Source organism: Erythrobacter sp. (assembly GCF_040217515.1).
Lineage (GTDB): Bacteria > Pseudomonadota > Alphaproteobacteria > Sphingomonadales > Sphingomonadaceae > Erythrobacter.
Genome location: NZ_JAVJPT010000007.1, coordinates 274,982 through 332,462 on the forward strand (window position 1 = coordinate 274,982; position 57,481 = coordinate 332,462).

The following is a 57,481-nucleotide window of genomic DNA, read 5'->3' on the forward strand; positions in this document are numbered from 1 at the left end:
TTCGCCTTCGCTTCCGCTTCGCGCACGCCCGGGTTCTCGCCCGCGAACGTTTCGCTCCCGTCGGGGTCGATCAAGCGCAGGCCGCGCGGGCGCCATTCATGCTCGTTCAGGCGGCCTGGGGATCCTTGGCCCGCCCGGCTGCCACCGGCTTCCTCGTCACGGCGTAAAGCGTGACAATCAATCCAATCACGATCAGCGGTATGGTCAGCCATTGCCCCATCGAAAGTCCGGTTCGAGCCGCGAATTCAGCCAGTTGTGGGTCCGGTTCGCGGAAAAATTCGTTAACGAAGCGGGCAATTCCGATGCCCAGCGTGAAAATGCCCACCAAGAGCCCCCGGCGATAGCGCGCGCGGGTCTTCCAGAACAGCGCCAGCAGCACGACCAGCAGCACAAGCCCTTCGAGCCCGGCCTGGTAAAGCTGGCTGGGATGGCGCGGAACCTCGCCCGCGCCGGGGAAGATCATCGCCCAGGCGACATCGGTCTGCCGCCCCCACAGCTCGCCATTGACGAAATTCGCGAGCCTTCCCAGCATCATGCCCATCGGCACATTGACCGCGATATAATCGCACACCCGCAGGAAATCGAGCTTGCCGCGCCACGACACGAACGCGATCGCGGCGAGCACGCCGATCAGGCCGCCGTGAAAGCTCATTCCCCCGTCCCACAGCCGCAGCAGCTTCCAGCTGACGAAGCCGTCGCCGGAAAAATCGGTGAAGGCGCTGGGAATGCCGGTGTCGCCGCCGGTATAGAACGCCGCATAGCCGAGCCTGCCGCCGATGATGACGCCCAGCGTGCAGTAGAAGAACAGGTCGTCGGCGTGGCGCTGCGCCATCGGCGCGCCGGGCGCCTTGATCATCTTCGACAGGTGCCAGTAGGCGAAGATCACGCCGATCAGGTAGGCGAGCGAATAGAAGCGCAGCGTGAAAGGGCCGATCGGGATGCCCGGCACGAGGCCGAGATCGGACCAGTAGATCGGATCGGCTGCTCCAGCCGCGCCGCTTGCAGCAAGTATCGACAGCACCAATGGAACCTCTTAATAGCGATGATATGCCGTATCGGCGCCTGGCGCCCGCCGCGGCTTTTGGCACAGCGCACCCTCCCATGGAAGGGCCCGGCCGGGCCGCGCGGGTCGGATGCGCCGATGCCCATGGGATCAGCCGCTTGCCGCCCCCGAGGCGAAGTGGCTAAAACGGGATCGAGAGGAGAGGTTTTCGCACATGCCCACACAGCTGGACAATGCGCTCGAGGCAATCATCACCGAGCTGACGAAGGAGGGACAGCCCTTCGCCACCGTGCCGTTCGAACGCGACGGGGTCACCATGCCCGCTTTCGCCGGCGCGCCGCCGAGCCTGGCGCATTATTTCGCCCATTTCTGCAACGAACACAAGGACGTGCCCTTCCTCGTCGATGGTGATGTGCGGATGACTTTCGGCGAGAGCTGGGCCGCGGCGACCTGCGTCGCGGAGAGCCTCGTGCGCGATCACGGCATCGCGAAGGGCGATCGGGTCGGGATCGCCGCGCGCAATTCGGCCAACTGGATCATCGCCTATATGGGCACGATCATGGCGGGCGGCTGCGCGACTCTCCTGAACGGCTTCTGGTCGGGCGAGGAACTCGCCTACGGTGTGCGCCTCGCCGAATGTTCGCTGGTCCTCGCCGACGAAGGCCGCGCGAAGCGGCTCGAGGGCACCGACCACCCGGCGAAAACCGTCCTGTTCGACCACGGCAACGCGCCGTCCGAGGGCCTCGCCAATGTCTGGAAAGCGCCCGCCGAGGGCGAGACCCCGGTCGCCATGGCGATGCTCGGCCAGCTCGGCCCGGACGACCTTGCGACCATCCTGTACACATCCGGTTCAACCGGGCAGTCCAAGGGCGCATGGTCCGACCATCGCGGCGTCGTCCACGGCACGATGAGCTATGTCAGCCAGTCGGCCATGGCCAAGCTGCTGCTCGAAAGCCGCGGCGAGGACGTGAGCGATCAGCCCTGCGCGCTCGTCGCAGTGCCACTGTTCCACGTCACCGGCGAGGTTCCCCTCTTCCTCCAGTCCTATGCCATCGCGCGCAAGCTTGTGCTGATGCCGAAATGGGACGCGGGAGAGGCGCTGCGCCTCATGGCCGATGAAAAGGTGACCTATTTCGTCGGCGTGCCGCTGATGAGCTACGAGATCGCCAACCACCCCGACCGCGCGCAATACGACCTGTCGGCCTGCAAGAGCTTCGCCGCAGGCGGCGCGCCGCGTCCGGTCGAACACGTTACCCGGATCAAGGAGGCCTTCCCCGAAGGCTTCCCGCTGCTCGGCTATGGCCTGACCGAAACGAACGGCGTCGGATGCGGCAATTTCAACGAGAACTACCTCGCCAAGCCCGGCTCCACGGGCAAGGCGAGCGTTCCCATGGTGGACCTGCGCATCCTCGACGATGCGGGCAAGGAATTGCCGCAGGGCGAGATCGGTGAGATCTGCATCCGTTCGACGGCCAATTTCCGCGGCTACTGGAAGAACGAGGAAGCGACGAAGGCCGCCTTCACCGACGACCTGTTCTTCCGCACCGGCGATCTCGGCTATCTCGACGAGGACGGCTATGTCTTCATCGTCGACCGCAAGAAGGACATCATCATCCGCGGCGGCGAGAACATCGCCTGCATCGAGGTCGAGGACGCGATCTACGCGCATGACGCCATCGCCGAATGCTCGGTCTTCGGGATCCCCGACGACCGCTTCGGCGAGGTCCCGGCGGCGGTGTTCAATGTCAAGGAGGGCCGCGAATCTCTAAGCCCGGCGCAGCTGCGCGAATTCCTGCTCGACCGGATCGCGCCGTTCAAGGTCCCGCTCGAAGAGCACATCTGGGTAACCGGCGAGAGCCTGCCGCGGCTCGGCACGCAGAAGATCGACAAGCGCACCGTGCGCCAGATGTTTGCAGCCGAACGGGTCGCTGCCTAAATCGAGGGTCATGCCCCGCGACAATCGCCAGCCCGGCCGACCGGGGACACCGTGACCGCACCACGCGTCCCCGGCCAGCGCGCCATCATCGACCGCCGCGCCCTTGCCGAGCGGATCGCCGCGCTCGCTGAAGGGCCGGGCGATGCTGCGCGTGCGGACATCATCGAGACCCTGCGAGGGGCGCTGGACAAGGGACGCGCCGAACTCGCGCGGCGGCTGGCCGAAAAGCCCTCTGCCGGGCACGAAATCACGGCAGGCCACGCCTTCCTGACCGACCAGCTGCTGCGCGTGATCCACGATCATGTCACCGCCCATGTCTATCCGGCGGCCAATCGCACTTCCGGGGAACGGCTCGCCATCCTCGCCGTGGGGGGATACGGGCGCGCCGAGATGGCGCCGCACTCCGACGTCGATATCGCTTTCATCACGCCCATGCGCCGTGCGCCATGGTGCGAGCAGGTGATCGAGGCGATCCTCTATATCCTTTGGGATCTCGGACTCAAGGTCGGTCATTCGAGTCGCACCGTCGCCGACACGATGCGCCATGCGCGAGAGGACCTCACCATCCGCACAGCCCTGCTCGAAGGGCGGTTGGTCTGGGGGGATCAGGGGCTTTACGAGGAATTGCGCCAGCGTTTCTGGCGCGATGTCGTCAAGGGGAGCGAGCGCGACTTCCTCACCCGCAAGCTCGCCGAGCGCAGCGCGCGGCACAAGCGCATGGGCGATTCGCGCTATGTCGTCGAACCCAACGTCAAGGACGGCAAGGGCGGCCTGCGCGACCTGCAGACGCTGTACTGGATCGGCAAGTACACACACCGCGTCGAAACCGCCTCGCAACTGGTCGATGTCGGGCTGTTCACGAAGAGCGAATATCGCAGCTTTCGCCGCGCGGAAGCCTTCCTGCTGGCGGTGCGCTGCCACATGCATGTCATCACCGGTCGGGCCGAAGACCGGCTGACATTCGATCTCCAGCGCGAGATTGCCGAGGCGATGAATTTCGCCGAACGTCCGGGCAAGAGCGCGGTCGAGCGGTTCATGCAATACTATTTCATGCAGGCGAAGAGGGTCGGCACGCTGACCGGCATCTTCCTCGCCCATATCGACGACGAATCGGCGCGCAAGACCACCCGCAGCGGATTTTTCGCCGGTTGGACCCAGCGCCCGCGCAAGCTGAAAGGCTACGTGGTCGAAGGCGGACGCATCCGTGCGCCGGGCGACGACTGGTTCGCCGATGACCCGGTGCGCCTGATCGAGATTTTCCAGCTCGCCGAGGCCGAGGGGCTGGAGATCCATCCCCGGACCCTGCGCCAGATCGACCGCGACGCGAAGCATATCGATGCGGGCGTGCGCGCGGACAGGCGGGCCAATGCGCTGTTCCTCGACCTGCTGGCGGGGCGGAGCGATCCCGAAACCGCGCTGCGCTGGATGAACGAGGCGGGCGTATTCGGCCGCTTTGTGCCCGATTTCGGGCGGGTCAACGCGCAGATGCAGTTCGACATGTACCACCACTACACCGTCGACGAACACACGATCCGCGCGATCGGCCTGCTGTCGCAGATCGAGCGCGGCCTGCTCGAAAACGACCATCCGCGCGCCACGCGCGAGATCCACAAGGTGAAATCGCGCCGGGCGCTTTATGTCGCGGTGCTGCTGCACGACATCGCCAAGGGGCGCGGCGGGGATCATTCGGTGCTCGGCGCCGACATCGCGCACAAGCTCGGCCCGCGCTTCGGGCTGGACGAACGCGAGACCGAACTCGTCGCCTGGCTTGTCCTCCATCACCTGTTGATGAGTTCGACCGCCCAGAAGCGCGATCTCACCGATCCCAAGACGATCGAGGATTTCGTCGGCGAGGTGAAGACGCTCGATCGGCTGCGCAATCTCGCGATCCTCACCGCGGTCGATATCCGCGCGGTGGGCCCGGGCGTATGGAACAGCTGGAAGGGCCAGTTGCTCGGCACGCTTTACGACGCGGCGGCCGAGCGCCTGCGTCTTGGACACAAGGAAAAGGGGCGCAAGCAGCAGGTCGCGGCCAAGAAGGAAAGCGTGCGTGCGCTGCTCGGCGAAAGGTCCGATTTGGTGGACGAGGTGGGCGCGAAGCTCGGCGATGCCTACTGGGTCGCCGAGCCCGAGGACATCATCGCGCGCAATCTCGTCCAATATGCCGAGGCGCGCCGGATCGAGGAGGGGTTGTCGATCCATTGCGAGGTCGACGAGGAGCGCGGCGCGACCCTCGTCAGCGTGATCGCGCCCGATCATCCCGGCCTGTTCTACCGCATGGCGGGCGGCATCCACCTTGCCGGCGCGAACATCATCGATGCGCGCATCCATACCACGGCAAGCGGCTATGCAATCGACAATTTCCTGGTGCAGGACCGGCATGGCGGCCCGCTGGGCGAGGACATGCAGATCGAGCGCCTTAAAAAGGGCATCCGGGATGCGCTCGCCGGAACGGGCCGACTGGTGCCGAAACTCGCCGCGCGCCCGCTGTCCCATTCGCGCGCGAAAGCGTTCCATGTCGCCCCGCGGGTCGATTTCGACAATTCGGCGAGCAACCGCTTCACCGTCATCGAAGTCACCGCGCGCGACCGCCCGGCCCTGCTCAACCGGCTCGCCCATGCGCTCTACGAAGCGAACCTGATCGTGCAATCGGCGCATATCACCGCCTATGGCGAAAGCGCGGCGGACACCTTCTACGTGACCGATCTCACCGGCGGGAAAGTGACCGCCCCCGAACGCCTCGCCGAGATCGAGGCGCGCCTGCTCGAAGCGGCGAGCGACCGGCGGCAGGAGGAACTCGAGAAGTCCTGAGCCGCGGTCGCAGTCGCGGCATCACGCGGTGCAAAAATTGCATGTTGCGGTTTGGTTGCAATTTGCAAATCCACCGTTAGAGGCGAGCGACCGATCAAAGGGAGAGCTTGTTTCATGACGTATCGAACCGTTTCGCGGCGCGGCCTCGCGCTGCTGCTGTCTTCCTGCGCACTGATGCCTTTCGCCGCGCAGGCCCAGGATACCGACGCCGACACCGACGATCAGGCCACCGGGCAGGAGGAACAGGCGGGCGAACGCCGCCAGGGCACGCTCGAAGGGCTGAACGCGATCGTTGTTACCGCGACCAAGACGCAGAACGCCGAAGATGTGCAGGACGTGCCGCTCGCCGTCACCGCATTCGGCGAAGCGACGCTGGAGGCCTACAAGATCCGCGACATCCAAGGCCTGCAATTCCAGTCGCCCAATGTCAGCCTCGACCAGATCGGGACCAGCCGCGGCACGGCCAACTTCTCGATCCGCGGTCTCGGCATCAATTCCTCGATTCCCTCGATCGACCCAACCGTCGGCGTGTTCGTCGACGGGGTCTATCTCGGCATCAATGGCGGGGTCGTGTTCGACCTGTTCGACCTCGACAGCGTGGAAATCCTGCGCGGGCCGCAGGGCGTGCTGTTCGGCCGCAACGTGACCGGCGGCGCGGTCGTCATCAACACCGGCAACCCGACCGAGGAGTTCCAAGGCAAGTTCCGCGCGGCGGTCGACGGCCCGGCGCTCGATGGCGGTCGCGGCGGTGCGAACTACACCGCGAGCGGCGTCATCTCCGGCCCGATCATCGAGGACAAGCTGCTGTTCAAGGTCGGCGCCTATTACAACGAGGACGAAGGCTATTTCACCAACCTGTTCGACGGATCGAATCACGGCGCGGCGCAGACCTATATCCTGCGCGGTGCGCTCGAGGCGCGGCTCGGCGACCTGACGATCCGGGCCAAGGGCGACTATTTCGATTCCGAGGGCGATGGCCCCTCGGGCCAGAACCGCGGCTTCTTCGAGCGCGACACATTCGATTTCGCGATCGACGAGCCGGGCTTCTACGACACCGAGATCTGGACCGGCTCGCTTACGGTCGACTGGGATATCGGCCCGGGCACGCTGACCAACATCTTCGGCTACCGCGACTACACCGCGCGCACCCGCGGCGACATCGACTCCACGCCGGTGTTCCTGTTCCACTCCAACACCTTGACCGAACAGGAACAGTATTCGAACGAGCTGCGCTATGCGGTCTCGACCGACCGGGTCGACCTGACGGTGGGCGGGTTCTGGTTCGACCAGACGCTCGCCTATGACGAAGGCCGCGAATTGCGCCGCGACCTTCCCCCCGCCGCCCAGCCGCCGGAATTCTTCGGCGGCGGCCGGCAAGATCACGAAGTGATCGGGGTGTTTGCGAACGCGAACTGGGAATTCGTCGACAACGTCTCGCTGCTCGCGGGTATCCGCTGGAACCAGGAAACCAAGGATGCGGCGGTCACCTACATTCTGCCGCGCACGCCCTGCTCGGTCGTCGGCGGGACCTGCCCGACCGGCACCCAGCCGTTCGATCCGGCGACCGAAACCGATGGCTTTACCGATCGCGTGCGGTTCCGCAACCTGTCGCCCCGCCTCGGCCTGCAATACGAATTCGCGAACAGCCAGGTCTACGCGTCCTGGAGCCGCGGCTTTCGTTCGGGCGGCTACAATTTCCGGATCACGGACATCGGTGGTTTCAACAATGCCTTCGCGCTTACGAACAGCCTGAACTTCGACGAGGAACAGGTCGACACCTTCGAGATCGGCGGCAAGTTCCAGACCTATGACGGGGTCTTCACCCTTAACGTCGCGGGTTACGTGACCAAGGTGAAGGACATGCAGCGCGAAGTGAACGTCGCCGATCCGGGCGCGGGCGTGGTGCAGAACATCCTCAACACCGCCGATGCGACCATCAGCGGTTTCGAGGCGGAAAGCACGATCCGGCTGACCGACACGCTCGTCTTCAACGCCAATGTCGGCATCATCGACGACGACTATGACGAGCTTCTGTTCGACATTTCGGGCGACGGGGTGATCGACGATGCCGATTTCGACCTGCGCATCCCGCGCATCCCCTCGGTGACCTGGGGCGTCGGGTTCATCCACGAGCTCTATCTCGGCGACACCAGCGAGATCGTGACGCGCGTGAATTACCAGTATCGCGACGAATTCGCTTTCACCGACGACAATCTCGGCTGGATCCAGGACATCTCGAATCTCGAGGCGAACATCACCTGGGTGACCCCGATCGACGGCTTCTCGCTCTCGGTCTATGGGCGCAACCTGTTCGACCAGGTGCAGGCCGGCGGCGACACGCAGCTGCCCTTCGGCGGGCCGCGCAGCACCGGCGTTCGCCAGCCTTTCGCCAACAACCCGACGGGCGGCACGCTTTCGCCGCTGCAGCGCGGGCGGAATATCGGCATCGAGGCGATGTTCGAATTTTGATTGTCGCACCCGCATCCGCGGGTGCGATCCTTGCTGGACGCGCAGCATAGCTGCGCCCGCTGCGGGGCGGCCGCTTGGCCTTGCGTTCGCTGCGTTTCTGGGGTGATCGCGCATGCGCGCGATCGTCCTCGCTAGACGCGCAGCATAGCTGCGCCCGCTGCGGGGCGGCCGCTTGGCCTTGCGGTCGCTCCGCGACCGGGGATTTCAAGAAGAGGGGCGCTTCCGCGAGGGAGCGTCCCTTTTTCGTTGGATGTCAGGGCTTTTGGCGGGCGCCGAACAGGGCGGTCCCCACCCGCACATGGGTGGCGCCCAGTTGCACTGCGGTCTCGTAATCGCCGCTCATGCCCATGCTCAGGCCGTCCAGGCCGTTTTCGCGAGCAAGCTTTGCCAGCAGCGCGAAGAACGGCGCGGGCTCGGTATCGGCGGGGGGAATGCACATCAGGCCGGCGAGCGGGATATCGGCGGCGCGCACCTTTTCGAGAAAGGCCTGCACCTCGCCGATCGGACAGCCGCCCTTCTGGTCCTCGTCGCCGATATTGACCTGGACGAAGCACGGCACGCGCCTGCCCGCCTTGTCCATCGCCTTGGCGAGCGCCTTGAGGAGGCTCGGCCGGTCGAGCGAATGGATGCAGTCGAACAGCGCGACCGCATCCTCGGCCTTGTTCGATTGCAATTGCCCGATCAGGTGGAGCTCCACATCCGGCCATTCTTCGCGCAGCTGCGGCCACTTGCCCTGCGCTTCCTGCACGCGGTTTTCGCCGAAGACGCGCTGCCCGGCTTCGAGCAGGGGCACGATCCGCTCGGCGGGATGCGTCTTCGAGACCGCGATCAGGGTGACGTCCTCGGGCTCGCGCCGGGCGGGCTTGCAGATGCGCGCGATATTGCCTTCGACTTGCGCGAGGCGGGAGGCTGCGTTTTCCATGCGGCGGAGCTATAGCGAGGGCGTGCGCGATGCAACGACCCTTCCGGCGATCTGGCTGCTCTCCGATGCCCGGAACGATGCAGTCCTGGAGGAGGCGCTCGCGCGGCTGCCGCGCGGCAGCGGGTTCATTTATCGCCACTACCACCTCGACGGACCGGAACGGCTCGCCCGGTTTCTCGCGCTGCGCCGGACTGCCCGCGCGCGCGGGCATCTCGTCATGCTTGCGGACAGCGCCCTCACGGCGCGCGAATGGGGCGCGGACGGGATGTACGGGAGCCCTCGCGCACTCTGGCCTAGACGCGCCGGCCTGCTCTATCTCGCCACCGCCCATGATCTTGCCGAAATCGGCGTTGCGAACCGGCTCGGCGCGGACGCGGTGCTGATTTCGCCGGTCTTCGCCACGCGCTCGCATCCCGGCGCGCCGAGCCTCGGCCCGGCGCGCTTCCGCCTGCTGGCGGCGCGCGCGCAGGTTCCCGTCATCGCGCTTGGGGGGATGGACGGGGAGGGCGCGCGGCGGCTCGGATGGCGGCGCTGGGCGGCGATCGACGGGCTCAGTTGAAACGCGCGTCCCGTCGCAGGCGGCTTGACCCGGACTCGCCGAGGATTCATGGTCGAAACCCGTGCCCCGTCGACTTTGGGAGGCGAACCGTGGCCAGCCGCGCGATGACGACCCGCAAATCCGATGCCGAATGGCGCGCAGGCCTGCGCCGCAGCCTGCGCCGCGCCGCGCAGATGGCGGGCGCGGGGGTGCTGCTTGCCGCGCTCGCCTTCCTCACGCTCGCGCTCGTCAGCTACGCCCAGACCGATCCGAGCCCGTCGACCGCCGCCGCGCCGGAAAGCGTCACGAACTGGATGGGGCTCACCGGCGCATGGGTCGCCGACCGCGCGCTGTTCGCCTTCGGCTTCGCGGCCTACCTGTTGCTGCCGCTGCTCTATGTCTCCGCCCGCCGCCTGTGGCGCGACATCGAAATCGACGACGAAAGCGCGGAGCGTACCCGCTGGTGGCTGCCGGCGGCGATGCTGCTGGTCGCCATGATGCTGCTGGGTACCGTTCTCGCCCTGATTTTCGACCGGCCCACTGGCACGCTGCCCGCGCAGGCAGGGGGCGTGGCCGGGCTCATCGGGGCGGGGGTGATCGAAGCGGTGGCCGCGCGCCTTGCCGGCGATTCGGCGGGATGGGTCACGCTCGGCCTTGCGACCGCCTGCCTCGCCGGGGCCGCGGCACTGCTGACGCGCATATTCGCGATCGACTGGCGCGTGCTGCTCTCGCTGCCGAATTTCCTCGGCGGAGCCTCGCTCGGCCCAGCGCTCACGGCCCGCCTGCCGGCTTTCCTGCGCCCGAACGATCGGCGGCGCTTGACCTTCGATGGGGCGGAGGACGAAGAGGACCCCGCGCTGCGCGCGCCGCGCAGGGCCGCGCCCGAGCCGCGCCCGGAAACGAAGGCCACGCCGGAGGCGGAACCGCGCCGCGCGCCCGAGATCGTCGATCCTTCCGCCCCGCCCCCGCGCGCCTCGAGCGCCGCCGCCCGGGCAAGCCAGCGCGACATGTTCGCCGATTTCGAACTGCCTGGCCTCGACCTGCTCGAAGACGCGCCGGAGGATGCCGGGCCCAAGCTCGACAAGCTCGCGCTCGAACGCAATGCCCGCCTGCTCGAAAACGTGCTGGGCGATTTCAACGTCAAGGGCGAGATCACCGCGGTGCGCACCGGACCGGTCGTGACCATGTACGAACTGGAACCCGCCCCCGGCATCAAGGCCGCGCGCGTCGTTGGGCTCGCCGAGGACATCGCCCGCAACATGAGCGCCGTCTCCGCGCGCGTTTCGGCGATCCCCGGGCGCACCGTCATGGGGATCGAACTGCCGAATGCCGACCGGCAGATGGTCTCGCTCAAGGAACTCGCCGCCTGCACCGCCTTTGCCGAGGCCAAGGGGAACCTGCCGATCATCCTCGGCAAGGACATTGCCGGCGAACCGATCATCGCCGACCTTGCCGCAATGCCGCACCTGCTGGTCGCCGGGACCACCGGATCGGGCAAGTCGGTCGGGCTGAACTGCATCCTGCTGTCGCTGCTCTACACCTTCACGCCGGCCGATTGCCGCCTGATCCTGATCGATCCCAAGGTGCTCGAGCTGAAGAGCTATGACGATATCCCGCACCTGCTCTCCCCCGTTGTGACCGAGCCGCACAAGTCGGTGCGTGCGCTCAAATGGGCGGTCGAGGAGATGGAGCGGCGCTATCGCATGATGAGCTCGATCAATTCGCGCAACATCAACTCCTTCAACGACAAGGTCCGCGCCGCCATCGCCAAGGGCAAGCCGCTGGGCCGCCGCGTGCAGGCGGGCTTCGACCCCGAAACCGGCGACGAGATCTACGAGGAAGAACAGCTCGATTACGAACCGCTTCCGCAGATCGTCCTGATCGTCGATGAACTCGCCGACCTGATGGTCACGGTGGGCAAGGAGATCGAGGTCCTGATCCAGCGCCTTTCGCAGAAATCGCGCGCGGCCGGCATCCACCTCATCATGGCGACGCAGCGCCCCAGCGTCGATGTCATCACCGGCGTGATCAAGGCGAACCTGCCGACCCGCATCAGCTTCAAGGTGACGAGCCGGATCGACAGCCGCACCATCCTCGGCGAACAGGGCGCGGAACAGCTGCTGGGCAAGGGCGACATGCTCTACAAGCCCAATACCGGAGCTCTCGTGCGCGTCCACGGGCCTTTCGTCAGCGACGAGGAGGTCGAACGCGTGGCCGATTTCTGGCGTGCGCAGGGAACGCCGCAATATGTCGATGCCGTCACCGAGGAACCCGAGGACGGCGGCGGCCTGATGTTCGAGGACGAGCTCACCGCCAGCGACAACCCGGAAGAGCGCAAGTACCGCCAGGCCTGCCAGATCGTGATCGAGAACCAGAAGGCGTCGGGCTCATGGCTCCAGCGCCAGATGGGCGTGGGCTACAACACTGCGGCGAAATGGATCGAGCGGATGGAGGGCGAGGGCCTCGTCGGCCCCGCCAACCATGTCGGCCGGCGCGAAATCTTCCGCGACCAGGACGGCAATCCGATCTGATGCCCTTCGCGCGATGCAAAGCGGCAACATCATGAAAGTGTAATGCGGCTGCAATCGCACTGACACTTCGCGGTCGCAGCATCGTCATGCTGTGCTGGCACGGGGAAGCTCCTCTCCCTTCTTGGAAATCAAGGATGCTTCCCCATGCTCCGCATTACATCCCGGCGTGCCGTCCCGGCACGCTCCGTCTCGATCCTCGCCCTCGCCACGACCCTTGCCGCGATGCCGCAGGCGGCGCAGGCGCAGTCGCGCGCCGAAGTCGCCCCGGACGAGGAATACGGCAACCAGATCATCGTCACCGCGCAGAAAGTCGAGCAGCGCGCGCTCGACGTGCCGATCACCATCTCGGCCACCAGCGGTGAACGGATCGAGGAACTCGGCGTCACCGATCTCGACGAGCTTTCGAACTACATCCCCGGCCTCAACATCCAGGAGCAGAGCGCCAACAATCCCGGCATCGTCATCCGCGGGATCACCTCGGACTCGGGCTCGGCCCAGCAGGGTCCGCGCGTCACGCTCTATTACAACGGCGTCGACATCTCGCGCTCGCGCGGTTCCTACCAGGCCATCTACGACCTTGAACGGGTCGAGGTGATCAAGGGCCCGCAGGCGACCCTGTTCGGCACGGCCTCGGCGGTCGGCGCGATCAGCCTCGTCTCGGCCCGCCCGCGCGAGGGTTTCTCGGGCGAGATCCGCGGCGGCTACGGCAATTTCAACCAGACGCTGCTGGGCGGTCACATCAATGCCGGCTCCGACGTTCTGGCGGCGCGCCTCGCCTTCGAATGGCGGACCCGCGACGGCTATGTCGAAAATCTGAGCCCGAACCAGGAGGAAGACCTCTACGCGCAGGACCAGCTCGGCGTGCGCGGTTCGGTCCGCTACACGCCCAACCCGGACTTCACGCTCGACCTGATTGCGACCTACGACCAGCAGAGGAATGGCGGCACGCCGTTCATCTCGGGCACTTTCCCGGGCTTCGCCGGCGCGCCGGGTGGGCCCGCCAATGCCTTCGAACCCGCCAATCTCGGCGGTTATCCTGAAGGCGCGGCGGTGCTGGGCGATGACCAGCTCGGCCTCAACCGCGAAGTCTACGACCTCAACCTCACCGCCGAATACGCCTTCTCCGACGACTGGACCTTCACCACGGTCAACGGCTACCGCGAATTCGACAGCCGCGAAGTGTTCGATGCCGACGGCAGTGCCGCGCCCTTCCTCGAATTCACCGAAATCGCCGAAGGCTGGCAGTTCAGCCACGAAGGCCGTTTCACCTATTCGGGCAGCGACCTGCGCGCGAGCATGGGCTGGAACATGTTCATCGAGGACGGCATCCAGAACGTGCCCTTCGCGACCGAGGAAGGCACCTATCTCCAGTGCCTCACCACGCTGTTCGGCGCGCCGCTCATCCCGGGCATTCCCTGCGTCGCGCCCGATGGCAGCGTCCCCGCCTCTGCGGTGACGGGCCTTGCGACGGGCGGCGCGGCTCAGGCCATCCCCTACTCCTCGGTCTTCGAGAACCAGGGCCGCAACGAGGCCTATTCGGTCTTCGCCGATGCGACCTGGATCGCCACCGATGCGCTCGAGCTGACCGCGGGCGTGCGCTTCCTGCAGGAATACCGCCAGTCGGGTTTCCGCGCGGACGTTCCGAATTCGGTGCTGAGCGGCGCTCCGCTCATCCCCGGACAGGTCGACACCAACGGCCAGACCATCACCGCCGAAGAGCGGTTCCAGGCCGTCCTGCCGCGTTTCAACGCGCTCTACCGGATCACCGACAATGTGAACGTCTTCGCCACCGTGTCGAAGGGCCGCCGCTCGCCGGTGGTTCAGGTCAATGCCGGGGGCGACACGACCATCCCCGAGGAAGTCGTGTGGAACTACGAAGGCGGTATCAAGTTCGCCACCGGGCCCGTCTCCGGCTCGCTCGGTGTCTATTACCAGGTCTATGACGACTTCCAGGTCTCGGTCGCGGAGCTCGATGCCCAGGGCAATCCGACCGGTGCCTTCATCACCGCGAGCGCGGGCAGCGCAAGCAATCTCGGCGTCGAAGGCGAGCTTGCCGTGGACGTGGCCGACTGGCTGCAAGTCTTCGGCAATTTCGGCTTCATCGATGGCGGCATCGACGAGGACGGAGCGTTCTCCCCGGCCTTTTCGGGCGCGCGTTTCCGCCTGCAGCCGGAATGGCAGGCCTCGGGCGGCCTGACGATCGACTATCCGATCACGGACGACATCCGCTTCTTCGCGACGCCGAGCGTGACCCATCGCAGCCGGATCTTCTTCGAAGTTCCGAACAATCCGCTCATCAGCCAGGAAGCGGTGACGCTGGTCAATGCGCGCGCCGGTGTCTCCTTCGCCGACGAGCGGTTCGAGCTTGCCGGGTTCATCCGCAACGCCTTCGACGAGGAATACCTGCTCGATGCGGGCAATACCGGCGGGGCTTTCGGCATCCCGACCTTCATTCCGGCCGAGCCGCAATTCTACGGCGTTCAGCTGACGGCGCGTTTCGGTAACTAGGCCGGGCTGCCGCGAGAGTCGAACAGGGGCGGGGGTCGCACAGGCGACTCCCGCCCTATTCGTTGGTGGCTGGTTCCGGTTCGACCATGATCGGCGGGGCTGCAGGGCGAACGGTCTCGCGCTCGGCGCGCTCGGCCTCGCTCAAGGGGCGAAAGCGGATCGCGATGGGCGTGAAACTGCCGTCCTCGCGCTGGCGGATCGTCACGATCCCGCGCTGGTCGCCGTCACGTAATTGCGCCTGGATCATCGCCGCCTTGTACTGATCGAGATAGAGCCGCCCAGTACGCAGACCCGCCGGACCATAGATTCCGCTCAGATCGGCGATCAGCGGATGCGCGCAGGCCTCGAATGCGGCTTGATCGCCCGGATCGAAGGGCACGGCCTGCGCGATCTCGGGCGGATTGCCGGACAAACACAGTGCCTGCCTGGGCGGGCGAAAGAGGGGCGGGCCGTCCACGGCCTGCGCCTCCTCGCGAATCGGCCAGTCATAGGTGAATTCGACATAGTGCCCGCGCAGCAGGTCACGCGGGTCATAACCCGCCACCGGCACCTCCCATTCGGTGCCCTGCCGCGAGACGCGGTCGCTCCACGCCCACAGGCCGGCCAGCCCGGCGAGCGGCAGCAGCATGGCGGCGAGGCGGGATAGCGTCACTCTGCCTTCCCCGCCTCGTCGGGTGCGAAGCGGCGGCTCACGCGCCATGCGCACCAGGCTATGCCGAGAACCAGCAGGCCCGACAGGACCAGGCCGAACCCGCTCAGCAGCAGGTCGCTCGCCAGTTCGAAACTGAGCACGATGAGCCGCAGCGCGATAACCCCGACGGCGAGCTGGAAAACGCCGCGCCACCCCGCGATCAGGGCCGCCGCGGCGATCCCCGCCCACAGCGCCATGAACAACGCCGCGGCGAGAAGGTCGATGTCATTCGCGACGGAGGCCACTGCGACGAGCACACCCGCGCCGCCCATGATCGCGCCGGACATCCGGCCCGACAGTCCGGGCCGGAGCACCGCGACGGCAACCCCGGCGACAAGGCCGACAGCCCCGCGCACCAGCTGGCTCGGCATGTCGAGCGGCCCGTCCGCCGTATCGAACGCGCCGAGGCTGGCGAGCGCGGCCATGATCGAAGCACCCGCGACTGCATAGACGAGCGCGAGCTGTTCGAGCCGCCGCCAGAAATCGGGCCGCGCGCTGCGCGCTCGCAGGAATGCGCCGAGCGGGGCGAAGAGGACGGGCAAAGCCGTCGCCAGCGCCATGCCGAGATAGGGCGGCTCCTCGTTCGAAGCGCGGCGAATCAGGCCGGATGCGGCGAAATTGTATTCCCACGCGCACCAGATCGCTCCGCCCACCAGCGCCGCCGCGACGGGCCATGCCCGCCCCGTGAGCAGCATCAGCGGTCCGAACAAAAGAAGCCACCCGGCGAGCGGCTCCCACAGCGGCGCGCTGGTCTGGTAGACCTGCCCGAGATGACCGAAAAAGGTAAGGCCGAGCGCGGCCGTCACGAAGACCAGCGCCTCGACCGTCCACGGGGACGCTGCGGCCAGCCGGTCCTCGCGCAACCACAGCCCCGCGAACGCCCCCGCGATCAGGGCGAGGTGGAGCGCAAGGCGCACCTGTCCCGGCACGGCCTCCCAGTTCGCCGCAACCAGCGAGACAAGCCCAAGCCCGATCGCCAGCGCTCCGATCCCGAACACCGCCCACAGGGCGAGCGGGCGCGAATGCTCGTCCTCATAAGCGACGAGCCGGTCGCGCGTTTCCGCATCGATCAGCCCGGCTTCGTGCCAGCGTGCGATCCTGCCCGTCACCATCCCAGAAGGATTAGGACGGTGCAGGCAAAGCGCCAAGCCCTTCGCGGACGCCTTACTCGAGTTCGTCCCCGGTCATCGCGGCGAGGCTTTCGGCCGCTGCCGCGCTTTCGGCCTGCGCTTCGGCCGTGGCGGGGACCAGGCCGATCTCGACGAGCGGCCCGCCTTCGCCCCAGCTTTCCGCCCATTGCGCGACAAAATCCTCCAGCCCCGGAGTCACGCCGACATGCGCTTTCTTGACGTAGATGTAGAGCGGGCGCGAGGCGGGATAGGAGCCGTCGGCGATCGTCTCGGCGCTCGGCACGACGCCGTTCATCGGCAGCGGTTTGACGAGGTCCTGGTTCTCCTCGAGATAGGAATAGCCGAACACGCCGACCGCGCGCGGATTGTTGGCGACCTTGCGGACGATGAGATCGTCCTTCTCGCCCTGCTCGCTATAGGCCCCATCGCCGCGCAGCGCATCGCAATTGCGGATGAAGGCGGCATCGTCGCTTTCCTCGAGCGCGGCCATTTCGGCATTCGCGATGCAGGCGGGTTCCATCACCAGCTTCTGCATCGCTTCGCGCGTGCCCGAGCTTGCCGGCGGCCCGTAGACGATGATCGGCGCATCGGGCAGCGAGCCGTCGATATCGGACCAGTTCTCGTTTTCCTGTTCCCCGCCGAAGGGATTGGCGGCGATCGCGCGGTAGACGATGTCCGGCGTCAGCTCGAGCTCGACCCCCTCGTCGACAGCCGATACGAAGGCGATACCGTCGCGGCCGATCTTGATCTCGACGATCTCCTCGACCCCGTTGTTACGGCAGCGGTTGAATTCGGACGAGTGCATGCGGCGCGAGGCGTTGACGATGTCGGGCGTGTCGGGGCCCGTGCCCGCGCAAAACACCTCGATCCCCTCGCCGGTCCCGGTCGATTCGATCAGCGGATCGGCCGCGCCTTCGTTCGCCGTCACGTAATCGGCGGCGACTTTCTGGGCGAAGGGATAGACGGTGGACGAGCCGACGATGCTGATCGCCTCGGGCCCGGTATCCTCTTCCCCGCCCCCGCAGGCGGCGAGCAGGCCGATCGAGGCGGCCGCGAGAAGGGCCTTGGTGTGGAAAATCTTGGCGGTCATGGGGGCCTCCCGGAACGTTGGAAAGTGGGTGTGATCTGAATGGCTGGCGGACGAATTACCCGGCGGTTTCGGTGGCGGGCTCTTCCGGCTCGCTTTCGCCGGTCAGGTCCGCGCGGGTCATGGTGATGCGCTCGTCGATCTTGCGGGCATTGGCCGCGCGCACTTCGGGCGGCGAGGCGACCAGTCCGACCGCCGCGAGCGGGCCGTCGGCGTCCCAGGTCTCGGTCCATTCGAGGAGATATTCCCCGAGCCCCGGGATCGCGCGCATATGCGCTTTCTTGACGTATACGTAGAGCGGACGCGCGCCGGGATAATCGAAGCTCGCAATGTTATCGTAGGTCGGGTCGACCCCGTTCATCGGCAGACCTTCGACCTTGTCGAGATTCTCCTCGAGATAGGAATAGCCGAAAATGCCGACCGAGCGGGGATTGGCCTCGATCTTCTGGACGATGAGATTGTCCTGTTCGCCCTGGTCGGAATAGGCCCCGTCCGAGCGCACCTCGGTGCAGATCTGCTGGTGGCGGTCGGGATCGGTTTCCTTGAGCGCCTCCATCGCCGGATCGGTATCGCAGCCGGCCTCGAGCACCAGTTCCTTGAGCGCATCGCGCGTGCCGCTGGTGCTGGGCGGACCGTAGACGAGGATCGGCACGTCGGGCAGCGCGGGATCGACATCGGCCCATGTCTCGCTGGTTTGCTCGCCGCCATAAGGGTTCGCGGCAAGCGCCTCGTAGACGATTTTCGGCGACAGGTTGAGGTCGATCCCGCCCTTCTTGGACGCGAAGGCGATGCCGTCGAGCCCGACCTGCAGTTCGATGATGTCCTCGACCCCGTTGCCGAGGCATTTGTCGAATTCGCTCGCCTTCATCCGGCGCGAGGCGTTGGCCATGTCCGGCGTGTCCGCGCCGACGCCCGAACAGAACAGCTGGATCCCGCCGCCCGTCCCGGTCGATTCGATCAGCGGCGATTTGTATTCGGGATAGGAGCGGGCGAAGCTTTCGGCGACCTGCTTGGCAAAGGGATAGACGGTCGAGGACCCGACCGCGCGAATCGAATCGCGCGAACCCGCACCCGTGCCGCCGCAACCGCCGAGGACCAGCAGGCCACCGAGCAAAGCGGGAGCGAGGGCTGTGCGGGCGAGACGGCGCAGGGCAGGAGTGCGCTGGGAAGGGGCAAGGGGCATGGTTTTCGCCTGGAGTTACGCAGGATCTGGACGTTCGATAAAAGCCTCAAACGGCGCTAGAAGCGGCTTGTGACACGTCCGTGACGCGGGCGGGCCGGGCCGCGCATAAGGGCCTTGTCCCCGTCCCGCCAGCCCTATCTGCATGTCTCCCGCCCGGCGCGTTGCCAGGGGCCGGTCCGCGTCTGACGATCGCCTGGCATGGCGACAGGATGGGGCCGGTTCTGCGAGCCCGGGTTTAAGGGCATCGTAAGGGCTTTCGGCCTATCGTGGGAGCATGGGACGCGCATCCTTTTTGCGGAGGGTCGCCGCGCTTGCGGCGCTGCTGGCGACGATGTTCGCCATGCCCTCCGGCGCGTCGGCCACGCATGGCGATCAGGCCCCCCTCGCCGCGGGGCCCGGTGCGGTCCGGTCGGCCCATCCCGCCTTCGCGCCGACCTGCCACGCGGCCTCCGGCACCGACACCACGATCCGGGCCATGGCCGACCAAGAGGCATGGACCTGCGACGGTTCCGCACCGCGTGCCGACCGGCCGGTCGCATGGCTGCGCTTCGAGGCGGAAAGCTGGCTCGGGGAAGAGCGTCCGCGCCATTTCTTCACCCGCATCGCGCGCCATCGTTCGATCACCTTCGCCGCGCTCGATGCGGACGGCACGCTGCGCATCCGCGCTTTCGGCGAGGACGAGGCCCGCCCGCTCGTCGCCGGGCCGGTTTTCGACCTGCCCCTGCCCGAAATCCGCGAGGAGACCCGCGCCCTCATCGCGCGGGTCGAGCGGCCCCATTCGGTCCCGCTCCTGTCCGAAGCACGGCTGATCTACGACGCCGAGGATGCGGGCTGGTCGAGCGAGGAAATGATGCTGCTTGCGATGGTCATCGGCATGCTGATCCTGCCGCTTTTCTTCGACCTGAGCTTCTTCGTCGTCCTGCGCGAGCGCTTCGTCGCGCTGCATGCGGGCATGGTCGTGGCGATGATGGTCTATGTCCTGTTCGCGGGCGGGCTGGTGAACGTGTTCTGGACCATGCCGGTCGCGATCGTCTCGGTGGTCGCGCCGCTCGCCTGGGCGATAGGCTGCGGGCTGTCGGCGCTGTTCCTCGCCGAATTCCTCGAACGCGACGCGCAATCGCCCTTCATGCGCCGTCTTACCATCGCGGCAGGGCTGTGGACGCTGGCGGTGCCGGGCTTCTTCGCCTTCCAGTTCCACTGGTCGCAGCCGGTCGACGATCGCGGCTATTTCCTCGCCATGATGCCGGCGGCAATCCTCACCACTTTCGCGATCGCGCGCGCGATGATGCGGGGCAGCCGCTCGGCGCGCTATCTCGCCGTGGCCTGGGCACCGCTGATCCTTGCTTCGATCGAGCGGGCGCTGCGCGGGCTCGGCCTGTATGTCGGCCCGTCGAGCCTCGACCAGATGCTCTATGTCGCAACCGCGATCGAGGTGATCGTGATGAGCCTCGCGATCGCCGACCGCTTCCTCGCGATCCGCCGCGAGCGCGACGCGGCGCTGGGCGAGGCGCGGATGCTGGAGCAGCTTTCCTCGCGCGATGCGCTGACGGGCCTGATGAACCGCCGCGCGTTGGAATCGCGGTTCGTCGAACTGCTGGCGCAGGGTTTCGACACGTTCGCACTGGTCGATCTCGACCGGTTCAAGCATGTCAACGACCGCCACGGCCACCAGGTCGGCGACGGCGCGCTGATTGCCTGCGCGGCGGCGCTGGGCGCAGCGGGGGACCGGGATTCGGTCGCGGCTCGGCTCGGCGGGGAGGAATTCGTGGTCCTCCTGCGCGGCGCGCGCACGCTCGAGCGGGCGGAGAACATGCGCCGCTCGATCCCCCTGCGGATTGCCTCCGAAGTGCCGGGGCTGGGCGAGCCGGTGACCGCAAGCATGGGCGTGCTCGAATTGCCGCGCGCTTCGGCCCATGCGCTGACCTTCGAGGATTTCTACGCCCGCGCTGACGCGCTGATGTACGAGGCCAAGGCCTCGGGCCGCAACCGGATGAGCTATGAAAAGCTCACCCTGTTCGACAGCGCTCCGACAGGCCGGGCCAAGGCGGGTGCGGCCGGCGACAATGCGGGCGCGGCGGCCTAGCCAGCGGGCGCGCGAAAAGGCGCAATCACTTTTTCGCGCACGCGGGCGAGCCGCCCCGTCTCGCGGTCGAGCATCGCCCATGTCGTCGCCGCGCTCACCAGCCGCTTGCCCGCATCATTGGTGAATTCCACGCGGCGGAGCGATTTCGCCCCTTTCGGATCGCCTTCGATCCAGGTTTTGCCATGCGCGGTTTCGCCCGCCTCGATATTGCCGCGATAGTCGATCTCGTGGCGGATCACGACCCAGACAAAGGCCGCGACATGCTCCGGCTGGGCCGCCGCTTCCCAATGCGCGGTGGCGAGGTCCTGGATCCATTGCACCCAGACCGAATTGTTGACGTGGCCGAGTGCGTCGATGTGCTGCGGCTCGGCAATGAAATCGCGTTTGAAGGTGGGCGCTTCGCTCACCCGCCCTGCTTCTCTTCGGATTCCGATGCCATGCCCATCTGCCACAGGATGAAGGCGAATTCCTCCGCCGTTTCGTAGAGCGAATTCCACCGCCCCGACTTGCCGCCATGGCCTGCGCCCATATTGGTCTTGAGCAGCAGGATGTTGTCGTCGGTCTTGGTGTCGCGCAGCTTGGCAACCCACTTGGCCGGTTCCCAATAGGTCACGCGCGGGTCATTCAGCCCCGCGGTCACCAGCATGGGCGGGTAATCCTGCGCGCTCACCTGGTCATAGGGCGAATAGGACAGGATGTAGGCAAACGCCTGCTTGCTCTCGATCGGATTGCCCCATTCGGGCCATTCGCCCGGCGTCAGCGGCAAATCCTTGTTGAGCATGGTGTTCAGCACGTCGACAAAGGGCACGTGCGCGACCACCGCACCGTATTGCGCCGGGTCCTGGTTGACGACCGCGCCCATCAGCTCGCCGCCCGCCGAACCGCCGCTCGCCGTGACCATGCCTTCCTCGGTATAGCCTTTCGCGATCAGGGCGCGTCCGGCATCGACGAAATCGTTGAACGTGTTGGTTCGCTCATTGAGCTTGCCCGACAGGTACCAGCGCCGCCCGAGATCATCGCCCCCGCGGATATGCGCGATGGCATAGGCGAAACCGCGATCGATCAGCGAAAGCCGCGAGGTCGAAAAGCCCGGCGGGATCGCGATGCCATAGGCGCCATAGGCATAGAGGTGGAGCGGCCCTGCACCCTCGATCCCCTGCGCCTTCAGGATCGCATCGCGGTCCTTTCGCATCACCACGCTGACCGGCACCATCGTCCCGTCGCGCGCCTCGATCGTCAGGCGCTCGGTGACATATTGCGAGGCGTCGTATCCGCTCGGGATTTCCTGCTGCTTGAGCCGTTCGAGGCTACCGCTCGCGACGTCGTAATCGTAGACCGTCGAAGGCGTGACCATGCTCTGATAGGACAGGCGCAGCTTCGTCTGGTCGTATTCGGGATTGTTCGTGAGGCCCGCGACATAGCTCGCCTCGGCAAAGGCGATGGGTTTCGCCTCGCCCGGCGCGTCGTACTGGCGCAGCTGGATCTGGTCGAGGCCGCCCTCGCGGCCTTCGGTGACAAAGAAGCCTTTGAACAGTTCGAAATCGGTGAGATAGAATTCATCCGACCCAGCGATCACCGTTTCCCATTCGCCCGGTGCATCCATGCTCGCTTTCGCAAGGCGGAAATTGATGTGCTCGTCATTGGTGAGCACGAACAATTCGTCACCGTTTTCTCCGGCCCGCACATCGACATCGTATTCGACGCCCTTTTCCCGCGCCTTGACGAGGATCGGCTCGGCTGTCGGATCGTCGGTGGGGACCAGCCGCACCTCGCTCGTTTCGTGATCGCCGGTGGCGATGATCAGCCAGTCCTCCTGCGCCGAAAGTCCGGCTGACACGCCGAAACTTTCATCCTTTTCCTCGTACAGCGTCACGTCCTCGGAAACGGGCTGGCCGATCACGTGCAGCTTCGCCTCAAGGGTGCGCCACTCCTCGGTCGAAGGGCCATAGACCAGCGCTTTGTCGTCCATCACCCAGGTCAGCCCGCTGCGCAGGTTGGGGATTTCGTCGGGCAGCAATTCGCCCGTCTCGAGATCCTTGATCCGCCCGACATAGCGTTCCGAGCCGTCAGTGTCCGTCGCATATGCGAGCCATCGCCCGCTCCGGCTGATCGAAAACGCGCCGAGGCGGAAATATTCGTGCCCCTCGGCCAGCTCGTTCTCGTCGAGGATCAACGTGCCCTGCGCATCTTCGGGCGCGCCGACAGGCTTGCGGTAATGCTTGCGATACTGCGCGCCTTCCTCGAATTCGGACCAGTAAAGGTAGTCGCCGCGCCGCTGCGGCACGGTGCTGTCGTCCTCCTTTATCCGGGCGCGCATTTCGGTGAACAGCGCCTCGGTGAATTGCTCCTGCGCGGCCATGTTGGCTTCGAACCAGGCGTTCTCCGCTTCGAGATAGGCGAGCACGTCGGTGTCATCGACCTCGGGGTAGGACTTGTCGTAAAGCCAGTCATAGGGATCGGAGATCGTGATCCCGTGGCGGGTGTAGCTGTGCTCGCGCTTTTCGGCGATCGGCGGAGAGGTAGGCGCGGGCTTGTCTGCTGTCACTGGTGTCTTGTCCTTGCTGTCTTGGGCTGTCTCGCGGGCGAAGGCTCCCCCGGCGGGCGCGAACAGGAGCGCGGCGGCGGCGGCGATCAAGGCGAGGCGGAAAATCGTCATGGCAGGCTGTCCTGTGCTCAAAGGCGGCTCCGGAACGGGAGCACGGGTGGAAAGCCGCGATCACGCGGTCTATGTTGCCATTTAGACGAACACGGCCGCGCGACAAGGGACCGGCGCGCGCGAACACGAACAGGAATTCGCCCATGCTGATGCAGACACACGAAGCGCGCCTCAAGGCGCTGCGCGAGGAATTGAAGCGCCGCAACCTGGCTGGATTCGTCATTCCGATATCCGACGAACACATGAGCGAGTATGTCGGCGATTACGCGCAGCGGCTCCATTGGCTGACCGGCTTCGGCGGCTCGGCGGGCTTTGCCGCGGTGACTCAGACTCATGCGGCGATCTTCGTCGACGGGCGCTACACCGTGCAGGTGAAAGGGCAGGTCGACAATTCGCTGTTCGAATACCGCAATATCCCCAAGGACAGCCTTGCCGACTGGCTCAAGGGCGCGGCGGAGAAGGGCCAGCACATCGCCTATGATCCGTGGCTTCACACGCAGGGCTGGGTCGACAAGCTGGAGCGCGAGCTCGAAGGCAGTGACATCGCGCTCGTGTCCACCGACTCCAATCCGATCGACGCGGTCTGGGCCGACCGGCCCGAACCCTCGCCGGCACAGGCGATGGTCCATGAGGACACGCTAGCCGGGCGCGCCTCCGCCGACAAACGCGGCGAGGTCGCCGACTGGCTTGCACAGAACGGCCTCGATGCGGTCGTGGTCCCCGCCCTCGATTCGGTCGCATGGCTACTCAATATTCGCGGGACCGACGTGTCGCACACGCCCGTTTCCCATGCCTATGTCATCGCCCACGAGGACGGCCATGCGGACCTGTTCATCGCGCCGGGCAAGGTCACGCCGGAGCTGTCCAAGCATCTCGGCAATGCGGTCACGATCCGCGACCGCGCGGAATTCGAAAGTGCGCTCAGGCAGATGAAGGGCAAGCGCGTCAGCGTCGATCCCGATTTCGGCGTTGCCGGCATCGCCCAGGCCCTGCGCGCGGGGGGAGCCGATGTCGCCTTCCGGCAGGACCCGACGATCCTTGCGAAAGCGATCAAGAACGAGGCCGAACGGCAGGGCCACCGCGATGCGCAGGCCGCCGACGGGGCAGCGGTGTCGCGCTTCCTGCGCTGGATCGATGAGAACGCTCCCAAGGGCGAGGTCGACGAGCTTTCCGCCGCTGCGAAACTGGAAGAGTTCCGCCGCGAACATGGCGACCTGCGCGATACGAGCTTCGACACGATCTCGGCCGCCGCGGGCCATGCCGCGCTGCCGCATTACCGGGTGGACGAGGACAGCAACATCACGATTCCTCCCGGCTCGATCTTCCTTTGCGATTCGGGCGGGCAATATCCCGCGGGCACGACCGACATCACCCGCACGGTGTGGATCGACACCCCCGGAGGCGCGGAGCCGACGGCGGAGATGAAGGACCGCTTCACCCGCGTGCTCAAGGGCCACATCCAGATCGACCGCGCGATCTTCCCGCAGGGGACCAGCGGCGGCCAGCTCGACAGCTTCGCACGGCAATATCTCTGGGAAGCGGGCGTCGATTACGCCCACGGCACCGGCCACGGCGTCGGCAGCTTCCTCGGCGTCCACGAAGGCCCGCAGCGCATCGCCAAGCATGCGGGCGGGCAGTCCGGGACCGGGCAGGAGCTCTTCGCAGGCATGATCTGCTCGAACGAGCCGGGTTATTACAAGGCCGATGCGTTCGGCATCCGGATCGAGAATCTCGTGCTTATCGTGCCCAAGCACATCGAGGGCGCGGAAGGCGAATGGCTCGGTTTCGAGACGCTGACTTTCGTGCCGATCGACCGGCGGCTGATCGAGCCCGCTTTGCTGACCGAAACGGAAATCGACTGGCTCGACGCCTATCATGCAAAGGTGCGCGAGATCGTCGCCCCGCGTCTTTCGGGAGAGGATATCGAATGGCTCGAGCGCGAGACGCAGCCGCTCGCCCGGTGATTGCCGCGATGTCAATGTTCCTGTAATGTTCCACGTGGAACGAGTCGCCCTTCCGGTGCTCGACCATGGGAGGAACAGGACATGATCGGCTATGTGACACTCGGCACCAACGACCTGCCTCGCGCGGCGCAATTCTATGATGCACTCGCCAGGCACTGGGGCGTCGGCCGGATGATGGAATTCGACCAGTTCATCGCCTGGGGCGACATGCAATCGCCGCAGGCCGCGATCGCCGCGACCAAGCCGTTCGACGGCAATCGAGCGAGCGTGGGCAACGGCACGATGGTCGCGTTGATGGTGGACAACCCGGAAAAGGTTCACGCGGTCTACGACACCGCCATTGCGCATGGCGGCAGCGACGAAGGCGCACCGGGCCCGCGCGGCGATGACGGCTTCTATGCGGGCTATTTCCGCGATCCCGACGGGAACAAGCTCAACGTCTTCTGCATGACCCAGCCAACCGCCTGAGCTTGCTCCCGGGTGAACGCGAGCGCGCGCGCGATACAAGCCGCGACATTTTCGCCCACGCCCGGCATAGTCGTGCGACATGCCTGCTCTAGAAGGCTTTTCATCGACTACCCCTTTGGAGAACCACGATGAAACGACTGACTCTCACCCTTTCCACCGCGGCGCTGGCGCTTAGCATCTGCACGAATGCCGCCGCGCAGGACGGCCCGCGCCAATCAGCCGACAGCAACGACGACGGTGTCGTCACCCTCGAGGAAGCCAGCGCCCGGGCGGCCACGCGCTTCGAACGGATGGACGCCAACGGCGACGGGGTGATCGACGCGGCCGACCGCGCTGCACAGCAGGACCGCATGTTTGCCAGAGCCGATGGCGATGGCGATGGCGAAATCACCGCCCAGGAAATGGCCGCCATGCGCGGATCCCGGCAGGGCGGCCGCGCCGGGCGAGGCGTTGGAAGGGGCGGTGAAGGCGCCGCCGCGCGGCAGGCCCGCATGATCCAACGCTTCGATGCCGACGGTTCGGGCGGCCTGTCCGAGGACGAGCTTGCCGCCATGCGCGAAGCCCGGGAGGCCAATCGCGGGATGCGCGGGGGCCGCGGGATGGGCGGCGGCGGTCGCGGCATGGCCATGCTCGCGCGCGCCGATGCCGATGGCGACGGCGCGGTCAGCCGGGCCGAATTCGATGCGATGGTCGAAGCCCGCTTCGCCGAACGCGACAGCGACTCCTCCGGGACGATCGACGCCGATGAGCGCGCCGCCGCCCAAGCCGCGATGAAGGCGCAGCGGCAGCAGAGGATGCAGTCCCGGATGCAGCGACGCGGCGGCGAGTGAAGCTCGCCCGTCCGCCGGCCCGGCGCGCCTGCCCCGACGCGCCGGGCCACCCGCTTGCGCCGCCGGGCCGCCCCTTTCATGACTGCATCCGATGACCGCGCCGACCGACCAGCCCCGCATCCTGCTCGTCGATGACGAGCCTTCCCTGCGCGAACCGCTCGCCGAATATCTCGGCCGGCAGGGCTTCGCGGTCAGCGAGGCCGAGAGCGCAGCGGCCGCGCGCGCACGGCTGGCCGAGCAGGTCCCCGACCTTGTCCTGCTCGACATCATGATGCCGGGCGAGGACGGCCTGTCGCTGTGCCGCCACCTTGTCGAGACGCGCCGCGTGCCGGTCATCTTCCTCACCGCCCGGACCGAGCCGACCGACCGCATAGTCGGGCTCGAACTGGGCGCGGACGATTATGTCGTCAAACCCTTCGAGCCGCGCGAGCTTGTCGCCCGCATCCGCACCGTCCTGCGCCGCGTGGCGCGCGGGCGCTCCCCGCAGGAGGAAGCGCAGGACTGGCACTACCTTTTCGAAGGCTGGCGGCTGGATCCCCTGAAACGCAGGCTGACCGATGCCGAAGGCGTGCTTGTGCCGCTCTCGACCGCCGAATTCCGGCTCCTGCGCGCGCTGCTCGATCACCCGCGCGCGGTGATGGACCGCGACCAATTGCTCGACATGGTGCAGGGCCGCAGCGCGCACCTGTTCGACCGCGCCGTCGACAACCAGATCAGCCGCCTGCGCCGCAAGATCGAAACCGACAGCCGCAACCCCCTGCTCATCCAGACCGTGCGCGGGGGCGGCTATCGCCTCGCCGCCGAGGTCCGCCGCGTGCCGCCGGACAGCCCGGCGTGAAGCGCCTTTTCCCCAAGAGCCTCCTCGGGCAGGTCATGGCGATGCTCGCCCTGGGGCTGCTGGCCGCGCAGGTGGTCTCCGCGACACTGCTCTATCGCGCCTCTGAAGAACGGCGCGAGGCGGCGATCGTCAGCTCGCTCGCCTATCGCCTCATCGCCGAAGCCGGGCGGTCGCAGGAGCAGATCCTCGCCCGCGCCGAACGCCGCGAGGCCCGCCAACGCCGCCGCGCCCGGGCGGGAGAGCGCGAGCGGCGCGGCAGTCCGGGCCGCCCGCCCTTTTCCGGCCGGGGCCGAATTCCCGCCGAGCGCGGCCCCACCCCGCCATCGCTGCCTGCAGGATCGCGCAGCGCGGACTACGAGGCCGCGCTCGCCGAAGTGCTGGCGGCGCAGGGCATCGCGGCGGCGGACATCCGTGTGGCCGAGCGCCGCGCGGGGGACGATGCCTTCGTCCGCGCGCTCGTCCAGCGCCTTCCCCGCCTGCGTGCGAGCGACTGGGAGGAGAAGACCATCGCCATTGCCGCCATCGAACGCCCGGCAAGCGGCGATTGGATTACCGTGCGCCTTGCCGTGCCCGAACGTCGGCGCGGGGGCCTTGCGACCATCCTGTTCCAGACCGCGGTGATCCTTGCCGTGCTCGTCGCGCTGCTCTATCTCGTCCTCAGGCGCATCACCCGCCCGCTCGCCGCGCTGACCACGCGCCTTGCCGATTTCTCGCGCGCACCGGGACGGGCCGAAGTGATCGCTCCAAGCGGGCCGGCCGACACCCGCCGCCTGATCGCCGCGTACAACGCGATGGAAGCGCGCATCGCCGCGCTGCTCGATGAAAAGGACGTCATGCTCGGTGCGATCGGGCACGATCTCAAGACCCCGCTCGCCGCGCTGCGGGTGCGAATCGAAAGCGTGCCCGACGAGGCCCAGCGCGAACGCATGGCCGGGAGCATCGAGGACATCACCCGCACGCTCGACGACATCCTCGCGCTCGCCCGCATCGGCCATTCGCACGGCGCGGCGGAAGCGGTCGACCTCGCCGCCCTTGCCGGATCCGTGGCCGAGGAATTCGAGGATCTCGGCGCGCCGGTCGAACTGGAACGGCCCGAAGGTGCGCCTCGGATCGTCGCCTCCCTGCGCGAGACATGGGCCAAGCGAGCGCTGCGCAATATCGTCTCGAACGCCGTGCGCTATGGCGGCGGGGCGCGGATCACGCTCGCCCGGGAGATCGCGCAGGGCAACACCCAGGGCTCCGGCCAGGCGGTGATCGCGGTGGAGGACGAAGGCCCCGGCATTGCCGAGGAGAGAATCGAGGCGATGATGCAGCCCTTCGCCCGCGGCGAGGGCTCACGCAACCGCGCCACCGGCGGCGCAGGGCTCGGCCTCACTCTCGCCCGCGCGATCGCCGAGGCGGAAGGGGGAAGCCTGACGCTCGCGAATCGCGGGACAGGCGGGCTTCGGGCGGAATTGCGCTTCCCGCTGGGCTGAGCTTGCAGGGCCACGGGGTCGTGCTACCTCTCGCGCCATGAAGGCGGCCCTTTCCTGGCTGGCGCGCACGGCGTTGCTCTATGTCCTGCTCGCGCTGGCGATCGCCCTGGCAATGGTGGCATGGCCCCGCGCGGCGGGCTTTCTCGAGGGCTGGGAGGAAGACGCGGCGGGCCCCGCCGAAGTGAGCGCGCGCATCGCCGCCGCGCGCGATGCGGCACAGGCGCGGCTCGAGGAACGCGAACGGGCCGCCCGCACCGCCTCGCTGGACGCGCTCGAGGCCCGCATCGCTGCCGCCCGCGCGCAGCGCGAGATGCGCAAGGCGGCGCTGGAAGCGAACGAGAGCGAATTCCTCGCCCGCTACCGCCCCTCGCGGATCATCGCGCGCAAGCGGGCCGAAATCGAGCTTGCCCTCGTCGAAAACGAGCTCGCCCTGCTCGAAGCCGCGCGCGAGCCGCGCACCGCCTACGAGGCCGCGCGCAGCTATCTCGAGAACAACCCCCGCATGCCGACCGAAGCCGCAATCGCCGCCGCGCGGCGGCGCTGCATGCGCGACCGGGCCGCCCTCGAGGCTTTCGAGGCGCGCTGGGAAATCGAACAGGGCCTGCGCGAAGCGTTCCGTTCCGAGCGCAGCGCGCTCGAGGCTGCGGTGCGCGAAAGCTGCCCGCGTGCCCAAACCCTTGCCGATCGCCGCATGCGCGCGCTGGATGCAGCGGCCGAAGCGGGCCGCGCGCGCGGCGCGCTGGCGGCGCTGGCGGCGGAGCCGATTCCTCGGGACATCGCGCAGGGCACCTCGCGCACCCTGCTGCGCGACATCGCGCTGAAGGCCTTGTGGGCCCTGCTCGCGATCCTCCTCCTGCCTCCGGCCCTGCGCGTGCTGCTCTATTACGGCCTCGCCCCGCTCGCCGAGAAGCGCCCGCCGCTCCGCTTTGACGATCCCGCCGCATCGCCCGCCTTCCTGCCCGCCGGGGAAAGCCGCGTCTCACTTGCGCTGGTGCTGGGCGAAGGCGAGGAGGCGATCGTGCGGCAGGACTTTCTCCAGTCGTCTTCCCTCAAGGGAGCCAAGCGCACGCGCTGGCTGCTCGACTGGAGCCATCCGATCGCGAGTGTCGCCAGCGGAATGCGCTTTCTCACCGCTGTCGGCGGCGTGGGGGAGGAAGTGCTGGTGTCGGCGGTAAAGGACCCGCTCGCCGAACTCGCCCTGCTCGAAATCCCGCCGGGCGGCGCGGCCGTGGTGCGGCCGAGCGCTTTGGCCGGCCTCGTCCAGCGCGAGAGCGAACCGGTGCGCATATCGACTCGCTGGCGGCTGTTTTCGCTTCCGGCATGGCTCACCTTCCAGCTGCGCTATTTCGTCTTTCACGGCCCCGCGCGACTGGTGCTGAAAGGCGGGCGCGGGGTGCGGATCGAGCCCGCGCGGCGCGGGCGAATCGTCGGGCAGGGCCAGCTGATCGGCTTTTCGACCGACTGCGCCTATTCGGTGATTCGCACCGAGACCTTCTGGCCCTATTTCTTCGGCCGCGAAGAACTGCTCAAGGACCGCATCGAGCAGGGCGCAGGGGTCCTGCTGGTCGAGGAGGCCCCGCTCGCCGGGCGCAGCGGGGTCGGGCGCGGGATCGAGGGCGCGATGGACGCCTTCCTCAAGCTGTTCGGGGTCTAGGGCCGCATGGCCTGGCGCCCTGCCTGAAGGCGCAGCGCCCGCTGGACCAGGGCGATCTCGCGCGGATCGAAGCCGCTCGCGCCCTCGGCTCCGATACGCGGCGGGACGGCGGTGAGGAAATAGGCGAGGCCCTGGCCGGTCGCGGGGTCGAACCAGAGCCCGGCGCGCAGGCCGTAGGCTTCGCCCGGATGGCCGAAACGCACCGCGCCGTCACCGAAAAGATCGTCGAGACAGGTCCTGCCCGGTGTCTCTATGGCCTGAATGCCGCGGCCATAGCCGCAGAAATAGGGCTGCCCCGCAACCCTGGGCCGGGCCGAGGCGAGCATGGCGGCAAGGCCCTGTTCGCTTACGATCCCTTCGCCGCCCCGGACAAGCGCCTGTCCGATCCGCGCGAGGTCGACCATGCCGATCCGCACCCCGCCCTGCGGACTGAACACCGAGGCATTGGAGCCGGGCACGTAATCCGAAAGGTCGCAGGGCACACCCCTAGCGACGGGAATCGCGCAATCGGGCGGCAAATCGCCGGGAAAGTCGCGAGCGGGCTCGCCCGTGTCGCGATAGAGCGCCACCGCGCGCGCGATCCTCCCGGGCGAACAGCGGGTCCAGTTGACGCAGGCCTCGATCCCGAGCGGGGCGAAAACCAGCCTTTCGAGCAGGACATCGTAGCGTTCACCGCTCGCCGCCTCGAGCACGCTCGCTACCACCGGCGAACCGAGATTGGCGTATGCGAACGGCGCATCGCCCGGCGGGGCATCGGCATGCCAGCTTCGCGGATCGGCGAGCTTTTCGCGCAGGCTTTCGCCCAGCGGGACGATATAGCCTCCCGCATCGCGCAGGCCCGCGCGGTGCGAGAGGATCTGCGCCAGCGTGACCGGCACATCGGGAAATCCGGGCGCACGCACCCTCCAGCCGAGATAGTCCGATATGTCGGCCTGGAGATCGACCACGCCCGCTTCCGCGAGGCGCAGGGCGGCAAGCGCCATAACCAGTTTCGATATGCTGGCGATCCGCACAGGGTCATTGGCGGCGACTGATCGACCGCTCGTGCGCTCGGCGATTCCTTCGACGATCAGCGGTTCGATCCGCTCGCGATCGAACGCAACGACGACGCGCGCGGGTTCGAGAGCCGGATCCTCGGCCGGCCCATCGGCACGCGCGGCCCCGGGCCCGGGCCCGGGCCCGGCAAGGCCGAGCCAGAGCACCGCGAACAGGGGCAAGAGGAGAGCGAGCCGCGGGCCCATGTCAGCGCATCAGCCCGCCCACGAGATTGCGCACGAAGCGCCCGGCAACCGGCCCTGCCAGGTCGGTCGCGATCGAGCCTGCCGCCGAGGTCAGGCCAGAACGCAGCGGGTTGGCACGGCTGTTCTTGCCCAGCACCTTGGCGGCGGCGAGGCCGGCCACGCTCCCGGCGGCGACTTTCGTCCCGCGCGAAAAGGCCTTTTCCCAGATCGAGGTCGATTTGCGTGCGCGCTTCCGCACTTCCTCCTCGCCTTTTTCCGCGACTTCCTCGGCGGTGGCAGCGGCATCCTCGGCCTTGGCGAGCAGGACCTCCTCGGCGCTTTCGCGGTCGACCGCCTCGTCATATTTGCCTTCGAGCGGGCTGACCGACTGGATGATCGCGCGCTCCTTGGCGCTGACCGGGCCGAGCCGCGATCGCGGCGGCTTGATCAGGGTGCGCTGGACCACCGAAGGCGCGCCGTCCTCGTCGAGCGTGGAGACCAGCGCCTCGCCCACTTTCAGTTCGGTGATGACCTGTTCCGTATCGAGATCCTCGTTGATGCGGAACGTCTCGGCCGCCGCGCGGATCGCGCGCTGGTCGCGCTTGGTGAAAGCGCGCAGGGCATGCTGGACGCGGTTGCCCAGCTGGCCCGCGACCTCTTCGGGAATGTCGATCGGGTTTTGCGTCACGAAGAACACGCCGACGCCTTTCGAGCGGATCAGCCGCACGACCTGCTCGATCGTGTCCTGCAGCGCATCGGGCGCGTCGTCGAACAGCAGGTGCGCCTCGTCGAAGAAGAAGACGAGCGTGGGTTTGTCGGGATCGCCCACTTCGGGCAGGCTTTCGAACAATTCGGCCAGCAGCCACAGCAGGAAAGTGGCGTAGAGTTTCGGGCTGCGCATCAGCTTGTCGGCGGCGAGCACATTGACGAAGCCGCGCCCGTTCTCGTCGAGTTTCAGGAAATCGTCGATTTCCAGCGCCGGTTCGCCGAAGAAATGGTGCGCGCCCTGTGCCTCGAACGACAGGAGCTGGCGCTGGATCGCCCCGACCGAGGCGCGCGAGACATTGCCGTATTTCCCCGAAAGCTCGCTTGCATTCTCGTTCGCCCATTGCAGGATCGCGGCGAGATCGGCGAAATCGAGCAGCAGCAGCCCGTTCTCGTCGGCATGACGGAAGACGATCTGCAGCACGCCTTCCTGCGTGTCGTTGAGATCGAGCAGCCGGGCGAGCAGCAGCGGGCCCATCTCCGAAATCGTGGTGCGGATAGGGTGGCCCTGTTCGCCGTAGAGATCCCAGAAGATCACCGGATTGTCGGAATAGGCATAGTCCTCCATGCCCAGCTCGGCGGCACGGCCTTCCAGCTTGTCGGCGTGCTTGAACGTGGGCGAGCCGGGCATGGCGATGCCCGACAGGTCGCCCTTCACATCGGCGACGAAGACCGGCACGCCATTGGCCGAGAAGCTTTCGGCAAGGCCCTGCAGCGTCACCGTCTTGCCGGTGCCGGTCGCGCCCGCGATCAGGCCGTGGCGGTTGGCCCGGTTCAGCGCGAGATGCTGGTCCTCGCCATTGCCGCCCAGTCCCAGGAAAATCTCGCTCATCTTGCCCCAATGCCCCCTTGCCGCACTCAGCCTTGCCGTGCCGGTTTGAAAGGCAAGCGCGCGAGGGTCAAGGTTCGGGGCCGCGCTTCCCGCCGCAGGCACTCGACTTGGGGCGCATATCGGGTAAGGCATGGCGGGCCATGGTCGAACCCTCGCCCGCAACGCCATATGTCCTGCTCGACGATGCGCGTCCCTTGGAAAGCGAAGGTGCGCGCGCGCCCGCCGACGCGCTGCTTTACGAAGCCCCGCGCGCGGTGTTTCGCGCGATCCGCGCCGATCACGTGGCCGAAGTGCTCGAAGCCGCCGACCGGGCGCGGCGCGAGCAAGGCGGGACGCTCGCCGGATATGTCGCCTATGAAGCGGGCCTCGCGCTCGAACCGCGGCTGGCGGACCTCGCGCAGCAACGCGCCGGGGCAGCCGGGCCGCTGGTCTGGCTCGGCCTGTTCGATGCACCGCAAAGGATCGCCGCCGCCGACATGCCCGGCTGGCTCGAGTCCCGGCGCGGCGGGGGCGAGCCGCAGATAGGCCCGCTCGAGCCGCAGCTTTCGCCGGGCGGATATGAAACTGCCTTTGCCGAATTGCAGGAGAAAATCGCCGCGGGCGACATCTACCAGGCGAACCTGACCTACCCGCTCGCCGGTTCCTATCGCGGTGACCCGGTGGCGCTCTATGCGGCGCTGCGCCCGGCGGCGGGAGCGGGCTATGGCGGGATGGTCTTCGACGGGTCGCACTGGCTGCTGAGCTTTTCGCCCGAACTCTTCGTCGCGCTCGACGGCGACACGGCGAAGGTCAAGCCGATGAAGGGCACGCGCCCACGCTCGGCCGATCCGCAAGAGGATGCCGGCCTTGCAGGCGAACTCGCCGGGTCGGTCAAGGACCGGGCCGAGAACCTGATGATCGTGGACCTGATGCGCAACGACCTGTCGCGCGTCGCCGTGCCGGGCAGCGTGCGGGTCGATGCCCCCTTCACGGTCGAGAGCTACCCGACGGTCCACCAGATGGTCTCCGGCGTGCGCGCCGAACTGGCCGAGGGGCACGGCGCGATGGACCTCGTGCGGGCGCTGTTTCCCTGCGGCTCGATCACCGGCGCGCCCAAGATTCGGGCGATGGAACTGCTCGGCGAAGTGGAACGCGATGCGCGCGGACCCTATTGCGGCGCGATCGGGCGGATCGATGCGGACGGCAGCGCCGCCTTCAACGTCGCGATCCGCACCTTGCGCCTGACCCCGGTCGAGAACGGGCAGGGCGACGTAGTGCTGGGCGTCGGGTCGGCCATTGTCGCGGACAGCGAAGGACCTGCCGAACGGCGCGAATGCGAAGTCAAGGCGGGCTTCGTGCGCCGCGCGTCGCCCGATCTTCCCGCGCCCGCCTGCGACCTGATCGAGACCATGCGCTTCGAACCGGACAGCGGCATCGCACTGCTGGAAAAACATCTCGCCCGCATGAAGCGGAGCGCGGCGCAGCTGGGCTTTTCCTTTGACCGCCACGCCGCGCGCAACCAGATCCAGGCCCTGTGCTTCGAACTAGAGGAGCCTGCGAAAGTGCGCCTTCTCGCCTCGCGCGGGGGGGCGATCGCGCTCGAGACCGCTCCACTGCCCGGGCCCGTGGCGGAGCCGATGGTGGCGGCGGCGCTGCCGCTGCCGGTCGATCCCTCGGACTGGCGGCTCGCCCACAAGACTTCCGATCGCGGCTTCTACGAAGACGGGCTCGAGGCCGCGCGCGGCATGGGGGCGCGCGAGTGCCTCTTCGTGCGCGAGGACGGCTGCGTGACCGAGGGGTGCTTCACCAATGTCTTTCTGGACCGCGACGGCGTGCTCCTGACCCCGCCCGCGCGGCTCGGCCTGTTGCCGGGCGTGCTGCGCGAGGAGCTGGTCGAACGGGGCCGCGCGCGCGAGGCGGAATTGAGCCTGCACGACCTCGAGGACGGCTTCCTGCTCGGCAATGCGGTGCGCGGGCTTTTTCCGGCTCGGCTCATATGAAGATTCCCATTCTCTTCGAGGACGCGGAGGCGCTGGTGATCGACAAGCCCGCCGGGCTTCCCGTCGACCGGCCGAAGCGCGGCGGACCCTGCCTCGAGGACCGGCTGGACGAATTGAAGCTTGGCTTCCAGCGCGCGCCGGTCCCGGTCCACCGGCTCGACACCGATACCAGCGGCTGCCTGCTGCTGGCGCGCAACCCCAAGGCGCTCAAACGCTTCAACCGCGCCTTCGAGGAACGGCGGGTCGAAAAGACCTATCTCGCGATTCTCGCGGGGGCCCCGCCGGGCAAGGCGGGAAGCGTCGAATTGTCGCTGTCCAAGATCAGCTCGCCCGAAAAGGGCTGGCGCATGATCCCCGCCAGGAAGGGCAAGCCCGCCGTGTCGGCATGGGAGCTGGTGGCCATGCTCGGCGCAAACGCCCTGATCCGCTTCCGGCCCGAGACGGGGCGCACCCACCAGCTGCGCATCCATGCGCTGAAAGGTCTGGGTGCGGCGCTGCTGGGCGATCCGGTCTATGGTTCGGGGGCCGTGCCGGGGGCCGCGCGGACCATGCTCCATGCCGAAAGCATCACCCTCCCGCGCGAGGGCAAGCCGCCGATCGCGGCGTCCGCGCCGCTGCCGGCCGATTTCCTGGCGCTCGGGGCGCGCGATGGATAGGGGCCTGCTCGACCGCGCCCATGCGCTCGCCGAGGAAACCTTCCTCGCCGGCTCAGGCCCCGGCGGGCAAAATGTCAACAAGGTCGCGACGACAGTGCAGCTGCGCGTGAATGTCTACGCCCTGCGCCTGCCGCCTCCGGTTTTCGCGCGGCTGCGTGATATCGCCGGATCGAAGCTGACCGCGAGCGGGGACCTGCTCGTGACGGCGCGCGCGCACCGGACGCAGGATGCGAACCGGGCCGAGGCGCGCGAGAAACTGGGGGACCTGCTCGCCGAGGCGCATCGCCAGCCCAAACGCCGCGCGAGGACCCGGGTGAACAGGGTGGGCAAGACAAAGCGGCTGAAGACCAAGAAGGCGCGAGGGCAGGTCAAGGCGAGGCGCGGCAGGGTCGACCGGTCCGATTGGTGAGGGGCGCACCGTCCCACCCGCGCATCGGCCTGCGCCCTGCTTGACTTTTCCCCCGGAATCGCCCAATGGCGCGCGTCTGTGTGGCGGCGATCCCCGTATGGGCACGCGTCGCCCTTTGTTTTTGTTCCCTTGTTTTCCGGCCCCGCAGCCGCACCCTTTTCGACAGGAAACCGCCATGGCGAAGCCCGCAACCGTCAAGATCAAGCTCGTCTCGACCGAGGGCACGGGCTTCTATTACGTCACGAAAAAGAACCCGCGCAACATCACCGAGAAGATGACCTTCCGCAAATACGATCCTGTCGTGCGCAAGCATGTCGAGTTCAAGGAAGCGAAGATCAAGTAAGCGCATCGCTCCGCGACTGCGGATCGCGCCCGTCTTGCGCAGTTCACCCCCGGTTCAATGCCCCGCCGCTAGACAGCGAGGCATGATGGCATTTTCCTTTTCCCGGCGCGTCCGGCTGGTCGCCGTATCGCTCGGTGCCGGCCTTCTCGCCGTGGCCCCGCTCACCGCGCCGCTCGTTCCTGCGGCCCATGCCCGGCAGGCGAGCGGGAGCGTGGACGACGCGGTCCGCGCGCTGCGCGGCATCTCGACCATGCGCGCCGATTTCACCCAGATCGACCGCGACGGCCGCCGAGCCGCCGGCACGATGACGCTGAAGCGCCCGGGCAAGATCCGGTTCGACTATGGCCGGGATTCCGACTTTCTCGTCGTCTCGAACGGCAAGTCGCTTTACGTCGTCGACTACGAGGTCAGGCAGGTCGAACGCTACCCCGTCAAGCGCTCGCCGCTGGGCGCACTGCTCGATCCTTCGCGCGACGTTGCGAAATACGGCAAGCTCGTGCCCACTTTGCGCGACGAGGTTCTCAGCATCGAGGTGCGCGATCCCTCGCGGCCCGAATTCGGTGTCATCACGATGATCTTCGTGAAGAACGCGCGCGCGCCCGGCGGCTGGGAGCTCAACAGCTGGGTCGCGCTCGACGCGCAGAACCACCGCACGACGGTGCGCCTGTCGAACCATCGCTATGGCCTCTCGGTCGCGGAAAGCACTTTCGATTTCGACGATCCGCGCAGGGCAAGTCGTCGCCCGCGGTGAACGGTTCGCCCGCGCGCGGTTGTAGAAATGCGACAAACCTAGGCCCCCGTTCATTTACCGGAAAGCCATTTCGGCGTAATGCTGTCGATGACAAGACGATCGAAGACGGGTTTCCCCCCTGTTGCCCTCCCCTTCGCAAAGGTCGTCTTGCACAAGCGTGACGAACGCTCACAACGGACCCCCGACCCATCGCCCCCGGGTCGGGGGTTTTTGTGTTTGGGAGTCTTCGCACGCCTGCGTCTTCGACTTCGGCTCCGCCCTTGCCGCCCGCCGAGTCGGGCGGCAAGGGTGCCATAAGCTTCGTCCGCGCTGGTCGCGAAGGGCTATTCAATCCCACCCCAGCGCGCGGCGGATAATGTCGTAGATCACGTTCTGCTCGATCACGCCGCGCGCCCGATCCGCGCCGGGGCCATTGGCATAAAGCGCGACATCCTCGCCCGCATGGGTCTCGCTGCCGAGCGGGACCGTCGCCTGCTGTTGCGCCTCAAGACCCGTTTCCGGCACCGGGCGCTCTTCCATTCCTGCAATGGCACCCGGGCCGTTGGCGTAGCCGAGGGTCGTGTAGGGCCTGCCGTCGGAAGCGGGCATCGGTTCCTCGGTGTTGCTGATGTCGCCTTGTGGCGGCACGACAAGGCCGAGAATGTCGTTCCCGCGCCGCGGATAACCGGCAATGGTGAAGACGTGGCTGTGATCGGCCGTGACGAGGATCAGGGTTTCCGCCGGGTCGGTGTTCTCGATCGCATATTGGATCGCGCGGGCGAACTCGACCGTCTCCTCCAGCGCATAGCCCGCCTTGCCCGCATGGTGCGCATGGTCGATCCGGCCGCTTTCGACCATCAGGTAGAAACCGTCGGGATCGCGCTCCAGCCGCTCCAGCGCCTGTGCGGTCATGCCGGTCAGCGTGGGTTCGCTCGATCCTGCTCCGCGCTCGGCGACATAGGTCATGTGGCTGGGCGAAAAGAGGCCAAGCACGGGGGCATCCACGGGCGCGTTGGCGAGACCGGACGCATCGCGCACCACGGTCCCGCCGCTGCGCGCGGCCCATTCGCCGGGAAGGTCGGCCTGGACGTCCGACCGCCGTCCGCCCATGCCGCCGCCGAAGAACACGGCCGAGCCTCCGCCCAGCGCCACGTCCCATTCCGCCTCGACAAGCTGGGTGGCGATATCCTTGCAGCCATGCTGCGCCTCGGCCTCGGGCACGCTCGCTTCCCAGTTGCGGTCGGCGCTGCGGGCATAGACGCTGGCCGGGGTCGCATGGGTCAGCCGCGCGGTCGAGACGATGCCGAGCGCAAGGCCGCGCTGCTTCACTTCCTCTCCCAACAGCGGCAGCGGATGCGCCAGCGCGTCCTCGCACGATCCGCGCGTCGCTTCCGGCCCGATGCCGAGCACGCCGATGCGCGTCTTCGTCCCCGAATGCATCGCCGTCGCGGTCCCGGCGCTGTCGGGAACCTGGGCATTGGTGTTGTACGTCTTGACCAGCGCGACATTGGGAAAGCTCTCGAAGGAGAGCGTATTCTCCTCGCCGCTCTCCCCGCGTTTCTGGCCTTCGTAGATGCGCGCGGCGGTGATGGTCGAAATGCCCATGCCGTCGCCGATGAAGAGGATGACGTTCTTGGCCTTCCCGCTGCGGGAGAGCGACTTTTCGCCCCCCGTCATAACGGCATCGGACCGGTTCTCGTCGGCGTAATTGTAATTGTTGGTGGTCGTGCAGGCGGCAAGCGGCAGGGCGATAGCCGCAAGCGCGATGAGCGGGCGAATGGTGGGCATGGGGTGTCTCCTTGTCGCGCGCGCTATCGCCTTACGATGTGACGGTAAAGGGACGGTTCGCCTCTGCGGGCCGGAGCGCCGACTGGATTTTGCCCGCCGCCGCGCTTAAGTGCCCCGACCATGCTGTCCATTGCCACCTGGAACATCAATTCGGCCCGCCTGCGCCTGCCGCTGATCGAACGCTATCTCGGCGAGCACGCCCCGGACATATTGTGCCTGCAGGAGATTAAGTGCCAGGAATCCCAATTCCCGGCCAGGGCGCTCGCCGAGATGGGCTACGAGCATCAAGCGGTGTGCGGGCAGAAGGGCTATCACGGGGTCGCCACGGTGAGCCGCGTGCCGATCCGCGAGATGACCCGCCACGACTGGCAGGACAATGGCGAGGCGCGCCATGTCGGGGTCGAGGTGGTGGGGCGCGACCTCTTCCTCGAAAACGTCTACGTCCCCGCCGGCGGCGACGTGCCCGACCGGGAGGTGAACGCGAAATTCGGCCAGAAGCTCGACTTCCTCGAACGCATGGCGCGCTGGGCGGACGCGGTGGACAAGCCCACGCTGATCGTCGGCGATTTCAACATCGCCCCGCTCGAATCCGATGTTTGGAGCCACAAGCAGCTGCTCAAGGTGGTCAGCCACACGCCCGTCGAGGTCGAGGCGCTGGACCGTTTCCGCGGCGCGCATGGCTGGGTCGATATCGGGCGCGAGCATGTCCCCCACCCGGAGCGCTACTACAGCTGGTGGTCCTATCGCTCGCCCGACTGGCGGAAGAACGATCGCGGGCGGCGACTCGATCACATGTGGGCCTCGCCCGCCCTTGCCGCGCAGGCGCGCAGTCATTCCCTGCTGGAGGAAGCGCGCGACTGGGAAAAGCCGTCCGATCACATCCCCCTGCTTACCGGGTTCGACGTGTGAGCGATATTCCGCAGCCGTCGCCCGAGCGCCGCGCCGCGCAGGCCGTGGACGCGCTGCGCCATGGCTGGCCGCTGGCCTTCGCGGCCGGGACGCCCCAGGCGGTGACGCTGCTCCCCATCGAGACCGCCATCGCCAGCGGGGCGACATCGGCGCGCCTGCTGATTTCAGCCGCCCGCGCCGCGACTTTGAAGCTTGCCAACCAGCGCGAAGCCGCCGTGCCCCATGCCCCGGTCCTGCTCCACGGTGGCGAGCCCTTCACCCTCGCCGATGCGACCCCGATTGCCGACCCCGCGCTCGACCTCGCCAATCCGCTGAAAGGCCCCTTCCGCGCCGAGCCGCTGGCATGGGAAGAAACCGCGCGCACCGCGATGGAGCTGGCCCGGATCGCCGGGATCCTGCCCGCCTTCATGGTCGACGCGCAAGATGCGGGCGAGCCGCACCCGCTGCTGGCCGAAGACCTCGCCGAATACTCCGAGGCGGCGCGGCTGCGCATCGTCACCCGCGCGCGCCTGCCGATCGCGGCAAGCGAGAGCTGCGAAATCGTCGCCTTCCGCTCCCCCGCCGACACGCGCGAGCATGTCGCGCTGGTGATCGGCAAACAATCGGGCGAAAGCGCGCCGCTGGTTCGGCTCCATTCGGAATGCCTCACCGGCGACATCCTCGGCAGCCTGAAGTGCGATTGCGGGCCGCAGCTCGACGCGGCGCTCCACGCCATGGCGAGCGAGGCGCGCGAGAAGGACGGCTGGGGCATCCTGCTCTATCTCAGGCAGGAGGGGCGCGGCATCGGCCTCGTCAACAAGCTGCGCGCCTACCGCCTGCAGGACCAGGGTTTCGACACGGTGGAGGCGAACCAGCGTCTCGGCCTGCCCGACGAGGCGCGCGATTTTCCCACCGCCGCGCGCATGCTCGACCTGCTCGGCGCGGGCGCGATCCGTCTGCTGACCAACAACCCCTCGAAGGTCGAGGCGCTGGAAGCGGCCGGGATCGCGGTCGCGGAAAGAGTCGCGCACCAGCTGCCCGAAAACCCGCACAACGCCCGCTATCTTGCGACCAAGCGCGATCGTTCGGGACATTTGCTGATATGAGGATGGTTGCGCTGACTCATAAGGTCGTGAACCGGCTTGAGTATCATGACCGGTTTTAGCATTCTCAGCCCCGAAGGAGCCGTTCGATTATCGACCCCATTACGAGCATGCGCTGTCTCCGATACGCACACCCGACCAACCCCAAGAGAGGTATCAATGAAAGCCTTTTTCGTCGCTATTTTTTCGGTCTTGCTATTCGCTTGCGGCGCCAGGGCAGAGGGAGAGGCGTATGACTTCCGAGCTGTCTATAGTGCTGGGAATGGTGCCTTAGAAATGACTCTCGAATACTCTGCTGATGGTGATCTTAGGGTTGAAGAAAAAGGGCAAGACATGTGGCTCTTGCGGCGCGACGAGGTGAATTACTTTGTTATTCCGCAAGAGGACGGCGCTGCCGTTTTGGATACGCGAATTATGTCGAAGCTGATGCGAAATGTAATGCCCGACAACCTCCCGCTAAACGAGGCACCGCAACTTGAGTTGGTAGAGGCCGGTGAGACTGAGATTAACGGTCGGCAGGGGACGGGCTACCGTCTAGCCAGCGCACCATCAAGCGGGCCGTTCTTTATCGTTTTGAGTAGCGATGACTCTCTGTCCAGATTGGGTGACGCTATGCTGGCGCAGTTGCGAAGCTCGGTCGAGTTAAATCCGTTGGCAGGAAACTCGTTCGACAATGTTCTTGACATAATGGCCACCGGCGCTCCGATTTCCTACGCTGGCGCTGACTTAACTTCCTTCGAGATGGTCGAGTTGGACCCCTCTGTTTTCGAGCTTCCGAGCGAGCCATTGGATGAAGCTGGCTCTCGGCAATTGATGATCGAACGCGGGATGATTCCGAGCGAGAAGATGGAATTGCCTAGTTTCGAAGATTGAAGTCGCAACGCTTGCGGTTTGATTGAATACCGGCGAGCTGGAAACCGTTAAGCAATGCTATGCACGTTCTTCGAGTCCCGCAGTGTCCGCTTTCCACCCAGCTTCGGCCATGGACGGGGCTGCTCCAGCCTCCCGAAAGCGGACTTTCGGCGCGCTTTCCGGGAGAGGCGATCCTCAACGCCGCTCGTATTCCTCGATCCCCTCGGCAAGGCGATTGCCCGACAGCGCCACGCGCTCGCCCGTCCAGTCGGCGAGGAAGGCGCTCGACCGCCTCAGGCCGGGCACGAAGCGCGCTTCGTTGCCCGCGATTTCCAGCCCGTCCGACGGATGCAACCGGTCTTCCGCGCCCAGCGCGATGAAGGCCGAGTAATTCTCCTTCTCGCGGCCCTGCACGAACCAGTTGCCCGCGATGCGCCCGCGCGTGCCGGCGGGAAGGTCGATCATGTAGTTCGTGCCGCTACCGGCCGAATCGTCGAAGGAATTGCCCTCGATCACGTTCACCGCCGCGCGAGATTTGACGTAATGCCCGCCCGTGCCCTGCTCGAAGCGGCTTTCGCGTAGCGTGAGTTCGGGCACGTCGCCGATATAGATCGAATGCGCGCACCCGGCCGAGTTCTCGCAGGTGCCGAGCCGGGTGAAGGTGGAACGGGTGATGTGGATGCGCGCATTGGGGACCACGCCGGTGAGCAGCCCCTGCTGGCTCTCGGCGAAGGTCGTGAAGGCGACGTTGAGCGCGCCGTTCTCCAGCCTTATGCCCGCCCCGTTACCGTCGCCCACGGAAATCCCGCGCAGCACGAGGCCCTTCACCTCCGCGCCGCTCCCGCGCAGGACAAGCGCGGCCTTGCCTTCGCAGGCGCGCCCTTCCAGCACGGCCGTGCCATAGCGGCTCGCCTCGTAGGTGATGACCCCCGCCTCCTGCACCGCGCACTGGCGATACCGGCCCGGAGCGATGCTTATCGTCGCGCGCGAATCGCCGATCGCATCGACCGCCTGCTGCAGGCTCGCATAGGAAAGCCCCGTCTCCTCGACCGTAAAGGGCCGCTCGCTCGCCTGCGCCAGCAATGCCGCAAACGGGATCGCCAGCACTGCCAGGGCCGCCACGAAGAGGATCGCGGCGAGCGAGGGCCGGGAAAGCGTTCGGGCAGGCATCGGGGCGGAGCGGGAACAGGTCATGGTGGCAGCATAGGCGCAACAGGTTAATCGGCGTCTAACCATCGCGCCTTGGCGAATTCGCGCTTGGCGTTTGCGCCCCGGCTTGGCTAAACCCTGCCGCGTTGTTTTCGGTCCGCGCCGGACCGTCTGGAGGAGGATGACCCGATGAAAAAGACCCTCGCCCTTGCCCTGCCCTGCAGCGTCGCTCTCGCCCTTGCGGCCTGCGGCGGAACCGATAACGCCGCCGAAGACGCAAGCGCCGAAACGGTCGAAGGCCCGGCCGAGGAGGCGCTTTCGGGCGTGAGCGAGGAGCCGGTCGAGGACCCCGACCTCGCCGAGCCGGAAGAGACGGGCGAAACCCCGGCCCCCGTCGGCGAGGACACCGCCAGCGAAGCCGCCGATGCCGCCGCCGATGCCGCGGCCGAGATCGACGCGATGCTGGGCGAGGCCGAGGCGACCGCCGAAGCCGCCCGCGCCGAACTCGAAGCCGAGTAGGCGCATCGCCCGCATGCCCCGCCTCCTTCTCGCTGTCTGCACGGTCGCGCTGCTCGCGGCCTGTGGCAGCGAGCCGGATGCACCGCCCACAGGCGTGAGCGAAGGCGAGCGGCAGGCGCTCGAGGATGCGGCCGAAATGCTCGAGGCCGATCGCCTGCCCCAAGGCGTGGTCCCCGGGACCGAAACGCCCGCTCCGACCCCGCAGGACGACGCCGAAACCGCGCCCGAAAGCGGCGCGTAACTCCTTGAAGAACCCCGCGCACATTCCAAGCGAGACAGATTCATGAATGCCCCCATCGCAAATCCCGCCCGCACCAATCCCGGCATGGACGAAGAGACGTTCGAGCAGTTCGCCGAGCAGCTCTCCCGCTATGTTCGCGAGCGCCTGATCCCGGCGGAAGGGGATCTGATCGAAAACGACCGCGTGCCCGAGGAAATCCTGACCGAAATGCGCGACATGGGCCTGTTCGGCATTTCCGTTCCGCAAGAATACGGCGGCGCGGGGCTCAACACCCGGCAATATGCGCGCGTCGTCAACATCATGAGCTACGCTGCGCCCGCCTATCGTTCGATCTTCTCGATCAATATCGGAATGTTCGCGAGCGCGCTGAAGAACGGCGGGACCGAGGCGCAGCGGCAGGAATGGTATCCCAAGCTGATCGAAGGGAAGATCGCGTGCTTCGGCCTGACCGAGCCGGGCTCGGGCAGCGACAGCGCGGCGATGCAGACCACCGCCGTGCCCGACCCCGAAGGCAATGGCTGGATCCTCAACGGCTCGAAACGCTACATCACCAACGCCCCCCATGCCGACGTCGCGCTGATCATGGCGCGCACCGAAAAGGAGGCGCTGCCCAAGAACGCCCACGTCTCGGCCTTCATCGTGCCGATGGACACGCCGGGCATCTCGACCGGAAGCCCGGACAGGAAGATGGGGCAGGCCGGCTCCCACATCTCCGACATCATGCTCGACGACGTGAAGGTGCCGGGCGATGCCCTGCTCGGCGGGGAGACGGGGCAGGGCTTCCGCTTCGCCATGCAGAGCCTCGACAATGGGCGCATCTCGGTCGGCGCGGCGGCGACGGCCTATGCCCGCCGGGCGCTCGATTCGGCGCTTCGCTACGCCAATGAGCGCAAGGCCTTCGGCGAACCGATCGCGCGCTTCCAGCTGATCCAGGCGATGCTCGCCGACAGCGAGACCGAAATCTACGCCGCCGAATGCATGATGCGCGACGTGACCGAACGGGTCGATCGGGGCGAGAACACGATCAAGGCCGCCGCCGCGTTCAAGGTCTTCGCCAGCGAGATGTGCGGCCGCGTGGTCGACCGGGTGGTGCAGATCTATGGCGGGGCGGGCTACTTGGCCGAATACGATGCCGAGCGGTTCTACCGCGATGCGCGCATCTACCGCATCTACGAGGGCACAACGCAGATCCTCCAGCTCCAGATCGCCAAGCACATGCTGCGCGAATGGGAGGCGGTGCATGGTTGATGCGCCGACGACATCCGTCGTCGGCTAGTGCCGCGCCAAGGATCGGCCGGATGGCCGATCCGCACGCAACAGGGACTCCAATGTATAACCTCCTCAACGACCTTTCGGTCATCGAAGTCTCGAGCTTTGTCGCCAGCCCCACCGCGGGCCTCTACTGCGCGCAGCTCGGCGCGGAGGTGATCCGCGTCGATCACACGGCGGGCGGGCTTGATTACGACCGCTACATGCTGACGAAGGAAGGCCGCTCGCTCAGCTGGGAAAACCTCAACCGGGCGAAGAAATCGGTCGCGCTGGACCTGCGCAGCGGCGAAGGGCGCGAGCTGTGCGCCGAACTCGCGGCGCGCACGGGCCAGATGATCACCAACCTGCCGGAGAAGAGCTTTCTCGGGCACGATGCGGTCAGGGCTAAGCAGCCCGATGGCGCGCCCGACCTCGTCTCGGTCCGGATCATGGGCTGGCACGACGGGCGGCAGGCGATGGATTTCACCGTCAACGCGGCCTCGGGCTATCCGCTGATGTGCGGGCCGGAGGACTGGGAGATGGAAACCGCCCCGCCCGTCAACCAGGTCCTGCCCGCGTGGGATTTCATCACCGGCGCCTATTCCGCCTTCGCGCTGATGGCCGCTTTGCGCCACCGCGACGCCACCGGCGAGGGGAGCGAGGTGCGAATCCCGCTGGGCGACGTCGCCATCGGGACGCTCGCCAATTCGGGGACGATGGCGGAGATGCTCTATCGCGGGGCCGACCGCGAGCGGCTCGGCAATGCGATCTGGGGCGCGTTCGGGCGCGATTTCCGCTCGAAGGACGGCCAGCGGTTCATGGTGGCCGCGCTCACGCCGAAACAGTGGAACGGCCTTGTCGAAGCCTTCGGGCTGGAGACGCCGATAACGCAGCTCGAAGCCGAGGTCGGGGTGAAATTCGCCGACGGCGACCGCCCCCGTTTCGAGCATCGCCACCGTTTGTTCGAGCTGTTCCAGAACGTCGCCGGGAGCCACGACTACAAGGCACTCGAAGCGCGCATGGCCGCGCACGGCTGCACCTTCGAACGCTACCGCACCGCGCACGAGGCGGCGAACGACCCGGTGCTGGTTGCGGACAACCCGCTGTTCGGCCCCTCGCCCGCGAACCCCTCTGGCTTCGAATATCCCGCCACCCGCAGCTTCGCCAACCTCCCGGCGAAGGAGCCGGGCGACCCCGCCCCCGCGCCCTATCTCGGGCAGCATTCCGAAGAGGTGCTCGCCGACCGCCTCGGCCTGTCGAGCGGGGCCATCGGCAAGCTCGTCGATGCCGGGACCGTCGCGCTATCGGACAAGGACCGCTGAAATGACCAGACGCGCCGCCATCTGCACACCGCTGCGCACCCCCGTGGGCAAGTTCCTCGGAGGTCTTTCCGGCCTCGACGCGGGGCAGTTGGGTGCGGTGATCCTCAAGGCGCTGGTCGAACGCTCCGGCATCGACCCGGCGCGGGTCGACGACGTGGTGTTTTCGCAGGGCTACGGCAACGGCGAGGCACCGGCGATCGGGCATTGGTCCTGGCTCGCCGCCGACCTGCCGCTGGAGGTGCCCGGATTCCAGCTCGACCGGCGCTGCGGGTCGGGCGTGCAGGCGGTCGCGACCGCGGCGATGATGGTCGAGACCGGCATGGCCGACATGGTCGTCGCGGGCGGGGTCGAGTCCATGTCGAACGTCGAACACTACACCCTCCAGGGGCGCGGCGGCGCGCGGATGGGGGACATCACGCTGCACGACCGCCTCAGCCGGGGCCGCGTGCGCAGCCAGCCGATCGAGCGTTTCGGTGTCATCACCGGCATGATCGAGACCGCGGAGAACCTCGCCAAGGATTACTCCATCACCCGCGAGCAGGCGGACGAATACGCCGTGCGCTCGCACCGCAACGCGGCGATCGCGTGGGACGAGGGCAGGTTCGACGCGCAGCTCGTTCCCGTCGAAGTGCCCCAGCGCAAGGGCGATCCCGTGCTCTTCACGAAGGACGAGGGCTTCCGTCCCGATGCCTCGATGGAAACACTGGGAGCCCTGCGCCCCATCGACGGCAGGCGCGACCCGGACGCCATCGTGACGGCAGGCAATGCGAGCCAGCAGAACGACGCGGCGGCCGCATGCCTCGTCGTCGCGGAGGACAAGCTCGCGGAATTCGGGCTCGAACCGATGCTTTGGTTCGGCGGCTGGGCGGCGGCGGGCTGCGACCCGTCGCGCATGGGCATCGGCCCCGTCCCGGCGGTCGAGCGCCTGTTTGAGCGGCGTGGCTACAGCTGGGACGACATAGGCCTCGTCGAACTGAACGAAGCTTTCGCTCCGCAGGTGCTCGCCGTGCTCAAGGGCTGGGGCTGGAGCGATGACGATTCGCGCCGCGCAATCCTCAACGTCAACGGATCGGGCATCAGCCTCGGCCATCCGATCGGCGCGACCGGTGGGCGCATTCTCGCGGACATGGCGCACGAGATGCAACGGCGCGACGTGCACTACGGGCTCGAGACCATGTGCATCGGCGGCGGGCAGGGCATCGCGGCGGTGTTCGAGCTGGCCCGATGAATTACGAGGACTGGATCGGGCGCGAGGCGCGGGCGCGCGACACGCTGACCCCGGCGCTGGCGGCTCGGTTCTTTGCGACGTTCGATCTCGATGCGCCCGAGTCCCGGATCATGCCGCAGGGCATCCACTTCTGCCTCTGCACCCCCGAAGCGCCCACCGCCATGCTGGGGAAGGACGGTCACCCCGCGCGCGACGCCAAAGGAGTGCACAGCCCGGCAAGCTTCCTCCCGCCCTTCCCGATGGAACGGCGCATGTGGGCTTCGAGTGCGATCGAATTCCGCGCCCCGCTTCCCGTGGGCGCGGCGATCGAGCGCATCAGCCGCGTCGTCTCGATCAAGCAGAAGGAGGGCTCGAGCGGCCCGCTCGCCTTCGTCGATGTCGCGCACGAGACGCATGCCAACGGCACGCTCTCGGTGATCGAAACACAGACGCTGGTCTATCGCGAGGCCGCCGCGCCGGACGCGTCGCTGACCCCGCCCGAGCCGGGGGAGGCGCGCTTCGACACATCCGCATGGGACGCGCACACCGCGCTCACCCCGGACCCGCGCCTGCTTTTCCGCTATTCCGCGCTCACCTTCAACACGCACCGCATCCATTATGACGCGCCCTATGCGCGCGGGGTCGAGCGCTATCGCGGGCTGGTCGTCCACGGACCCCTTACCGCGAGCCTGCTATTGCAGCTGGCCACGCGCGAGCTGGGGGAGAACCGGGTTCGGACCTTCGCCTTCAGGGGAATGTCGCCGGCAATCGCGGGCGACCTCCTCCACCTCGCCATGCGGGAAGGTCAGGAAGGCTATGAGCTCGGGGCATTCGCGGCGGACGGGCGGCAGGTTATGGGCGCTGCGGCGACAGCCTGACATCACTCTTCCTTTGGCGGCCGGCCCCTGCGCGGCGGCTTTGTCCGCTTCACTTCGATCCCGCGCGCCGCGAGCGCCTCGCGCAGCAGCATCTCGATCTCGGCATTGGCCGACCTGAGGTCCGCCGCGGCGAGCCGCTCGACCGCCTTGTGCACCTCCGGGTCGAGCCGAAGGGCGAAAGCCTTTTTCGCGGGCGGTGCAGCCATCGCTGCCTCCTGCGGTTCACGTTACTGGTAAAGCGTTCCCGTATTCACCACCGGCTGCGCTTCGCTGTCGCCGCACAGCACGACCAGCAGGTTCGACACCATCGCCGCGCGCCGTTCGTCGTCGAGTTCGACGATGTCGTCGGCAGCGAGCTTTTCCAGCGCGTCCTCGACCATGCCGACCGCGCCGATCACGACCTTGCGCCGCGCGGAGATGACCGCGTCGGCCTGCTGGCGGCGGAGCATGGCTCCGGCGATTTCGGCCGCATAGGCAAGATGGGTGAGGCCTGCCTCGTCCACCGTGATTCCGGCGACATGCAGCCTCTCGTTGAGCTCGACGATCAGTTCGCGGTTCACCACGTCGGCGCTGCCGCGCAGCGTCGTCTCGTCGTCCTCCGACATGCTGTCATAGGGGTGGCGCGATCCGACCGTGCGCAGCCCCGCCTCGATCTGGATGTTCACGAATTCCTTGTAGTCGTCGACATCGAACACCGCCTGCGCCGTGTCGGCAACGCGCCAGACGACATTGCAGGCGATTTCGATCGGGTTGCCGCGCAGGTCGTTAATCTTGACCCTCTCGGAATGCATGTTGTGCGCGCGCACGGAGACCTTCTCGTTGCCGAACCACGGCCAGACCCAGTGCAGCCCGTCCTTGCGCACCGTCCCGCGATATTCGCCGAACAGCGTGAGCACGACCGCCTGGTTGGGCTGGATCATGAAGAAGCCGATGAGGATGAAGACGAGGGACACCGCCGCAAAGACTGCGGATGCGACCACCGCCCCCTTGGGCGCAGCGGCGATCAGGAGGAGGACCGGGCTCAGCAGCAGGACCAGCAGCAACACAAGCATGAAATAGCCGTTATACGCGTTGCCCCGGCTTTCGCTGCTTGGCGTCATCGAATCGATACGTTCAACCATGTCTTCCCCCTGATCGATATAAATATGCTATCATGATAATATTAAACAGCCGGCGTGTCAATCGCTCGCCTCGTGGTAGGTCTCGATCGGCTCGAGCACATCGTAACTTTCCACCTTCGGCTCGCGCCCGAGATCGGGAAAATCGATTGCCGGAGGCTCGACATGGGTATCGGGCAGGCGATCGAGCAGGTCGCGGATCAGCGTCAGCCGCCCGCGCTTCTGGTCGTTGAAATCGACCAGTGTCCACGGCGAATGGCGCGTATGGGTCGCGCGCAGCATCGCCTCGCGCGCATCGGTATAGGCATCGTATTTCGCGCGCGCGGCGAGATCGACCGGCGAGAGCTTCCAGCGCTTGAGGGGATCCTCGAGCCGTTCGCGCAGGCGCTCTTCCTGCCGGTCCTGGTCGGTCGCCAGCCAGTATTTGAACAGCAGGATGCCGTCATCGACCAGCAATTGCTCGAAAACCGGAACCTGGCGCAGGAAATGGGCGACCTGCTCCTCGCTCGCATAGCCCATCACCTTTTCCACCCCGGCGCGATTGTACCACGAACGGTCGTACAGCGCGATTTCGCCCGCGCTCGGCAGGTGCGCGACATAGCGCTGGAAATACCATTGGGAGAGCTCCGCCTCGTTCGGCTTGGGCAGCGCCACCGTGCGGCACTGGCGCGGGTCCAGCCGGTGGCGCACGGCCCGGATCGCGCCGCCCTTGCCCGCCGTGTCGCGGCCCTCGAACAGCACGACGATGCGCGCCCCCGTCGCCCTGGCCCAGCGCGCCATGCCGACCAGTTCGCGCGTCAGCGGCTTCAAGGCCCTGCGATAGGGCTTGCCCTTCAGCTTTTCGATCGAACCATCCGCCACTTTCGCCCCTTTCGTCTCTTTGTCCTTGCACAGCATATGATCTGGTATCAGATGCAACCATATGGCCAGCCTTGCCGACCCACAGCCCGATTTCACCAAGCTGCCCGAAATGTCGGGCGATGTCTTTACCGCTCCGCTCGCCCGCCCGCCGCATGTCGGCGAGGACTGGCTGGAGAAGGAGCAGACCGCCTATGACAGCGAGGACGATGCGGTATGGAACGACCTGTTCGCGCGCCAGATGGAGATCCTTCCCGGCCGCGCCTGCACGGCGTTTCTCGAAGGCCTCGACAAGCTCGACCTCGGCCGGGGCGGCGTGCCCGAATTCGCCCGGCTGTCAGACGAGCTGGACCAGCTCACCGGGTGGAGCGTCGTGCCCGTGCCGATGCTCATTCCCGATCACGTATTCTTCTGGCACCTTGCCAATCGCCGCTTCCCTGCGGGCAATTTCATCCGCACGCGCGAGACCTTCGACTACATCCAGGAGCCCGACGTCTTCCACGACGTGTTCGGCCACGTGCCGATGCTGACCGACCCGGTCTATGCCGATTACATGCAGGAATATGGCCGCGCCGGGTGGAAGGCGATGCGCTACAACCGCTTGAAGGCACTGGGCGCGCTCTACTGGTACACGGTCGAATTCGGGCTGATCGAGGAAGAGGCCGGCATCCGGGCCTATGGTGCCGGGATCCTGTCCGGCCCGATGGAGGCACGCTTCGCGGTCGAGGCGGAAAGCCCCAACCGCATCATGCTCAATGTCGACAGGGTGATGCGCACCGATTACGTCATCAGCGACCTGCAGCCGACCTATTTCGTGATCGAGAGTTTCGAGGACCTCTACCGCCAAACGGTCGAGCGCGATTTCGACCGGCTCTATCGCAATCTCGCACCCGGTTTCACCTACGCCAATTCGGCGGTGATCGATGTCGACAATGTCGTGAACCGCGGCACCCTCGAATACCACCTGCGCGGCGGGCGCGGCAGCGGGGCGGAACCCGTCTAGGCGCTCAGGCCTCGATCCGCTTGCGGACCACGGCGTGGTAGAGCACCAGCGCGCCCACGGTCGAGGCAAGCGCCACGCCCAGCGCGACCAGAGACAGCCCGCCCAGCACGACCCCGCCATTGACCAGCAGGCCGGAAACCAGCGCGACCAGCAGGCCGGCGGCGACCTGGCGCAGGATCTCGCCCGGCTCTTCGGTGCGGGCAATGATCGAGGATAGCCAGCCCAGCGTGGTCCCCAATACGATCAGCACCAATAAAGCCATGTCGTGAAATTGCCTCTTTCTGCGTTCGTCATGCGACCCATGTCAGGGCGTATATGATTGCGAAACCCGCATGCGACGCGCTTGGTTCCGCGAAAACGGCGGATTGCTGCCGAATTCAGAACACGATCAAGAGGACTGTGCCCATTATGACACGGTAGACCACGAAGACCAACATCGAGGCGTGCTTGAGGAAATTCATCAGGAAAGCCATCGTCGCGAAGGCCGCGAGAAAGGTTAACGTGCCGGTGACGACCGCGTCCCACAGCAGCGCGCCGTCGGCCTCGAGCAGGTCCGGCACGATCAGCACGCCCGCCCCCGCGACCGCCGGGATCGAGAGCAGGAAGGAAAACCGCGCCGCCTCGAACCGGCCATAGCCCAGCAACCGAGCCGCCGTCATGGTAACCCCCGAACGGCTCGTTCCGGGAACCAGCGCCAATGCCTGCGCGCAGCCGACGATCAGCCCGTCGCGCCAGGTCATCTGTTCGAACGTCTTGTCCTGCCGCCCGAAGCGGTCGGCGAGGCCGAGCAGGATGCCGTAGACGATCAGATTGGTCGCGATGAGATCGGTGAAGCGGATCGAGGCGAGCAGGTCGTCCTCGATAATGGGAATGCCGAAAGTCGCGCTCACCGCGCCGTTGAGAAAGCCCAGCTTGATCGCCAGCCCGAAGATCACGGCGGGAATCGTGCCAAGCACGATCCACCAGAACAGCTTGCGCTGGTCGGGCGCGTGGCCGATGCCGATGCTGGCGAAACCGCCCCGCGCGAGGCCTGCGACATCCTTGAAGAAATAGACGATGATCGCGAGCAGCGAGCCGACATGGACCGCGATATCGATCATCGGCCCCTGGTCGGGAAAGTCCGTCAGGAACGGGATCAGGATAAGGTGCCCCGATGAGGAGATCGGCAGGAACTCGGTGATCCCTTGCACCACCGCGATCAGAAGCATCTGGAAAAACGTCATGGCCCGCGCCTCATGGCTGAAGCGCGGGCCAAGTCAAACGCTTTGTTCGACGGCTCGGCAAGCCGCCCGTCCTACCAGATTCTCACGCGCTCTTCGGGCGGGATGTACATGGCATGGTCCTCGGTCACGCCGAAGGCTTCGTACCATTCGTCGAGATTCCGCACGACGCCATTGACCCGGTATTCCTCGGGGCTGTGCGGGTCGGTGCGCAGGCGCTGGCGATAGTTCTCCTCGCGCTGCATCGAACGCCACACCTGCGCCCAGGCGAGGAAGAAGCGCTGGTCGCCGGTCAGCCCGTCGATCACGGGCACGTCCTTGCCCTTGGTCGCGATTGTGTAGGCGCGGTAGGCGAGGCTGAGGCCGCCGAGGTCGCCGATGTTCTCGCCCAGCGTGAAGCGCCCGTTGACGCAGGTCTCGCCGTCGTCGAACGGGCAGAAGGCATCGTATTGCGCGACCAGAGCGTCGGTCTTGGCGTCGAAGGCGGCGCGGTCCTCGTCGGTCCACCAGTTGCGAAGCTTGCCGGTGGCGTCGTATTTCGAGCCCTGGTCGTCGAAGCCGTGGCCGATCTCGTGCCCGATCACCCCGCCGATCGCGCCGTAGTTCACCGCCGGGTCCGCGCTCATCCCGAAGAAGGGCTGCTGCAGGATCGCAGCGGGAAAGACGATCTCGTTCTTGGTCGGGTTGTAATAGGCGTTCACGGTCTGGGGCAGCATGAACCACTCGGTCCGGTCGATCGGCTGCCCCAGCTTGGCGACATTGTCCGCCCGCGCCCATTCGGCCGCGGCCATCGCATTGGCGATCGCATTGCCGCGCACGATCTCCAGCCCTTCATAGGTTTCGAGATTGTCGCGATAGCCGATCTTGGGATCGAAACTCGCGAGCTTATCGAGCGCCTGTTCCTTCGTCTCCTCGCCCATCCAGTCGATCTCGGCGATGCTTTCGGCCACCGCCTTGCGCAGGTTGGCGACCAGCTCCTCCATCGCCGCCTTGTTTTCCGGCGGGAAGTAGCGTTCGACATAGGATGCCCCGATCAGCTCGCCGAGCATCCCCTCGGCCGCCGCGATCGAACGCTTCCAGCGCGGGCGCTGCTCGGGCGTGCCGCGCAGGGTCTTCCCGTAGAAGGCGAAGCGCGCCTCGTCGAAGCGGGTCGGCAGGATGGAGGCGTTGTCGGACAGCATTTCCTTGACCGTCCACGCCTGCAAGGTGGCGACGGGGGTGTCTTCGAGCACCTCGAACATGCCCGGAAGGCCGGTCCCGATCTTCGCCAGCGCATCGGCGTCGAGGCCGAGTTCTTCGACCTTTTCCTCACTCGGCGGCATCATGCTGACGACATAGGTGGGCGAGGCCGACAGGCCCATCGCGTCCATCATCGCGGTGACGGGAAGCGGGCCGGACATCGCCGCCATTTCCTCGGCCGAAACGCGGTTATAGGTCAGGTCGCGGTTGCGCCGCATGGTGCGGTCCCACATGACCTCGCGCGCAAGCCGGTCCTCGAAGGCGTAGATCGCGGCCGCGGCGGTCTCGGGGTCTTCATAGCCCGCCTCGCCCAGCAGGAAGGCGATGTATTCGCGGTACTTGACCTGAACCTCGCGCCCCTTCTCGCTGTCGTCGAGGTAATAGTCGCGGTCGGGCAAGCCGAGCCCGCCGATCCCGATATTGGCGACATAGCGGTCGGGCTGCTTGGCATCGACGCCGACATAGCCGCCCACCGGGCTGGCAAAGCCGGGCCGTGCCCAGATCATGGCGAGACGGTCGAGCGAGGTCGCAGCGACAATTTCGTTCAGGTAAGGCCGCGCCGGCTCCAGCCCGGCGGCATCGATCGCGGCGGTGTCGAGATGCGTTTCATAGGCATCGACGATGCGGCGTTCGTCGGCGGACAGTTCGGCGCGCGGCTTGGCGGTGAGCTCGTCCATGAGAGCCTTCACGTCGGTCGTCGACTTCTCGCGCAGCAGGTTGAACGCGCCGAAACGGCTGTATTCCGCAGGAAGCGGGTTCGCGTCGAGCCATTCCTGGTTGACATAGGCGAAAAAGTCGTCGCCCGGCGCGATCTCGTCCGAGAGCAGCTCGGGGTCGACTCCCCATTCGCCGAAGCTCATCGTCGGCGTCTCGCTTTCGGCCCCTTCCTCGGCCGCGTCGTCGGCGAGCGTTTCGATTGCCCCTGCGCCTTCGTGCGCCGACGCGGGCAGGGCGACGGCAAGAGCGCCGGAAAGAATGAGCGCGAGCGCGCTGGGCCCGGAAAGGGCGGTGCGGTGGATCATGGTGCGATATCCCGTTTGCGTGTTTTCCTCGCCGCCAGATACGCCGCGCGCGGGACCATGGGTTTTCGCTCGTCCAAGCGCGAGGGCGCTTCATCGAAAAGAGCGGGGGTCAGGCCGCTTCGGTGGAAGCGAATTGCAGCCGGGCTAGCCGCGCATAGAGCCCGCCTGCGGCGGCGAGCTCGTCATGCGTGCCTTCCTCGACCACGATGCCGCTGTCGAGCACCACGATCCGGTCCGCCGCGCGCACCGTCGCCAGGCGGTGCGCGATGACGAGCGTGGTGCGCTCGGCCATGAGCGCCTCGAGCGCGTCCTGCACCAATCGCTCGCTTTCGGCGTCGAGAGCGCTGGTCGCTTCGTCGAGCAAAAGGATCGGCGCATCGCGCAGCAGGGCGCGGGCAATCGCGACGCGCTGCTGCTGGCCGCCCGACAATTGCGTGCCGCCTTCGCCGAGATAGGTGTCGAGCCCGTCCGGCAGGTCGCGCAGGAAGCTTTCCGCATTGGCGGCGCGCGCCGCATCCCAGATTTCCTCGTCGCTCGCGTCCCATTTGCCATAGCGCAGGTTGTCGCGGGCATCGGCGCTGAACAGCACGCCGTCCTGCGGAACCAGCGCGAGCCGGTCGCGGATCGCCGCCGGATCGGCCTTGGTCAGGGGCACGCCGTCGATGCGGATCGTGCCCCCCTGCGGATCGTAGAAACGCTCGACCAGCTGGAAGATCGTCGACTTGCCCGCGCCCGAAGGCCCGACGATGGCGACCGTCTCGCCCGGCTCGATCTCGAGCGTGAAATCCTTGAGCGCGGGCGTTTCGGGCCGCGCGGGATAGCGGAAGGTGACATTGCGGAAGGACAGGCTCCCGCGCGGCGGTTCGGGCAGGCGCTCGGGCCGCTCGGGCGCGGCGATGGCCGGCTTCGCCTCGAGCAGTTCGGCCAGCCGGCTCGCCGCCCCGGCTCCGCGCAGCAATTCTCCGTAGACTTCCGTTAGCGCGGCGAAGGAGCCCGCGACGATCCCCGCGCCGAAGACGAAGGACAGGATCGTGCCTCCGGTGATCTCTCCGGCGGCGACCCCTTCCGCCCCGCGCCACAGCAGCAGCACGATAGAGCCGAAGATCGCGAGGATGATGAGAGCGGTCATCGCCGAGCGCAGCACGATCCGCCGTTTCGCGGTGTCGAAGGTCCGCTCGACCGCACCGCCGAAACGGTCCGCCTCGCGCCCCTGCTGATTGAAGCTTTGCACGATCTTCATCGCGCCCAGCACTTCCGTCACCATCGCGCCGACATCGGCCACGCGGTCCTGGCTGTCGCGCGAGATCGTGCGGATGCGGCGGGCGAAAAAGACGATCGGCAGGATCACCGCCGGGATGCCGAGCGCCAGCCAGATCGTCAGCTCGGGCAGCAGCCAAAACAGGTAGGCCGTCCCTCCGATGCCAAGGAACGCGTTGCGCAATGCGACCGAGACGGTGGTGCCCACCACGGTCTCGATGATCGCCGTGTCGGCCGTCATCCTGCTGGAGATTTCCTTGGGGCTGTTCGCTTCGTAGAAACTGGGCGAAAGCGCCATGAGATTGGCGTGGACCTTGCGCCGGATATCGGCGACGACCCGCTCGCCCAGCCAGCTCACATAGTAGAACCGCACCGCCGTGCCGAGGGCGATGACGACGACGATGACCAGAAGGTAACGGAACCAGCGCCCGATATCGGCCGATCCGTCGGCATCGAAACCGCGATCGACGATCAGCTGCAGCGCGGCCGGGATCGCCAGTGTGCCGGCCGCAGTGACGGTGAGCGCGATCAGCGCGAGCACCACCTGGCGCGGATATTTCGCCGCCTCGCGGTACACCATGCGCAGAGGGGCGAGCGAGCGGGGCTTTTTCGGCTCGTCCCGGGCGAAGCTCTCCAGCTCGGCATCGGCGGCGATCTCGCTCGCCTCCCGGCGCTGGTCCTCGGGCGCGTCGTGACGCTCTTCCGGGAGCTGCGGGGCCGCGCTCCGTGCTGTCATATCCCCGTGCATCATGGAGCGATCTAATGCCACAGCCACACGATTTCACGTGTAAAAAGTGCATGACAAGCGCCGCGCACACGGTTTTCACCCCCGATTGTGCATTGCACAATGCCGGAGGA

At 66.8% G+C, this 57,481-nt stretch carries 48 protein-coding genes (1 of these 48 only partly in view); 28 read left to right on the forward strand and 20 right to left on the reverse strand.

The features are described 5' to 3' along the window. Positions 1 to 74: the 5' end (the start) of a class I SAM-dependent methyltransferase gene (locus RIB52_RS09795; protein WP_350175239.1), read on the reverse strand. The gene continues 1,606 nt to the left of window position 1, outside the view; 74 of the gene's 1,680 nt are visible here — the first part of the coding sequence; the start codon lies at positions 72 to 74; the stop codon falls past the left edge of the window. Between the two features lie 32 nt (positions 75 to 106). Continuing rightward, complete coding sequence (gene lgt, locus RIB52_RS09800) at positions 107 to 1,021, reverse strand: prolipoprotein diacylglyceryl transferase (RefSeq protein WP_350175240.1); 915 nt, start codon at positions 1,019 to 1,021, stop codon at positions 107 to 109. Between the two features lie 196 nt (positions 1,022 to 1,217). Between lgt and RIB52_RS09805 the strand changes: the two genes are divergently transcribed. The 3 genes from RIB52_RS09805 to RIB52_RS09815 all read left to right on the forward strand — a co-directional run bounded on the left by RIB52_RS09805 (position 1,218) and on the right by RIB52_RS09815 (position 8,219). Then, entirely contained in the window at positions 1,218 to 2,939 is a 1,722-nt protein-coding gene (locus RIB52_RS09805) for a class I adenylate-forming enzyme family protein (RefSeq protein WP_350175241.1), read from the forward strand. A 51-nt stretch (positions 2,940 to 2,990) separates the two neighbouring features. Continuing rightward, the gene (locus RIB52_RS09810) at positions 2,991 to 5,750 is read left to right on the forward strand and encodes a [protein-PII] uridylyltransferase (RefSeq protein ID WP_350175242.1); all 2,760 of its coding nucleotides are present in this window, start codon (positions 2,991 to 2,993) and stop codon (positions 5,748 to 5,750) included. Between the two features lie 114 nt (positions 5,751 to 5,864). Continuing rightward, complete coding sequence (locus tag RIB52_RS09815; protein ID WP_350175243.1) at positions 5,865 to 8,219, forward strand: TonB-dependent receptor; 2,355 nt, start codon at positions 5,865 to 5,867, stop codon at positions 8,217 to 8,219. Between the two features lie 253 nt (positions 8,220 to 8,472). Here the strand turns inward: RIB52_RS09815 and RIB52_RS09820 are convergent, their stop codons facing one another. Beyond that, positions 8,473 to 9,141 carry a YggS family pyridoxal phosphate-dependent enzyme gene (locus RIB52_RS09820; protein WP_350175244.1) on the reverse strand — a complete coding sequence of 223 codons (669 nt, stop codon included), beginning with the start codon at positions 9,139 to 9,141 and terminating at the stop codon, positions 8,473 to 8,475. Between RIB52_RS09820 and RIB52_RS09825 the strand changes: the two genes are divergently transcribed. From RIB52_RS09825 to RIB52_RS09835, 3 genes are all read left to right on the forward strand, one after another. Further along, on the forward strand, positions 9,140 to 9,700 hold the full coding sequence (locus tag RIB52_RS09825) for a thiamine phosphate synthase (protein ID WP_350175245.1): 561 nt from the start codon (positions 9,140 to 9,142) through the stop codon (positions 9,698 to 9,700). The two genes, RIB52_RS09820 and RIB52_RS09825, sit on opposite strands and share 2 nt — an antisense overlap. A 104-nt stretch (positions 9,701 to 9,804) precedes the next feature. Further along, a complete protein-coding gene (locus RIB52_RS09830; protein WP_350175310.1) occupies positions 9,805 to 12,210 on the forward strand; it encodes an FtsK/SpoIIIE family DNA translocase in 2,406 nt (801 codons plus the stop codon). Positions 12,211 to 12,354: 144 nt separating this feature from the next. After that, positions 12,355 to 14,718: a TonB-dependent receptor gene (locus RIB52_RS09835; protein WP_350175246.1), complete on the forward strand. Its 2,364-nt coding sequence runs from the start codon at positions 12,355 to 12,357 to the stop codon at positions 14,716 to 14,718. Positions 14,719 to 14,773: 55 nt separating this feature from the next. Here RIB52_RS09835 and RIB52_RS09840 read toward each other — a convergent pair whose 3' ends face one another. The 4 genes from RIB52_RS09840 to RIB52_RS09855 are packed head-to-tail and all read right to left on the reverse strand — an operon-like array spanning position 14,774 to position 18,809. After that, on the reverse strand, positions 14,774 to 15,370 hold the full coding sequence (locus tag RIB52_RS09840; RefSeq protein ID WP_350175247.1) for a GDYXXLXY domain-containing protein: 597 nt from the start codon (positions 15,368 to 15,370) through the stop codon (positions 14,774 to 14,776). After that, entirely contained in the window at positions 15,367 to 16,521 is a 1,155-nt protein-coding gene (locus RIB52_RS09845; protein ID WP_350175248.1) for a DUF2157 domain-containing protein, read from the reverse strand. Before RIB52_RS09845 ends, RIB52_RS09840 begins: the two co-directional genes overlap by 4 nt. 52 nt (positions 16,522 to 16,573) lie before the next feature. Further along, positions 16,574 to 17,629: a substrate-binding domain-containing protein gene (locus tag RIB52_RS09850; RefSeq protein WP_350175249.1), complete on the reverse strand. Its 1,056-nt coding sequence runs from the start codon at positions 17,627 to 17,629 to the stop codon at positions 16,574 to 16,576. A gap of 55 nt (positions 17,630 to 17,684) precedes the next feature. Then, positions 17,685 to 18,809: a substrate-binding domain-containing protein gene (locus RIB52_RS09855; RefSeq protein WP_350175250.1), complete on the reverse strand. Its 1,125-nt coding sequence runs from the start codon at positions 18,807 to 18,809 to the stop codon at positions 17,685 to 17,687. 274 nt (positions 18,810 to 19,083) lie between these two features. Between RIB52_RS09855 and RIB52_RS09860 the strand changes: the two genes are divergently transcribed. After that, on the forward strand, positions 19,084 to 20,892 hold the full coding sequence (locus tag RIB52_RS09860) for a sensor domain-containing diguanylate cyclase (RefSeq protein ID WP_350175251.1): 1,809 nt from the start codon (positions 19,084 to 19,086) through the stop codon (positions 20,890 to 20,892). Here the strand turns inward: RIB52_RS09860 and RIB52_RS09865 are convergent. Together RIB52_RS09865 and RIB52_RS09870 are read right to left on the reverse strand one after the other, a co-directional pair. Next, the gene (locus RIB52_RS09865) at positions 20,889 to 21,299 is read right to left on the reverse strand and encodes an acyl-CoA thioesterase (protein WP_350175252.1); all 411 of its coding nucleotides are present in this window, start codon (positions 21,297 to 21,299) and stop codon (positions 20,889 to 20,891) included. The two genes, RIB52_RS09860 and RIB52_RS09865, sit on opposite strands and share 4 nt — an antisense overlap. Beyond that, on the reverse strand, positions 21,296 to 23,548 hold the full coding sequence (locus tag RIB52_RS09870) for a S9 family peptidase (protein ID WP_350175253.1): 2,253 nt from the start codon (positions 23,546 to 23,548) through the stop codon (positions 21,296 to 21,298). Before RIB52_RS09870 ends, RIB52_RS09865 begins: the two co-directional genes overlap by 4 nt. A gap of 143 nt (positions 23,549 to 23,691) precedes the next feature. On the opposite strand from RIB52_RS09870, the gene RIB52_RS09875 reads away from it, so the two are divergent. The 6 genes from RIB52_RS09875 (at position 23,692) to RIB52_RS09900 (ending at position 30,777) form a co-directional block, all read left to right on the forward strand. Continuing rightward, complete coding sequence (locus RIB52_RS09875; RefSeq protein ID WP_350175254.1) at positions 23,692 to 25,512, forward strand: aminopeptidase P family protein; 1,821 nt, start codon at positions 23,692 to 23,694, stop codon at positions 25,510 to 25,512. A gap of 81 nt (positions 25,513 to 25,593) precedes the next feature. Further along, positions 25,594 to 25,980, forward strand: coding sequence for a VOC family protein (locus RIB52_RS09880; RefSeq protein ID WP_350175255.1), 387 nt, complete (start codon positions 25,594 to 25,596; stop codon positions 25,978 to 25,980). Positions 25,981 to 26,108: 128 nt separating this feature from the next. After that, a complete protein-coding gene (locus RIB52_RS09885; protein WP_350175256.1) occupies positions 26,109 to 26,810 on the forward strand; it encodes an EF-hand domain-containing protein in 702 nt (233 codons plus the stop codon). Positions 26,811 to 26,901: 91 nt separating this feature from the next. After that, entirely contained in the window at positions 26,902 to 27,648 is a 747-nt protein-coding gene (locus tag RIB52_RS09890; RefSeq protein WP_350175257.1) for a response regulator, read from the forward strand. After that, a complete protein-coding gene (locus tag RIB52_RS09895; protein ID WP_350175258.1) occupies positions 27,645 to 29,123 on the forward strand; it encodes a sensor histidine kinase in 1,479 nt (492 codons plus the stop codon). Before RIB52_RS09890 ends, RIB52_RS09895 begins: the two co-directional genes overlap by 4 nt. A gap of 37 nt (positions 29,124 to 29,160) precedes the next feature. Beyond that, complete coding sequence (locus RIB52_RS09900; protein ID WP_350175259.1) at positions 29,161 to 30,777, forward strand: hypothetical protein; 1,617 nt, start codon at positions 29,161 to 29,163, stop codon at positions 30,775 to 30,777. On the opposite strand, the gene RIB52_RS09905 is transcribed toward RIB52_RS09900, so the two are convergent. Then, a complete protein-coding gene (locus RIB52_RS09905) occupies positions 30,774 to 32,018 on the reverse strand; it encodes a serine hydrolase domain-containing protein (protein WP_350175260.1) in 1,245 nt (414 codons plus the stop codon). The genes RIB52_RS09900 and RIB52_RS09905 overlap by 4 nt on opposite strands. Before the next feature lies 1 nt (position 32,019). Next, entirely contained in the window at positions 32,020 to 33,594 is a 1,575-nt protein-coding gene (locus tag RIB52_RS09910; RefSeq protein ID WP_350175261.1) for a helicase HerA-like domain-containing protein, read from the reverse strand. A gap of 140 nt (positions 33,595 to 33,734) precedes the next feature. On the opposite strand from RIB52_RS09910, the gene pabB reads away from it, so the two are divergent. From pabB to RIB52_RS09935, 5 genes are all read left to right on the forward strand, one after another. After that, positions 33,735 to 35,573, forward strand: a complete 1,839-nt coding sequence (pabB, locus tag RIB52_RS09915; protein WP_350175262.1) for an aminodeoxychorismate synthase component I — start codon at positions 33,735 to 33,737, stop codon at positions 35,571 to 35,573. After that, positions 35,570 to 36,229 (forward strand): RluA family pseudouridine synthase, encoded by a 660-nt coding sequence (locus tag RIB52_RS09920; RefSeq protein WP_350175263.1) that lies wholly within the window; start codon positions 35,570 to 35,572, stop codon positions 36,227 to 36,229. Before pabB ends, RIB52_RS09920 begins: the two co-directional genes overlap by 4 nt. After that, the gene (gene arfB / locus RIB52_RS09925) at positions 36,222 to 36,638 is read left to right on the forward strand and encodes an alternative ribosome rescue aminoacyl-tRNA hydrolase ArfB (protein ID WP_350175264.1); all 417 of its coding nucleotides are present in this window, start codon (positions 36,222 to 36,224) and stop codon (positions 36,636 to 36,638) included. Before RIB52_RS09920 ends, arfB begins: the two co-directional genes overlap by 8 nt. Positions 36,639 to 36,813: 175 nt before the next feature. After that, the gene (rpmG, locus tag RIB52_RS09930) at positions 36,814 to 36,981 is read left to right on the forward strand and encodes a 50S ribosomal protein L33 (protein WP_034902319.1); all 168 of its coding nucleotides are present in this window, start codon (positions 36,814 to 36,816) and stop codon (positions 36,979 to 36,981) included. Positions 36,982 to 37,066: 85 nt separating this feature from the next. Continuing rightward, the gene (locus RIB52_RS09935) at positions 37,067 to 37,732 is read left to right on the forward strand and encodes a LolA family protein (protein WP_502879511.1); all 666 of its coding nucleotides are present in this window, start codon (positions 37,067 to 37,069) and stop codon (positions 37,730 to 37,732) included. Positions 37,733 to 38,059: 327 nt separating this feature from the next. Here the strand turns inward: RIB52_RS09935 and RIB52_RS09940 are convergent, their stop codons facing one another. Further along, complete coding sequence (locus tag RIB52_RS09940; RefSeq protein ID WP_350175266.1) at positions 38,060 to 39,499, reverse strand: alkaline phosphatase; 1,440 nt, start codon at positions 39,497 to 39,499, stop codon at positions 38,060 to 38,062. A 120-nt stretch (positions 39,500 to 39,619) separates the two neighbouring features. Here RIB52_RS09940 and RIB52_RS09945 point away from each other — a divergent pair, with 120 nt between their 5' ends. The 3 genes from RIB52_RS09945 to RIB52_RS09955 all read left to right on the forward strand — a co-directional run bounded on the left by RIB52_RS09945 (position 39,620) and on the right by RIB52_RS09955 (position 42,363). After that, on the forward strand, positions 39,620 to 40,408 hold the full coding sequence (locus RIB52_RS09945; RefSeq protein WP_350175267.1) for an exodeoxyribonuclease III: 789 nt from the start codon (positions 39,620 to 39,622) through the stop codon (positions 40,406 to 40,408). Then, a complete protein-coding gene (gene ribA / locus RIB52_RS09950; protein ID WP_350175268.1) occupies positions 40,405 to 41,493 on the forward strand; it encodes a GTP cyclohydrolase II in 1,089 nt (362 codons plus the stop codon). The genes RIB52_RS09945 and ribA overlap by 4 nt, the downstream gene beginning before the upstream one ends. Positions 41,494 to 41,649: 156 nt before the next feature. Then, complete coding sequence (locus tag RIB52_RS09955) at positions 41,650 to 42,363, forward strand: hypothetical protein (protein WP_350175269.1); 714 nt, start codon at positions 41,650 to 41,652, stop codon at positions 42,361 to 42,363. 174 nt (positions 42,364 to 42,537) lie between these two features. Here the strand turns inward: RIB52_RS09955 and RIB52_RS09960 are convergent, their stop codons facing one another. Beyond that, entirely contained in the window at positions 42,538 to 43,536 is a 999-nt protein-coding gene (locus tag RIB52_RS09960; RefSeq protein ID WP_350175270.1) for a right-handed parallel beta-helix repeat-containing protein, read from the reverse strand. A 144-nt stretch (positions 43,537 to 43,680) separates the two neighbouring features. Here RIB52_RS09960 and RIB52_RS09965 point away from each other — a divergent pair, with 144 nt between their 5' ends. The 6 genes from RIB52_RS09965 to RIB52_RS09990 all read left to right on the forward strand — a co-directional run bounded on the left by RIB52_RS09965 (position 43,681) and on the right by RIB52_RS09990 (position 48,906). Then, positions 43,681 to 44,010, forward strand: coding sequence for a hypothetical protein (locus RIB52_RS09965; protein ID WP_350175271.1), 330 nt, complete (start codon positions 43,681 to 43,683; stop codon positions 44,008 to 44,010). A gap of 13 nt (positions 44,011 to 44,023) precedes the next feature. After that, positions 44,024 to 44,251 (forward strand): putative periplasmic lipoprotein, encoded by a 228-nt coding sequence (locus tag RIB52_RS09970; protein WP_350175272.1) that lies wholly within the window; start codon positions 44,024 to 44,026, stop codon positions 44,249 to 44,251. 42 nt (positions 44,252 to 44,293) lie between these two features. Next, positions 44,294 to 45,499 carry an acyl-CoA dehydrogenase family protein gene (locus RIB52_RS09975; RefSeq protein WP_350175273.1) on the forward strand — a complete coding sequence of 402 codons (1,206 nt, stop codon included), beginning with the start codon at positions 44,294 to 44,296 and terminating at the stop codon, positions 45,497 to 45,499. An 80-nt stretch (positions 45,500 to 45,579) separates the two neighbouring features. After that, a complete protein-coding gene (locus RIB52_RS09980) occupies positions 45,580 to 46,821 on the forward strand; it encodes a CoA transferase (protein WP_350175274.1) in 1,242 nt (413 codons plus the stop codon). A 1-nt stretch (position 46,822) separates the two neighbouring features. Continuing rightward, the gene (locus tag RIB52_RS09985) at positions 46,823 to 48,049 is read left to right on the forward strand and encodes an acetyl-CoA C-acetyltransferase (protein WP_350175275.1); all 1,227 of its coding nucleotides are present in this window, start codon (positions 46,823 to 46,825) and stop codon (positions 48,047 to 48,049) included. Continuing rightward, positions 48,046 to 48,906 (forward strand): HTD2 family dehydratase, encoded by an 861-nt coding sequence (locus RIB52_RS09990; RefSeq protein ID WP_350175276.1) that lies wholly within the window; start codon positions 48,046 to 48,048, stop codon positions 48,904 to 48,906. Before RIB52_RS09985 ends, RIB52_RS09990 begins: the two co-directional genes overlap by 4 nt. Before the next feature lie 2 nt (positions 48,907 to 48,908). Here the strand turns inward: RIB52_RS09990 and RIB52_RS09995 are convergent, their stop codons facing one another. Genes RIB52_RS09995 through ppk2 form a run of 3 tightly spaced genes read right to left on the reverse strand, consistent with a single transcriptional unit; the run spans position 48,909 to position 50,921 of the window. Next, complete coding sequence (locus RIB52_RS09995) at positions 48,909 to 49,112, reverse strand: type II toxin-antitoxin system antitoxin (RefSeq protein WP_350175277.1); 204 nt, start codon at positions 49,110 to 49,112, stop codon at positions 48,909 to 48,911. 21 nt (positions 49,113 to 49,133) lie between these two features. Continuing rightward, positions 49,134 to 50,027: an SPFH domain-containing protein gene (locus tag RIB52_RS10000; protein WP_350175278.1), complete on the reverse strand. Its 894-nt coding sequence runs from the start codon at positions 50,025 to 50,027 to the stop codon at positions 49,134 to 49,136. 57 nt (positions 50,028 to 50,084) lie between these two features. Next, positions 50,085 to 50,921, reverse strand: coding sequence for a polyphosphate kinase 2 (gene ppk2 / locus RIB52_RS10005; protein ID WP_350175279.1), 837 nt, complete (start codon positions 50,919 to 50,921; stop codon positions 50,085 to 50,087). A 25-nt stretch (positions 50,922 to 50,946) separates the two neighbouring features. Between ppk2 and phhA the strand changes: the two genes are divergently transcribed. Then, positions 50,947 to 51,885: a phenylalanine 4-monooxygenase gene (gene phhA / locus RIB52_RS10010; RefSeq protein WP_350175280.1), complete on the forward strand. Its 939-nt coding sequence runs from the start codon at positions 50,947 to 50,949 to the stop codon at positions 51,883 to 51,885. Between the two features lie 4 nt (positions 51,886 to 51,889). Here phhA and RIB52_RS10015 read toward each other — a convergent pair whose 3' ends face one another. The 4 genes from RIB52_RS10015 to RIB52_RS10030 form a co-directional block, all read right to left on the reverse strand. Then, a complete protein-coding gene (locus RIB52_RS10015; protein WP_350175281.1) occupies positions 51,890 to 52,147 on the reverse strand; it encodes a hypothetical protein in 258 nt (85 codons plus the stop codon). A 115-nt stretch (positions 52,148 to 52,262) separates the two neighbouring features. Continuing rightward, positions 52,263 to 53,108 carry an undecaprenyl-diphosphate phosphatase gene (locus RIB52_RS10020; protein WP_350175282.1) on the reverse strand — a complete coding sequence of 282 codons (846 nt, stop codon included), beginning with the start codon at positions 53,106 to 53,108 and terminating at the stop codon, positions 52,263 to 52,265. Between the two features lie 71 nt (positions 53,109 to 53,179). Then, entirely contained in the window at positions 53,180 to 55,366 is a 2,187-nt protein-coding gene (locus RIB52_RS10025) for a M13 family metallopeptidase (protein WP_350175283.1), read from the reverse strand. 109 nt (positions 55,367 to 55,475) lie between these two features. Beyond that, positions 55,476 to 57,203, reverse strand: coding sequence for an ABC transporter transmembrane domain-containing protein (locus RIB52_RS10030; RefSeq protein WP_350175311.1), 1,728 nt, complete (start codon positions 57,201 to 57,203; stop codon positions 55,476 to 55,478). Between the last annotated feature and the right edge of the window lie 278 nt (positions 57,204 to 57,481).

Bases quoted from the DNA above. Each gene is read 5' to 3' on its own strand.
- RIB52_RS09805 (WP_350175241.1), top strand. From the start codon at position 1,218: ATGCCCACACAGCTGGACAATGCGCTCGAGGCAATCATCACCGAGCTG.
- RIB52_RS09815 (WP_350175243.1), top strand. From the start codon at position 5,865: ATGACGTATCGAACCGTTTCGCGGCGCGGCCTCGCGCTGCTGCTGTCT.
- RIB52_RS09825 (WP_350175245.1), top strand. From the start codon at position 9,140: ATGCGGCGGAGCTATAGCGAGGGCGTGCGCGATGCAACGACCCTTCCG.
- RIB52_RS09820 (WP_350175244.1), bottom strand. From the start codon at position 9,141: ATGGAAAACGCAGCCTCCCGCCTCGCGCAAGTCGAAGGCAATATCGCG.
- RIB52_RS09830 (WP_350175310.1), top strand. From the start codon at position 9,805: ATGACGACCCGCAAATCCGATGCCGAATGGCGCGCAGGCCTGCGCCGC.
- RIB52_RS09835 (WP_350175246.1), top strand. From the start codon at position 12,355: ATGCTCCGCATTACATCCCGGCGTGCCGTCCCGGCACGCTCCGTCTCG.
- RIB52_RS09845 (WP_350175248.1), bottom strand. From the start codon at position 16,521: ATGGTGACGGGCAGGATCGCACGCTGGCACGAAGCCGGGCTGATCGAT.
- RIB52_RS09850 (WP_350175249.1), bottom strand. From the start codon at position 17,629: ATGACCGCCAAGATTTTCCACACCAAGGCCCTTCTCGCGGCCGCCTCG.
- RIB52_RS09855 (WP_350175250.1), bottom strand. From the start codon at position 18,809: ATGCCCCTTGCCCCTTCCCAGCGCACTCCTGCCCTGCGCCGTCTCGCC.
- RIB52_RS09860 (WP_350175251.1), top strand. From the start codon at position 19,084: ATGGGACGCGCATCCTTTTTGCGGAGGGTCGCCGCGCTTGCGGCGCTG.
- RIB52_RS09870 (WP_350175253.1), bottom strand. From the start codon at position 23,548: ATGACGATTTTCCGCCTCGCCTTGATCGCCGCCGCCGCCGCGCTCCTG.
- RIB52_RS09875 (WP_350175254.1), top strand. From the start codon at position 23,692: ATGCTGATGCAGACACACGAAGCGCGCCTCAAGGCGCTGCGCGAGGAA.
- RIB52_RS09880 (WP_350175255.1), top strand. From the start codon at position 25,594: ATGATCGGCTATGTGACACTCGGCACCAACGACCTGCCTCGCGCGGCG.
- RIB52_RS09885 (WP_350175256.1), top strand. From the start codon at position 26,109: ATGAAACGACTGACTCTCACCCTTTCCACCGCGGCGCTGGCGCTTAGC.
- RIB52_RS09890 (WP_350175257.1), top strand. From the start codon at position 26,902: ATGACCGCGCCGACCGACCAGCCCCGCATCCTGCTCGTCGATGACGAG.
- RIB52_RS09900 (WP_350175259.1), top strand. From the start codon at position 29,161: ATGAAGGCGGCCCTTTCCTGGCTGGCGCGCACGGCGTTGCTCTATGTC.
- RIB52_RS09905 (WP_350175260.1), bottom strand. From the start codon at position 32,018: ATGGGCCCGCGGCTCGCTCTCCTCTTGCCCCTGTTCGCGGTGCTCTGG.
- RIB52_RS09910 (WP_350175261.1), bottom strand. From the start codon at position 33,594: ATGAGCGAGATTTTCCTGGGACTGGGCGGCAATGGCGAGGACCAGCAT.
- pabB (WP_350175262.1), top strand. From the start codon at position 33,735: ATGGTCGAACCCTCGCCCGCAACGCCATATGTCCTGCTCGACGATGCG.
- RIB52_RS09920 (WP_350175263.1), top strand. From the start codon at position 35,570: ATGAAGATTCCCATTCTCTTCGAGGACGCGGAGGCGCTGGTGATCGAC.
- arfB (WP_350175264.1), top strand. From the start codon at position 36,222: ATGGATAGGGGCCTGCTCGACCGCGCCCATGCGCTCGCCGAGGAAACC.
- rpmG (WP_034902319.1), top strand. From the start codon at position 36,814: ATGGCGAAGCCCGCAACCGTCAAGATCAAGCTCGTCTCGACCGAGGGC.
- RIB52_RS09935 (WP_502879511.1), top strand. From the start codon at position 37,067: ATGGCATTTTCCTTTTCCCGGCGCGTCCGGCTGGTCGCCGTATCGCTC.
- RIB52_RS09940 (WP_350175266.1), bottom strand. From the start codon at position 39,499: ATGCCCACCATTCGCCCGCTCATCGCGCTTGCGGCTATCGCCCTGCCG.
- RIB52_RS09945 (WP_350175267.1), top strand. From the start codon at position 39,620: ATGCTGTCCATTGCCACCTGGAACATCAATTCGGCCCGCCTGCGCCTG.
- RIB52_RS09955 (WP_350175269.1), top strand. From the start codon at position 41,650: ATGAAAGCCTTTTTCGTCGCTATTTTTTCGGTCTTGCTATTCGCTTGC.
- RIB52_RS09960 (WP_350175270.1), bottom strand. From the start codon at position 43,536: ATGACCTGTTCCCGCTCCGCCCCGATGCCTGCCCGAACGCTTTCCCGG.
- RIB52_RS09965 (WP_350175271.1), top strand. From the start codon at position 43,681: ATGAAAAAGACCCTCGCCCTTGCCCTGCCCTGCAGCGTCGCTCTCGCC.
- RIB52_RS09970 (WP_350175272.1), top strand. From the start codon at position 44,024: ATGCCCCGCCTCCTTCTCGCTGTCTGCACGGTCGCGCTGCTCGCGGCC.
- RIB52_RS09975 (WP_350175273.1), top strand. From the start codon at position 44,294: ATGAATGCCCCCATCGCAAATCCCGCCCGCACCAATCCCGGCATGGAC.
- RIB52_RS09980 (WP_350175274.1), top strand. From the start codon at position 45,580: ATGTATAACCTCCTCAACGACCTTTCGGTCATCGAAGTCTCGAGCTTT.
- RIB52_RS09985 (WP_350175275.1), top strand. From the start codon at position 46,823: ATGACCAGACGCGCCGCCATCTGCACACCGCTGCGCACCCCCGTGGGC.
- RIB52_RS09990 (WP_350175276.1), top strand. From the start codon at position 48,046: ATGAATTACGAGGACTGGATCGGGCGCGAGGCGCGGGCGCGCGACACG.
- RIB52_RS09995 (WP_350175277.1), bottom strand. From the start codon at position 49,112: ATGGCTGCACCGCCCGCGAAAAAGGCTTTCGCCCTTCGGCTCGACCCG.
- RIB52_RS10000 (WP_350175278.1), bottom strand. From the start codon at position 50,027: ATGGTTGAACGTATCGATTCGATGACGCCAAGCAGCGAAAGCCGGGGC.
- ppk2 (WP_350175279.1), bottom strand. From the start codon at position 50,921: ATGCTGTGCAAGGACAAAGAGACGAAAGGGGCGAAAGTGGCGGATGGT.
- phhA (WP_350175280.1), top strand. From the start codon at position 50,947: ATGGCCAGCCTTGCCGACCCACAGCCCGATTTCACCAAGCTGCCCGAA.
- RIB52_RS10015 (WP_350175281.1), bottom strand. From the start codon at position 52,147: ATGGCTTTATTGGTGCTGATCGTATTGGGGACCACGCTGGGCTGGCTA.
- RIB52_RS10020 (WP_350175282.1), bottom strand. From the start codon at position 53,108: ATGACGTTTTTCCAGATGCTTCTGATCGCGGTGGTGCAAGGGATCACC.
- RIB52_RS10025 (WP_350175283.1), bottom strand. From the start codon at position 55,366: ATGATCCACCGCACCGCCCTTTCCGGGCCCAGCGCGCTCGCGCTCATT.
- RIB52_RS10030 (WP_350175311.1), bottom strand. From the start codon at position 57,203: ATGGTGTACCGCGAGGCGGCGAAATATCCGCGCCAGGTGGTGCTCGCG.